The 45471-nt window shown below is 36.1% G+C and carries 27 protein-coding genes and 1 pseudogene; 18 read left to right on the top strand and 10 right to left on the bottom strand.

The features are described from left to right. The first annotated feature begins 498 nt into the window (after positions 1–498). The 5 genes from F6K54_RS07950 to F6K54_RS07930 all read left to right on the top strand — a co-directional run bounded on the left by F6K54_RS07950 (position 499) and on the right by F6K54_RS07930 (position 10728). On the top strand, positions 499–1674 hold the full coding sequence (locus F6K54_RS07950) for a pyridoxal phosphate-dependent aminotransferase (RefSeq protein WP_293076265.1): 1176 nt from the start codon (positions 499–501) through the stop codon (positions 1672–1674). A 1016-nt stretch (positions 1675–2690) separates the two neighbouring features. Continuing rightward, positions 2691–5687: a tetratricopeptide repeat protein gene (locus tag F6K54_RS07945; RefSeq protein WP_293076263.1), complete on the top strand. Its 2997-nt coding sequence runs from the start codon at positions 2691–2693 to the stop codon at positions 5685–5687. Positions 5688–5696: 9 nt separating this feature from the next. Then, positions 5697–7073: a tetratricopeptide repeat protein gene (locus F6K54_RS07940; protein WP_293076261.1), complete on the top strand. Its 1377-nt coding sequence runs from the start codon at positions 5697–5699 to the stop codon at positions 7071–7073. Position 7074: 1 nt separating this feature from the next. After that, positions 7075–8130, top strand: coding sequence for a tetratricopeptide repeat protein (locus F6K54_RS07935; RefSeq protein ID WP_293076259.1), 1056 nt, complete (start codon positions 7075–7077; stop codon positions 8128–8130). Next, positions 8131–10728: a tetratricopeptide repeat protein gene (locus tag F6K54_RS07930; RefSeq protein ID WP_293076267.1), complete on the top strand. Its 2598-nt coding sequence runs from the start codon at positions 8131–8133 to the stop codon at positions 10726–10728. It abuts the gene before it with no gap. Between the two features lie 1200 nt (positions 10729–11928). Here the strand turns inward: F6K54_RS07930 and pheA are convergent. Further along, complete coding sequence (pheA, locus tag F6K54_RS07925; RefSeq protein ID WP_293076257.1) at positions 11929–12819, bottom strand: prephenate dehydratase; 891 nt, start codon at positions 12817–12819, stop codon at positions 11929–11931. Between the two features lie 337 nt (positions 12820–13156). On the opposite strand from pheA, the gene F6K54_RS07920 reads away from it, so the two are divergent. Together F6K54_RS07920 and F6K54_RS07915 are read left to right on the top strand one after the other, a co-directional pair. Continuing rightward, positions 13157–13747: a DUF1997 domain-containing protein gene (locus tag F6K54_RS07920; protein ID WP_293076255.1), complete on the top strand. Its 591-nt coding sequence runs from the start codon at positions 13157–13159 to the stop codon at positions 13745–13747. A gap of 84 nt (positions 13748–13831) precedes the next feature. Beyond that, positions 13832–14416 (top strand): DUF1997 domain-containing protein, encoded by a 585-nt coding sequence (locus tag F6K54_RS07915; RefSeq protein WP_293076253.1) that lies wholly within the window; start codon positions 13832–13834, stop codon positions 14414–14416. A gap of 341 nt (positions 14417–14757) precedes the next feature. Here F6K54_RS07915 and F6K54_RS07910 read toward each other — a convergent pair whose 3' ends face one another. The 8 genes from F6K54_RS07910 to F6K54_RS07875 form a co-directional block, all read right to left on the bottom strand. Then, entirely contained in the window at positions 14758–15396 is a 639-nt protein-coding gene (locus tag F6K54_RS07910; protein ID WP_293076251.1) for an LON peptidase substrate-binding domain-containing protein, read from the bottom strand. Positions 15397–15785: 389 nt separating this feature from the next. Beyond that, a complete protein-coding gene (gene rpsJ / locus F6K54_RS07905) occupies positions 15786–16094 on the bottom strand; it encodes a 30S ribosomal protein S10 (RefSeq protein WP_202219847.1) in 309 nt (102 codons plus the stop codon). A 366-nt stretch (positions 16095–16460) separates the two neighbouring features. Next, the gene (tuf, locus tag F6K54_RS07900) at positions 16461–17690 is read right to left on the bottom strand and encodes an elongation factor Tu (protein ID WP_293076249.1); all 1230 of its coding nucleotides are present in this window, start codon (positions 17688–17690) and stop codon (positions 16461–16463) included. A 749-nt stretch (positions 17691–18439) separates the two neighbouring features. Next, entirely contained in the window at positions 18440–20515 is a 2076-nt protein-coding gene (gene fusA / locus F6K54_RS07895) for an elongation factor G (RefSeq protein ID WP_293076247.1), read from the bottom strand. A gap of 272 nt (positions 20516–20787) precedes the next feature. Beyond that, positions 20788–21258, bottom strand: coding sequence for a 30S ribosomal protein S7 (gene rpsG / locus F6K54_RS07890; protein ID WP_293076245.1), 471 nt, complete (start codon positions 21256–21258; stop codon positions 20788–20790). 121 nt (positions 21259–21379) lie between these two features. After that, positions 21380–21754: a 30S ribosomal protein S12 gene (gene rpsL, locus F6K54_RS07885; protein ID WP_293076243.1), complete on the bottom strand. Its 375-nt coding sequence runs from the start codon at positions 21752–21754 to the stop codon at positions 21380–21382. 539 nt (positions 21755–22293) lie between these two features. Continuing rightward, on the bottom strand, positions 22294–22617 hold the full coding sequence (locus F6K54_RS07880) for an iron-sulfur cluster assembly accessory protein (protein ID WP_293076241.1): 324 nt from the start codon (positions 22615–22617) through the stop codon (positions 22294–22296). A gap of 30 nt (positions 22618–22647) precedes the next feature. After that, entirely contained in the window at positions 22648–23058 is a 411-nt protein-coding gene (locus F6K54_RS07875) for a phosphomannose isomerase type II C-terminal cupin domain (protein WP_293076240.1), read from the bottom strand. A 1821-nt stretch (positions 23059–24879) separates the two neighbouring features. Between F6K54_RS07875 and F6K54_RS07870 the strand changes: the two genes are divergently transcribed. The 11 genes from F6K54_RS07870 (at position 24880) to F6K54_RS07820 (ending at position 44624) form a co-directional block, all read left to right on the top strand. Next, a complete protein-coding gene (locus tag F6K54_RS07870) occupies positions 24880–29592 on the top strand; it encodes a glutamate synthase-related protein (RefSeq protein WP_293076238.1) in 4713 nt (1570 codons plus the stop codon). A gap of 49 nt (positions 29593–29641) precedes the next feature. Further along, positions 29642–29764 (top strand): hypothetical protein, encoded by a 123-nt coding sequence (locus F6K54_RS07865; RefSeq protein ID WP_293076236.1) that lies wholly within the window; start codon positions 29642–29644, stop codon positions 29762–29764. A 309-nt stretch (positions 29765–30073) separates the two neighbouring features. Further along, the gene (locus F6K54_RS07860) at positions 30074–30496 is read left to right on the top strand and encodes a M48 family metallopeptidase (RefSeq protein ID WP_293076234.1); all 423 of its coding nucleotides are present in this window, start codon (positions 30074–30076) and stop codon (positions 30494–30496) included. A 55-nt stretch (positions 30497–30551) separates the two neighbouring features. Continuing rightward, positions 30552–34829, top strand: a complete 4278-nt coding sequence (locus F6K54_RS07855; protein ID WP_293076232.1) for an FkbM family methyltransferase — start codon at positions 30552–30554, stop codon at positions 34827–34829. Between the two features lie 44 nt (positions 34830–34873). Beyond that, positions 34874–36547: a methyltransferase, TIGR04325 family gene (locus F6K54_RS07850; RefSeq protein WP_293076230.1), complete on the top strand. Its 1674-nt coding sequence runs from the start codon at positions 34874–34876 to the stop codon at positions 36545–36547. 40 nt (positions 36548–36587) lie between these two features. After that, positions 36588–37424: a tetratricopeptide repeat protein gene (locus F6K54_RS07845; protein ID WP_293076228.1), complete on the top strand. Its 837-nt coding sequence runs from the start codon at positions 36588–36590 to the stop codon at positions 37422–37424. 64 nt (positions 37425–37488) lie between these two features. Next, entirely contained in the window at positions 37489–37695 is a 207-nt protein-coding gene (locus F6K54_RS07840; RefSeq protein WP_293076226.1) for a hypothetical protein, read from the top strand. Continuing rightward, complete coding sequence (locus F6K54_RS07835; protein WP_293076224.1) at positions 37692–38678, top strand: NAD-dependent epimerase/dehydratase family protein; 987 nt, start codon at positions 37692–37694, stop codon at positions 38676–38678. The genes F6K54_RS07840 and F6K54_RS07835 overlap by 4 nt, the downstream gene beginning before the upstream one ends. A gap of 3 nt (positions 38679–38681) precedes the next feature. Further along, on the top strand, positions 38682–39842 hold the full coding sequence (locus tag F6K54_RS07830; protein WP_293076222.1) for a DegT/DnrJ/EryC1/StrS aminotransferase family protein: 1161 nt from the start codon (positions 38682–38684) through the stop codon (positions 39840–39842). Next, complete coding sequence (locus F6K54_RS07825) at positions 39842–41560, top strand: hypothetical protein (protein ID WP_293076220.1); 1719 nt, start codon at positions 39842–39844, stop codon at positions 41558–41560. The genes F6K54_RS07830 and F6K54_RS07825 overlap by 1 nt, the downstream gene beginning before the upstream one ends. Before the next feature lie 76 nt (positions 41561–41636). Next, the gene (locus F6K54_RS07820; protein ID WP_293076218.1) at positions 41637–44624 is read left to right on the top strand and encodes a methyltransferase type 11; all 2988 of its coding nucleotides are present in this window, start codon (positions 41637–41639) and stop codon (positions 44622–44624) included. Between the two features lie 13 nt (positions 44625–44637). Here the strand turns inward: F6K54_RS07820 and F6K54_RS07815 are convergent. Then, positions 44638–45471, bottom strand: a pseudogene (locus F6K54_RS07815) (O-linked N-acetylglucosamine transferase, SPINDLY family protein); the annotation flags it as partial.

Genomic DNA, 45471 nt, shown 5'->3' with positions numbered 1-45471 from the left:
CAAGCACCACAAACTACTCTGTTTGCTAGATTCTAGCATAATCTATACAACTAGATCGGTATAGCTGTATCAATATATATAAACTTATGTTAATAAATATTAGTAAATCAACAATAGTTAATTAGCCCCTAATTCACAGTCGATGTGTTGGTGAAATTATCAAGATATTAAGAACTAGAATAATTCACGATTAAATAGCTTTCAGCTAACATCTTGGGTAGACACTCCTTTTAAATTGTATTGTTCTTAGTTTCAGTAGAAGAAATATAAGTTGTTTGCGGAGCATCCAGTGAGAAAATGCTGAATGCTGAATTGCTAAAAGCTTTTAGTAAATGATAATTTGTTAGACCGTAATTTTAACTAAAGCTACAAGGAAAAAAATCCGAAATTTTTCAATTTTTACTTTTGACTTTGAGAAACTCCTGACTCCTTTTTAATTTGATAATATACACTTTGCTGTTGTACATTAATTTAGTCCAGGAGTCTATCAAAATTACTATGCAGCTTGCCAAAAGGTTAGAACGAATACCACCTTATCTCTTTGCCGAAATTGATCGTAAACGGAATGAATTAGTTGAAAGAGGAGTTGACATCATCAATTTAAGTGTAGGAGATCCAGATAAACCAACACCAAAACATATTATTCAGGCAATGCATGAGTCAATTCAAGACTCTACCAATCATCATTATCCTCCCTACAAAGGTATAAAAGAGTATAGACAAGCAGCAGCAGATTGGATGAAACGTCGGTTTGCCATTGAAGATTTAAACCCAGAAACAGAAGTAATATCTTCAATAGGTTCTAAAGAGTCAATTCACAATACTTTCCTAGCTTTTGTCAACCCAGGAGATTATACCATAATTCCTGACCCTGGTTATCCAGTTTATCGCACCTCAACAATTTTTGCGGAGGGTAAACCCTATCCAATGCACCTCCAGACTGAAAACTGGTTACCAAATTTAAAGAGTATTCCTCAAGAAGTGGCTCAAAAAGCAAAATTATTGTGGGTGAATTATCCTAATAATCCTACTGGTGCGACAGCTACTTTAGATTTTTTTGAGGAATTAGTAAATTTTTGTCGCCATTATGACATATTACTATGTCACGACCATGCTTATTCTGAAATGGCTTATGACGGTTATAAACCACCTAGTGTATTACAAATTCCTGGTGCAAAAGATGTAGCAATTGAATTTCATAGTTTATCTAAGTCTTATAATATGACAGGATGGCGGATTGGTTTTGTAGTAGGAAATAGTTTGGGAATTAAGGGATTGAGTCAAGTTAAATCTAATGTAGATTCTGGAGTATTTAAAGCAATTCAAAAAGCGGCGATCGCTGCATTTTCTACTACTGAAGAAGAGTTGCAAAGTTTAGTAGTTGTTTATCAAAAGCGAAGAGATATTTTAATCGAAGGTTTACAATCTTTAGGGTGGCCGATTAAACCGAATTTAGCAAGTTTATATGTATGGGTTCCGGTTCCCAAAAATTATACATCTCAAGAATTTGTTAACTTATTGTTAGACAAATGTGGCATTATCGTGCCTCCTGGAAATGGATATGGTGCTTCTGGAGAAGGGTTTTTTCGTATTGCGTTAACAGTGGAAGAAGAGCGGATTTATGCAGCATTAAAAAGGATGAAAGATGCAGGAATTAGTTATCAATTAAAGTAAGAAGTAAGAAGTAAGAAGGAAGAAGGAAGAGGGAGGAGGGAAGAGGGAGGAGGAAAGAGGGAGGAGGGAAGAGGGAGAAAGGCTATTAAACAAGAAAAAACTTAAATTTCCTGTAGATATTAACCTTTGGGTTTACCGAATAATTAATAATTCAATAATTCTGGTTTAAAGCTGACCCTTTTAAGGGTAAAAAAGCGGTCGATGGATGGTGTTTTGCTCCGCAACATATAAAGCGGAGCGGCTCTGATAATAGTGGGTCTCGGAGCTATATTCAATCGACCAAGAGAAGAAATAATATTTCCTTATATTCAATTCTGTAACGGTTTTAACCAGAGATAATAATCAATTATCCATTATCAATTAATGAAACAAACAATTGCCTTCGGACATGATATTAAGGGTGAAAAACCTGAGTATTTTCAACTAATAAAGGAAGAGGGAATAAGGAAGAGGGAATAAGGAAGAGGGAGGAAGGTTATTAAGCAAGAAAAAAACTGAAATTTCCTGTAGATATTCACGAAATAATAAGGTCTGAAGCCTCCCCTTTCAAGGGGGTAAAAAAAATCAAGTTCAATATTTCAAGCCTCTGACTTTCCTAGGTTATGCTGCGCAAACAGGTAGAGGTACTGATAACTGATAACTGATAACTGAAATGACCTCTCCTTGAAAAGAAGAGGATTGACTAAAAGGAAATTTTTTCTCCTCTTTGTCGATTGGATATGGCTAGGAAACCTAGCTATCTCACCCTTCGGGAAGCTGCACTAACGACCGCTTTTTTCCTCTTTATTTAAAGGAGAGGATTTAAACCTTAATTATTCGGTAAAAACTCAAAAAATAGATAAAAAGTCTGAAGTTTTTACTCCTGTTGTATATTATTTTTCAGAGCTGTTGCGTTTTTCAACGTTATTTTTTACATAACCAAAATAGAACCACTATAATCATAGCTACAAATTGAAAAATTTAATTCCGCTACTCTAGTTAATTTGAATTAAAAATTTTGTAAGTAGGCTCAACCTATGGAAAATCAGACATCAGAAAATCTTTTTAAATCCGCAGTGAAAAATTATCAAAAAGGAAATTTAAAATTAGCGACAAAAATCTGCCACAAAATCTTAGAAAGAGATGGAGAAAATTCACGGTCTCTACATTTATTAGGAGTTATTGCTGGTTTAGAGGGGCAACCAAAAGAAGCAGTTTCCTACCTCACTAAAGCTGTGCAACTAAATCCAAATAATCCCGAAATTCATAGTAATTTGGGTCTGGCACTGAAGGATAACCAGCAATATAAAGTAGCCATTCAACATTATCAAAAAGCCATTGAACTTAGACCAAATTATGCCGAACCATATAACGGTCTAGGTAACATATTTTTAGAGCTAGGAAAATTTGCAGCAGCCATTAAACATTATCAAAAAGCCCTTGAACTTAAACCAAATTATGCCGAACCATATAATGGTCTAGGTAAAATATTTTTAGAATTAGGAAGACTGGTGGAATCTCAAAAATATTATCAACAAGCTCTTAAATTAGACAAAAATCATGCAAATATTCACTTTGGTTTGGCAGTTATTTTACTTAAACAGGGAAATTTTATTCAAGGATTTTCTGAATATGAATGGCGCTGGCAAAAGAAAGGTTTTAGAACTCGTAATTTCTCTCAACCTTTGTGGGATGGCTCAAGTTTTCAGGGCAAAACTTTGTTAGTTTATACTGAGCAAGGTTTAGGAGATTCTATTCAATTTATCCGCTATATTTCTCTGGTGAAAAAATTAGGAGGACGTGTAATTGTTGAACTTAATCAAGCTGGGTTAAAATTATTATTTAGCACTATCTCAGGAATTGATGAATTATTTGTTATAGGTGAAAAATTACCAGATTTTGACCTGCAAATTCCATTGATGAGTCTACCTAGAATTTTGAGAACTACCTTAGAAACTATACCTGCTAAAATTCCTTACTTATCTGCGCCAAAGTTAACCAATTTTCCCATCCCACTTGCTCCAGAAAAAAATCTCAAAGTAGGGATATGTTGGCAAACAAGTAGTAATACTAAGACCAGTAAAAAACGTTCTTGCCCAGTTCAATATTTAGAGGGAATTCTAAGTATAGGTAAAGCTAATTTTTATATTTTACAAAAGGAAGTATTGCCAGCAGATTTAGAATGGTTGAACTCTCAAACTGAAATAGATAATTTAGGTTCATCTTTTAATGATTTAGCTGATACTGCAGCAGCTATCCAACAACTAGATTTAGTAATTACAATAGATACAGTTATTGCTCACTTAGCAGGAGGATTAGGTAAACCTGTTTGGGTAATATTAAATTTTGATTCTGACTGGCGGTGGATGTTAGATAGAAATGATATTCCTTGGTATCCGACAATGAGATTATTTAGGCAGCCAAAAATAGGAGATTGGAATAGTGTACTTATTGAGGTAAAAGAAGCATTAATTCAATTTCAAAAATCTCCAGAAAATCTTTTTAACTCCGCAGTTAAGAATTATCAAAAAGGAAATTTAAAATTAGCGACAAAAATCTGCCACAAAATCTTAGAAACAGAACCAGAAAATTCGCGATCGCTACATTTATTAGGAGTTATTGCTGGTTTAGAGGGGCAACCCAAAGAAGCAATTTTCTACCTCACTCAAGCTGTAAAACTAAATCCAAATAATCCCGAAATTCATAGTAATTTGGGTCTGGCGCTGAAGGATAACCAGCAACTTGAAACAGCTATTAAACATTATCAAAAAGCCCTTGAACTTAAACCAAATTATGCCGAACCATATAACGGTCTAGGTAAAATATTTTTAGAGTTAGGAAGACTGCTGGAATCTCAACAATATTATGAACAAGCTCTTAAATTAGACAAAAATCATGCAAATGTTCACTTTGGTCTGGCAATTATCTTGCTCAAACAGGGAAATTTTATTCAGGGATTTCTTGAATATGAATGGCGCTGGAAAAAGAAAGATTTTATCTCTCCTAATTTTTCTCAACCTCTGTGGAATGGGTCTAATTTTAATGGCAAAACTTTGTTGGTTTATACCGAGCAAGGATTAGGAGATTCTATTCAATTTATCCGCTATATTCCTTTAGTGAAAAAATTAGGAGGGCGTGTAATTGTTAAATGTAATCAAGCAGGGTTAAAATTATTATTTACTACTGTCTCAGGGATAGATGACTTATTTGTTAAAGGTGAAAAATTACCAGATTTTGATTTACAAATTCCATTAATGAGCTTACCTAGAATTTGCGGTACTACCCTGGAAACTATACCTGCTGAAATTCCTTATTTATCTATTCCTAAATCTACCCATTTTCAGATTCCACCTGCTCCAGAAAAAAATCTCAAAATCGGGATATGTTGGCAAACAAACAGTAAGACTAAAACCAGTCAAAAACGCTCTTGCCCAGTTCAATATTTACAGGAAATTCTCAGTATAGGTAAAACTAATTTTTATCTTTTACAAAAGGAAGTCTCAGTAGCAGATTTAGAATGGCTGAACTCTCAAACTCAGATACATAATTTAGGTTCATCTTTTAATGATTTAGCTGATACAGCAGCAGCAATAAAACAATTAGATTTAGTAATTACAATAGATACAGTTGTTGCTCACCTAGCAGGAGCATTAGGAAAACCTGTTTGGGTAATGTTAAATTTTGATTCTGATTGGCGGACAGATTTAGAATGGCTTAACTCTCAAACTAAAATACATAATAATGGTACATCTTTTAATGATCTAACTGATACAGCAGTAGCAATAAAACAATTAGATTTAGTAATTACAATAGATACAGTTATTGCTCACTTAGCAGGAGCATTAGGAAAACCAGTTTGGGTAATATTAAATTTTGATTCTGACTGGCGTTGGTTAACAGACCGGGAAGATAGTCCTTGGTATCCGACAATGAGATTATTTAGACAGCCAAAAATAGGAGATTGGAATAGTGTATTTGTTGAAGTAAAACAAGCATTAATTGAATTTAGAGAATCTCAGGAAAAGTTAAGATAAAAATTTAATTTGGCAGATCAATATTATCAACAAAATAATTTAGTAGAAGCAGAAAGAATATGTCGTCTCATACTTGCAGAAAAACCTCAAGATTTTCAGGTACTCCATTTATTAGCTGTACTAGAAAATTTAGCAGGTCGAAATGACAAGGCAATTCAGCTTTTGAATCAAGTTATTACTTTGTGTCCTAACTCTAGTCAAGGTTACTCTAACTTAGGAAATATTCTAAAAAATGAAGGACGTCTAGAAGAAGCGATCGCTCATTATCAAAAAGCTATTTCTCTGGAACCAAGTAATAGTAGTAACTACTCAAACTTAGGAAATATTCTGAAAAATGAAGGTCGTTTAGAAGAGGCGATGACTCATTACCAAAAAGCTATTTCTCTGGAACCTAATGATAGTAGTAATTATTCCAACTTAGGAAATATTCTGAAAAATGAAGGACGTTTAGAAGAAGCGATCGCTCATTATCAAAAAGCTATTTCTCTGGAACCGAATGACAGTAGTAATTATTCCAACTTAGGAAATATTTTCTTTCAAAAAAGTCAAGTAGAATCAGCAATAGCTAATTATGAAAAGTCTCTTTTTCTTGATCATAGTAACCCCAAAACAAATTTTAACTTGGGTGTTGCTTGGCAAAACAAAGGAGACTTTTCAAAAGCAGGAACTTATTATCAACAAGCAATTAATCTGCAACCAGATTATGTTCAGGCACACCATAATTTAGGATTTATTTTTCAGGAACAAGGAAATTTCACTGCAAGTATTGCCTCTTACCAAAAAGCTATTTCTCTGGAACCAAATGATAGTAGTAACTACTCAAGTTTAGGAAATATCCTGAAAAATGAAGGTCGTCTAGAAGAGGCAGTCGCTCATTACCAAAAAGCTATTTCTCTGGAACCAAATGATAGTAGTAACTACTCAAGTTTAGGAAATATTCTGAAAAATGAAGGTAGTTTAGAAGAGGCAGTCGCTCATTACCAAAAAGCTATTTCTCTGGAACCAAATGATAGTAGTAACTACTCAAGTTTAGGAAATATTCTGAAAAATGAAGGTAGTTTAGAAGAGGCAAACGCTCATTATCAAAAAGCTATTGAACTAGAGCCAAATTTTCCTGTTTCTCATCTTAATTTAAGCTTGATTTTACTACTAACTGGAGACTTAAAGTCAGGTTTTCAAGAATATCATTGGCGTTGGCAAGCTGACAAATATCTATCTTTAATACAGCCAGAAAAACTTTGGAATGGGTCTAATTTAGTAGGTAAAATAATCCTACTTCATGCCGAACAAGGGTATGGCGACACAATTCAATTTATTCGTTATCTTCCTCTAGTTAAAAAAACAGGGAGGGCAAATAATTTTAGCTTCTCAGAAACCTTTAATTAGATTGCTGGAAAAAATTCCTGGAATTGAGCTATGTATAGCAGAAAATTTAAGTTGTCTCAGTTTTGATGTTCATGCTCCATTGTTAGAATTGCCTCGTATTTTTGGTACTACTTTAGATAATATTCCTCCACCAATTCAGAATTTAAACATACCTGATATTCACTGGATAAAATTAGAATCTCCAGAGAGAAATTCTTTGAAAGTTGGTATTGTTTGGAAGACCAACCCCGATAGTCCAACTGCGAGTAAACGTTCTTGTAAGTTAAAATATTTTCAATCATTGTTAGACATAGCAGGAGTAACTTTTTATAGTCTGCAAAAAGAGCCTGGATTAGATATTCAATTATTAGAAACATTACCTATATTAGATTTAAGTAATCAGTTAAATGACTTTGCTGATACAGCAGGAATTATTGCTCAACTTGATTTAATTATTACTGTTGATACGGCAGTGGCACATTTAGCAGGAACATTAGGTAAACCTGTGTGGATTTTATTACCTTTTGCGCCAGACTGGCGATGGTTGTTAGATAGAAATGATAGTCCTTGGTATGCCACAGCTCGATTATTTAGACAGCCAAAAATTGGAGATTGGGATAGTGTTTTTATTCAGGTAAAACAGGCATTAATTGAATTTATGGAATCTCAGGAGAGTTTACCAGATTTACCAGAAAATTTTGACCAAGCATATCAATATTATCAACAAAATAATTTAGTAGAAGCAGAAAGAATATGTCGTCTCATACTTGCAGAAAAACCTCAAGATTTTCAGGTACTCTATTTATTAGCTGTACTAGAAAATTTAGCAGGTCGAAATAACAAGGCAATTCAGCTTTTGAATCAGGTTATTACTTTGCGCCCTAACTCTAGTCAAGCTTACTCTAACTTAGGGAATATTTTGAAAAAAGAAGGTCGTTTAGAAGAAGCTATCGCTCATTATCAAAAAGCTATTTCTCTGGAACCAAGTAATAGTAGTAACTACTCAAATTTAGGGCTAATTTTTTTAGAAAAAGGTCGAATTGAGTCAGCAATTATTAACTATGAAAAGTCCATATAAATTAATCCTCACAACTCATATACAAATCTCAATTTAGGCTTTGCGTGGGAACAAAAGGGAGATTTATCAAAGGCAAGTATCTATTATCAACAGGCAATTAAAATCAAACCCAGTTATACCGAAGCATGGTGGAATTTAGGGAATATTTTAGAAAAACAAGGTCAAATTGAGTTAGTAATTGAATATCGTCAAAAAGTTCTTGAAGTAAATCCAGATCATATTGAAGCATATCGTTCCCTAGGCTCTATCTTTTTAAATTTAGGAAAACTTGCGGAATCTCAAAAATATTATGAACAAGCTATTAAATTAGATAAAAATCATGTAAATTATCATTTTGGTTTAGCTGCTGTTTTGCTTAAACAGGGAGATTTTATTGCCGGATTTTCCGAATATGAATGGCGCAGGAAACATGAGCATTTTATTAAGCGTAATTTCTCTCAATCTTTGTGGGATGGGTCAAATTTTTTAGGAAAAACTTTATTAGTTTATACCGAACAAGGTTTAGGAGATTCTATTCAATTTATCCGCTATATTCCTCTAGTTAAAAAATTAGGAGGACTTGTCATTGTTGAATGTAATAAAGCTGGATTAAAATTATTATTTACCACGGTTTCAGAAATAGACGAATTATTTGTTATAGGTGAAAAATTGCCAGATTTTGACCTGCAAATTCCATTGATGAGTCTACCTCGAATTTTCCAAACTACCCCAGAAACTATACCTGCTGAAATTCCTTATTTATCTGTTCCAAAATCAATCGACTTTCCCATTCCATTTGCTCCAGAAAAAAATCTCAAAGTTGGAATATGTTGGCAAACAAAAACAAGTAGTATCAGTGGAACGAGTCAAGTACGCTCTTGCCCAGTTGAATATTTACAAGAAATTATCAATATAGATACAGTCAACTTTTACATTTTACAAAAAGAAGTCTTTCAAACAGATTTAGAATGGCTTAACTCTCAAACTAAAATTCATAATAATGGTTCATCTTTTAATGATCTAACTGATACAGCAGCAGCAATAAAACAATTAGATTTAGTAATTACAATAGATACAGTTATTGCTTACTTAGCAGGAGCGTTAGGAAAACCTGTTTGGGTAATGTTAAATTTTGATTCTGACTGGCATTGGTTAACAGACCGGAAATATAGTCCTTGGTATCCGACAATGAGATTATTTAGACAGTCAAAAATAGGAGATTGGGATAGTGTATCTAAACAAGTTAAAGAAAACTTGGAAAATTTGCTAGATAATAATTCTCCAACCAATAAAACTTCTGAAAAAAAGGGTATTAAATTGTCAGAAGAATCAATTACAAAAGCTTTAGCACAAAATAAATCTGGCAAACATCATAAAAACACAACTTTATCTACCTTCATAACTTCTCAAAAAAATCTACAAACTAAAACTTCTACTTTTGAAATAATGAAAATAATTGCTATTGGCTGGCCATTAAATCCGATAACTGGTTGGGGTATTTATGGCATTAATCTTACTCTCCAACTACTTAAAAACCCAGAATATCAACCCCTATTATTAACACCTCCTTCTATTCAACCTGGAATGTTAAATCCCCTACATCAAGCTTTACTAAATCCAGCTTTTGATGCTCAGAAAAATTTGCAAAATCAACTCAAAAATCACCAAGGCAAAAATATTAACTTCAACTTACCTATCTTACAAGCTTTAGGTAGTAATTTCTCTGTAAGTAATAATATTGTAGGAACCAAAAATATTGGAATTATTTTCTCAGAAAATACTCAATTTACCTCAGAACAAATTAATCGCTCCAAAGCTTATGATTTGATTATTACCGGATCTACCTGGAATACCAAAATTCTAGAAAGTAATGGTATCAAACCCGTACAAAAAGTTTTACAAGGCATTGACCAAACAATTTTTCATCCCGCACCTAAATCTAATATTTTTGGCGATCGCTTCGTTATTTTTTCTGGAGGCAAACTAGAATATCGTAAAGGTCAAGATATTGTCATAGCAGCTTTTAAAATATTCCAAAAACGTTATCCAGAAGCACTATTAATTACAGCTTGGCATAACTTCTGGCCTCAATTTATGGTAGGAATTGAACAAACTGGAAATGTTGTAGGATTACCGAAAATTAGTCAAAATAAACGTTTACAAATTACTCAATGGTTACTAGAAAATGACATTCCTAGCAATGCAGTTATTGATGTTGGTCCGATTCCTAATTATATGGTAGGACAAATATTACGAGAAGCTGATGTGGCTGTATTTACAAATCGCTGCGAAGGCGGTACAAATCTTGTTGCAATGGAAAGTCTTGCCTGTGGTATCCCAACAATTATTTCTGCTAATACTGGGCATTTAGATATTATTAATAACTCTCATTGTTATGCCTTAAATAATCAAAATCCTGTGAAACCTACCCCACAGTTTCCAGGTATAGATGGTTGGGGAGAATCTGATGTTGAAGAAGTAGTAGAAATGTTAGAAAAAGTTTATTTTGACCGAGAAGATGCTCAACTTCGGAGCAAAACTGCTGTTAGCTTTATGAAAGATTTGACTTGGGAAAAACAAATTCAACGTCTGCTTTTTGTGCTGCAAAATGTAATTTAGGAAGTTATACCAAGGGCACTCAATATTTACTACAAATAGTGAGATTTTTTATAGGAGTCAGGAGTTAGAATAAATCACTTAAATATCATTTATTCTTGTGAGTATCTCTTTTTAATCAAAGATATATCCGAACGATCATCTTTTAAGTTTCACCCTTGATTTTAAATCTTCTTTTTTTCACCCTTGATATTAACCCTCTTTGAACACAAAATATTTTCAGTCAAAAAACAGGAGTCAGAAGTCAGTAGTCAGGAGTTAGAATAAATAGGGTTTGCTGAAAAATATTTTAGTAGGGGTAGGAGACAGGAGATAGGAGACAGGAGGCAGGAGAAATGGGAATGAGCGAGGAGGTAGGAGTAAGAATTGTCCCTTAATTTTTCTGCCCAACTATGCGCCTAAAATACGCTCCTTTTTGAGCGTGAAGAGCTGAAAACCAGGTACTTTTTTCGACCCAAAAAAGGCTAAAGTCTTTATCTGTCAATGCTTTTATATTTAATCAGCAAGCCCTAAATAACTTAAATATCATTTATTCTTGTGAGTATCTCTTTTTAATCAAAGATATATCTGAACGATCATCTTTTAAGTCTCATTATGATTTTAAATCTTCTTTTTTCACCCTTGATATTAACTCCCTTTGAACACAAAATATTTTCACTCAAAAAACAGTAGTAAGGAGTTAGAATAAATCACTTAAATATCATTTATATCATGTCCGGTAGCATCGTTTGTGTATAAAATTAAGGTGAAAATAGGAGAAAACCTTCTGCCTCCTGCCTCCTGCCTTATTTCCACCAAAGTCTAATTATTCAACCGGACATGATATTATTCTTGTGAGTATCTCTTTTTAATCAAAGATATATCTGAACGATCATCTTTTAAGTTTCACCCTTGATTTTAAATCTTCTTTTTTCACCCTTGATGTTAACTCTCTTTGAACACAAAATATTTTCATCCAAAAAACAGATATTTTATCAACAATGTGCAAATTATACCAATTCCTAAAAATAATGCTATACTTCATTAAGATTTCACTTATTAAGTAATAATAATCTTTCAGTAATGTTTGTAACGATACTCGGTATTAAGCCAAGATATCTTATGTCTTTGAACCCTACTCCCTACTCCCTACTGCCTACTCCCTACTCCCTACTATCAAAAAAATGTAGCAAAAATGCGTGATATTTGATATTACTTTATTTGTTAATTGAGCGCCATAATTGTATAACTGCCAAATATTTTTAGAGTTTCTGTATAGGTCTTCAATTCCTCTATTGCCATTTCGATCAAATTATCATTATTCTTAGCTTCTATATCAATAAAAAATAAATATTCCCCTAGCAATCGCTTCGTAGGACGAGACTCTATTCTACTCATATTAATTCCCCTTTTAGCAAATACCTCCAAAGGCTTCACTAAAGCTCCTGGTACATTTTCAGGAACACTAAAACCTAGAGAAATAAAAACAGAACTTCCCGGTTTATTTATCCCATTAATTATTAGTTTTAAATCAGAATCATCTATTTCTGTACATCCTTCTTTCAATACCCAAAAACGAGTATAATTGTCAGGATAATCATTAATTGGATAAGCTAATATAGGTAATTGATAAAGTTCAGCCGCTCTTTGAGAAGCGATCGCTGCGGCACTCCGATTCTTACCTAAATGTCGCAATGCTTCTGCAGTAGAATTATCCGGAATTTGCTGTACTTGTGGCAAAAATTTTTCTAACCAACCTTGACATTGAGCTAAAGCTTGTGGATGAGAATAAACTGTTTTAATCTCCTCAAAACTATCAGCTAATGATATTAATCCATGAGAAATAGGCAAAACTAATGCTGTTTGAATCTCTAAAGAGTCCAATTGCCAAAGTGTATCCAGAGTAACAGTCACACTCCCTTCAATAGAATTTTCTACAGGCACAACTGCCAAATTAACTTCCCCTTGAGAAACTGCCCATAAAGTTTGAGCAATACTAGGATATGGACAAAGAAAAGATTTTTGACCAAGCTGACTCAGTTTATTAGTAAATGCCACTGCTGCTGTCTCGGCATTAGTACCAGCAGGGCCAAGATGTGCAATTGATATGGTCATAGAATCTCCATTTTATTTTAGATTTTAGATTAAAAAGAGTTTCGGTAACAACGCCAGATTTTTCCTTCTTCCTTATTTCTTCTTCCTTCTGCTATAAACCCAATTTCTATAAAATTGAATAAGTTACACTTCGTAAAATTAAGTTACATTTCTTTAATCAGTTCTCATCTATCAACCATTATGATTACTAGAATTACTCAATTTTACCTAGATCCCCTGCTAGTTAATGACTAAATTTGAATAAATAGTTCAGTATGATCCAGGTCACATTAATAAATGTGAAGATTTCATAAAATTTAGGTATTAAAATATTGATTTTTATACAAATATACAAATAATGATTACTAGATTCACCGCATCCCAATCAGTAGATATTCCCGTAGTTGAACAACAAGTTCCTATTCATCACTATCTTCGTCAACCGAAACGCCTAGTCAATGCTTTGGTAGATCCAACAAGATTAGAGCAGTTAGACAAAGACATCTTCCGCCTCAAAATGCGTCCACTACACTTTATGATGTTAACTATTCAACCAACTGTAGATATACAGATTTGGGCTAGTCCTAATGGCACAATTTACTTAAAGTCAAAAGGTTGTGAAATTCGTGGCGTAGAATATATTAATCACCGTTTTGCCCTGAATCTAGTTGGTATTCTTGAAACTTACCAAATTAAAGGAGTTACTCATCTCAAGGGCAAGGCAGATTTAGAAGTTAAGGTAGAATTACCTCCTCCATTATGGTTAACACCTCTACCAATTTTAGAAACAACTGGTAATGGTTTACTGAAAAGTGTATTAATGACAATTAAGCAAAGATTGACCCATCAACTATTAACTGATTATCATAAATGGGCTTGTGATGAAACTGAAATATTAACAAATAGCGAACAAGGTTCTGTTGTATCTACTGGTAGTCAGGCAGTTTAATTTAGCAGTATTTAGTTCTCTCTACTCAAGGTTGATGTAAGTTGTTACAAAACTTAATATACTCTAATATAAGGTAATTATGGTTTGAATAAAAATCACTTACTTTTACTAGCTACTATGTACAATAATTTTTTTGCATCTCAATCTGTCAATATACCTGTTCCACAGCAGTCTATAAGTATTCACAGTTATTTAAGTCAACCAAAACGTATTGTAGAAGTCCTAGCAAACTCTAATTCTATAGAAAAATTAACTAACGATACATATCGTTTGAAAATGAAACCTCTCAAATTCTTTATGTTGAAAATTGAACCAATTATCGACATGAAAATTTTGACAACTTCTGAAGGAGTCGTCAACTTAAAGTCTGTTGATTGTCAACTTAAAGGGATTGAAATGATTAATGAACATTTTCAATTGAATCTCAATGGTACAATGCAGCCAATCAAAATTCATCAGAAAACTATTCTAGAGGGAAAAGTAGAGTTAGCCTTACAAATATTTTTACCTCCTCCTTTCAACAAAATACCCAAATCAATTTTACTATCTACAGGTAATAATTTATTAGGTAGTATCTTACTCAAAATGAAGAAAGGATTGATGCATAAATTATTATTAGACTATAGCAACTGGGCAAAGTCAGAAGAGAGGAGTTTACTAGCTGCTTAGTTGACTAAAACAGTATTTTATGAAGTTGTCATACCATTTCACGGAAGTCAAAAGTCAAAAGTTAAAAGTTAAAAGTTAGAAGTAATATTTTTAGGAGTCAAAACTTTGACACTACAGTAATTTCACCGAAATTATTTCACATCTAAAGGAGCGAAACTATTTGTAACATTCTTTTTTCACCCTTGGTATCAGAAAGCTGATGGAAAAATTAGATTTAGGAAGTGAGTCAGAAACTACAATGAAGTAGCTTCCTAATTCCCACTACCAATTATTGAGCTATATATTCTGTTAATAACTTCCTCTAAACAAAAGCCTTGAATTTACAACATCATTGCTACAGTTTATTTTAAAGTATCTTTCAGAACAGTTCTAGCTGCAAGATGATTGCGAGTAGATGTGAGAATTTCTACTTCTCTTTCTAACCTAGTAGCAGTATCTTGCATCTCCAAAAGAGCTTGCTGTTCAGTTGCTACTCCATAGAGATTGCTAGCCACCCAATATGACAATTCTTTTGGTAAACTAGGAATATCAGTTGGTAATTCTATACTCTGGTCCATAAGTTTACCTGAAAGATGAACTACATCTTTTAGCAAAGCTTCAACTTGATTTGCCAATTCTCCAAGAGTATTTTCTGAAGAATCATCTTCTATCCACTCAACTAAACCAACTAGATAAGGTTTCTCTCTAATTGTGTCTAAAACTCTAAATCTTTGCTCGCCTACTGTCAAAATCTTCATCCGATCGTCAGGTAAGCGTTGGTAGTTCTCAATTTTAGCGCAACAACCAGTGGCCACAACTCGGTCTTGATTAGAGTCCCACATCAAAATTCCAAATCTACTATCGCTCTCTAGAACTGTATTCATCATAATTCTATAGCGAAATTCAAAGATGTGTAGTGGTAGAGGTCTACCTGGAAATAATACTACTTCTGGTAATGGAAATAGGGGAAGTTCTCGAACAGCTACAGAAGAGGATGCCATCTTTCATCATTAAAATAAAGTTCTGGTTCTTAATAGTTCTTATACTTTAGCTGATTTTTCTATTCTTGAGATATCTATGGGCTTACTATTTTTGATTTTTGGGAATTTTTATATATAGCAGGGAACAGGGAGCAGTAGGTAGGAAAAGCATTTCTCTGTCTTACCGTTCATCAGCAGCATAAGTCAAACACCAACTCGTTCCTTGCTATAAATATCAAGATAATTTGGAGTTTTGGTAAAAAATTTGTATTGTTGAGCATCAAACACAAAAAATTATAGTGTCTCAGAATTCTTATTCACCAATATATTAATATAAGTCCGAACGATAACTTTAGGCCATGGGTACATTTAATAATTCTAGACTAGGCACTACCCATGGACTAACTTTGCTATAACTTCACTTCAATATCCACACCTGCGGGTAAGTCAAGTTTCATCAGGGCATCAATTGTTTTTGATGAAGGTTGATAAATATCTATAATTCTACGATGCGTCCTAGTTTCAAAATGTTCTCGTGAATCTTTATCAACGTGAGGCGATCGCAATAGACAATAAATGCGTCGTTTTGTGGGCAAAGGTATTGGCCCAATTGCTGTGGCTCCCGTTCTATTTGCCGTATCTACAATTTTCTCACAAGATGTATCTAGTAAACGGCGGTCAAATGCCTTCAGACGAATACGAATTTTTTGCTGTTGAATTGTGGCCATCTCTCTTTAATTTTCTAGGTTCAGATTTTTTAGTTTTCAATTATAAATTGCTAGTTTTCTTAACCAGCAATAGACTTTAATGAAGTCAGAAGCCAGAAGTTATTTTGATCACGGAAATGTTTAAAGATAGCTTATCCAAAATGCACAAAAAGGTAGATATAAACTCAATATAGTTAAAAATAGCTGCTCTAATTCATTTTAGATAGTCATTTCTATCGGTTTCTCCTTTTTTTTTCAATCTCTACCCTTCTTCCTTCTTCCCTCTTCACTTCTTCCTTCATTAATAAGCAGCAGAAAAGCAAATATCAATAATTTATATATATACTTTTCTGCCACTTAATTTTTGAGAAAGTTGTTCTACTCTAGAATTTTAGAAACAACACCAGCACCAATAGTCCTCCCACCTTCACGAATAGCAAAACGCATACCTTGCTCAATTGCCACAGGGTTAATTAGTAGAACTGTCATTTTAATCCGGTCACCAGGCATTACCATTTCTGCTGCACTGCCATCATCAGCAGTAAAAGACTCAATAGCACCAGTCACATCTGTGGTCCGAATGTAGAATTGAGGGCGATAATTGGGGAAGAAAGGTGTATGACGTCCTCCTTCTTCCTTTTTCAGAACATATACTTCAGATTCAAATTTCTTGTGGGGAGTGATAGAACCTGGTTTGGCCAAGACCATCCCACGTTGAATATCATCTTTCTGCATACCACGTAGTAGTAATCCCACATTATCACCAGCCATTCCTTCGTCCAGAATTTTCTGGAACATTTCCACACCTGTAACTGTAGTATTACGAGTATCTTTGATACCTACCAATTCCACCGTTTCACCGACTTTGACCTTACCACGCTCAATCCGGCCTGTAGCTACAGTACCACGACCAGTAATAGAGAATACGTCCTCTACCGCCATGAGGAATGGCTTATCAACATCACGTTCTGGTGTAGGAATATACCCATCAACCTCATCCATCAGAGCGAGAATTTTATCTACCCACTCATTTTCACCCTTTCCTATGTTTGGGTTAGCTGTTAGTGCTTCTACTGCTTGTAAAGCAGAACCAGCAGCGATGGGAATATTATCTCCATCAAAATCATAGTCACTTAAAAGTTCCCGAACTTCCAGTTCCACCAGTTCCAAAAGTTCCTCATCATCTACCATATCTTGCTTGTTGAGGAAAACAACTATATTAGGAACCCCTACCTGCTTGGCCAAGAGAATATGTTCACGAGTTTGGGGCATTGGACCATCAGCAGCAGAAACTACTAGAATTGCACCGTCCATTTGAGCTGCACCTGTAATCATATTCTTTACATAGTCAGCGTGTCCTGGACAATCAACGTGAGCATAGTGACGCCCTTCTGTTTCATACTCTACATGAGCAGTATTAATTGTGATACCCCGTGCTTTCTCTTCTGGAGCTGCATCAATATCAGCATAATTTCTTGCCTTAGCTTTTCCTTGCGCTGCTAGACTCATTGTAATTGCAGCAGTCAAAGTTGTTTTACCATGGTCAACGTGTCCAATAGTTCCAATATTGACGTGAGGTTTATTTCTTTCAAATTTTGCGCGTGCCATTAATTACTCGTTCCTTTTTTCCGTTGTTAATTCCGCTTCCGTTCTTAGAAACTTAGGATTATCTGCAAAAATCTATGATTTTCTTGCTTATAATCTGTTCTATTCCCTATTCCACTGGCTGCATCAGCGTTATTCAGTCCACAAGCTGTCAGGGACGAACTGCCTGCCAAAGCTAGATTCGCTCCTAGCATTTAAGTCTCACCCGCGACTGAAACCACACAGCTAGTTAAATTAGGAAACGGATGCACTGATAATAATAGATAAATTTTTAAAACTCTGCCTAATCCCTTTACCTAATTTTTTTTAGCTTTTGTTTTAGACAATTGCCTACTTTTTCACCTTCTAAAAATCTAGACAATCCTAGACACGCTCTTCATCGGTGACTAAGAGCGAAATTTCTGCTCACCTGTCCATAAGTCTACTGGCAAAGAAGGTTAATGTTCCGCTCAAGCACATTGAGTTTAGGATTCCCTCTGGGGTTTTCATCCTTATGAAAAGTTGAGTGTAAAACACTCCATAATCGTTGCTAAAATCCTCTGGTCTTAGCAGACATAAGTGATAATAACACAAATTAATGGCGTAAAAACATAGACACTTTGTAGATATAAGTCTTGGATAGTCTATGTTTTTAAGCTCTAGCAAGCAACAGTAAATTGCAAGTTTTTATCTAGTTATCAGTGGCTTTATTTTCACATAATCAAACCCAAAGCTAATATTTTAACCTAAAAAACAAACAATTTTCCAGATTATTAAACATATCCTCTGCTTTTAGCAATGATAGTCTCAGCCACATTACGAGGCACTTCCTCGTAATTACTAAATTCCATCGAAAACATACCACGACCTTGAGTTTTTGACCTCATATCAGTAGCATAACCAAACATTTCTGCCAAAGGAACCTTTGCCGTTACTTTAGCCACGCTTGATTCTAACTCTTGATTCTCTATTTGTCCTCTTCTAGAGTTTAGGTCTCCAATAATATTACCGATAAAATCTTCAGGTACTTCTACCTCTACTTTCATCATAGGCTCCAATAATACAGGTGAAGCCTTAGTAACACCTTCCCTGATTGCCATAGATCCAGCAATTTTAAAAGCCATTTCTGAAGAATCCACATCATGGTAAGATCCGTCTACCAGAGTAGCCTTAACATCTATTAATGGATAACCAGCCAAAACACCTGCTTCACAAGCCTCTTTCATTCCTTGCTCTGCTGGACTAATAAATTCTTTAGGTACTGTCCCTCCAACAATTTTAGAGACAAACTCAAAGCCACTACCTAGCTCTCCTGGTTCAATCTCTACGACTACATGGCCATACTGACCTTTACCACCACTTTGACGGATAAATTTACCTTCGGCCTCAACCTGTTGGCGAATAGTCTCTCGGTAAGCCACCTGTGGTTGACCCACATTCGCTTCCACCTTATATTCCCGCAACATCCGGTCTACCAAAATTTCCAGGTGAAGCTCGCCCATACCAGCAATTACAGTTTGATTGGTTTCTGGATCGACACTCACTCGGAATGTAGGATCTTCATCAGAAAGAGCCTGAAGTGCCTGAGATAGTTTCTCCATATCTTGTTTAGTTTTGGGTTCCACAGCTACAGATATAACTGGCTCAGGAACATAAAGAGACTCCAGGATAATTGGATTATCCTGATCACAAACAGTATCACCTGTCAAGGTATGTTTCATACCTACAACTGCTCCTAAATCTCCTGCCCGCAGTTCATCTACATCTATTTTTTCATCAGCTTTTAGAACAATTAGACGAGAAATTCTTTCTTTCTTATCTTTAGTAGAATTGAGGATATAACTACCTTTAGAAAGTACTCCAGAATATACCCGTAAAAAGGTGAGACGACCATAAGGATCTGACATAATTTTGAATGCCAGAGCTGCCAGAGGTGTTTCATCATCTGAAGGTCTTGTATCTAGATCGCCATTTGGCAATGTTCCTTCAATTGCTGGGACTTCTGTTGGAGCGGGCAAATAATCTACTACCGCATCAAGTAGAAGTTGAACACCCTTATTTTTGAAAGCTGAACCACATAACATTGGTACAACTGTACCTTTAATAGTGGCTTGACGTAGAGCTTTACGAAGTTCTTCTTCTGTAAATTCCTCTCCTTCAAGGTACTTTTCTGTCAGAGCATCATCTGTTTCTGCTACTGACTCAACTAACTTAAGACGATATTCTTGAGCTAACTCTTCTACTTCTGCTGGAATTTCCGTTTTTTGAATATCTGTTCCGAGGTCATTGGTATAGATAAAAGCCTTCATCCCCACCAAATCTACAATTCCCCTAAATTCATTTTCACTACCGATAGGAATTTGAATAGGAACTGCATTAGTTCGGAGGCGATCGCGAATTTGCTCATATACCTTAAAGAAGTTAGCCCCTGTCCTGTCCATCTTATTAACAAAGGCCATACGAGGCACTTCGTAACGATCAGCTTGGCGCCAGACAGTTTCTGATTGAGGTTGTACTCCACCTACTGAGCAAAAGACAGCTATTATTCCATCCAGAACCCTCATAGAACGTTCTACTTCTATTGTGAAGTCTACGTGTCCTGGAGTATCTATAATATTAATTTGATGGTCTAACCACTTAGTGCTAATAGCAGCCGCAGTAATAGTAATTCCACGTTCTCGCTCTTGAGCCATCCAGTCGGTAACTGCGGTCCCATCGTGAACTTCCCCCATTTTATGTACTATACCGGAATAAAATAGGATTCTTTCTGTTGTTGTTGTCTTACCCGCATCTATATGAGCTGCGATCCCGATATTTCGCACCTGCTCAAGTAGCATAGTACGTCCCACAGTTACCTCCTTTATCTGTGCTTCAGATTTTTACGCTTAATTAAAATTCTATAATTTTGGGTACAAGTGGTGTTGTTCTTTATTCGTTTCAACTAGCTGTCAGCTATTAGCTATCAACTATCAGCCTAAAAAGGTAGTGCATAGATAATGGTAGTCGTTTAATTTTAGGAGGGGTTTAAATCCCCTTTCCTCCGGAATGCTCCACAAATGCACAAAGCTGACAGCTGATAGCTGAAATGCTGTTTGCGCAGCATTCCGCCAGGAAATGCTTTTTAATAACGATAGTGAGCAAAAGCCTTATTTGCTTCTGCCATTCTATGAGTTTCTTCTCGCTTACGAACTGCATTACCTGTTTCGTTAGCTGCATCCATTAATTCATTGGCCAATTTTAGGGCCATTGTTTTTCCGCCTCTAGTTCTAGAATATTGGACCAACCAACGCAGAGCCAGGCTAGTTCCACGATCTGAGCGGACTTCCATCGGCACTTGGTATGTTGCACCACCCACACGACGGGCCTTAACTTCTACTAAAGGAGTTACATTCCGGACTGCTTTTTCAAATAGTTCTAGAGGATCTGAATTTGTTCTTTCTTCAATAGTTTTAAACGCATCGTACACGATATTAAATGCTAAAGATTTTTTACCGTGACGCATTATGCGTCGTACCATCATACTTACTAATCGACTATTGTACTGTGCATCTGGAGGAACAGGACGTCTTTGAACAACTCTACGACGAGACATATTATCGCAACCAATAAACTAAACTTTTAATAATTTAAATTTGACTGATAGGTACAAAATTCAATATTTATTAAATACTAAATTTTAGCTAATTTTTTCTTGAATTTTGCATTCTAATAACTTAGGCTTTAGGCTTTTTGGCCCCATACTTAGAACGACTTTGTTTACGATCTTTAACTCCTGCGGTATCTAGTGTGCCACGAATAATGTGATATCTCACACCAGGAAGGTCTTTAACCCTACCACCTCTAATCATAACTACAGAGTGTTCTTGCAGATTATGACCAATACCAGGGATATAGGCCGTTACTTCAAAGCCAGAAGTTAGACGTACCCTAGCTACCTTACGGAGAGCTGAGTTAGGCTTTTTTGGTGTAGTTGTATATACTCTCGTGCATACTCCACGACGTTGAGGGCAACTTTTAAGAGCTGGAGATTTAGTTTTCTTCTGAGTTTCTTGACGAGCTGAATGAATTAGCTGTTGGATTGTTGGCATGAGTTATGAGTAACAGTTTTCCTTTTGATTCTTCTTAATTTGTTCCCAATACAATTTAAAGAAGAAGTATATCTTGGTCAATTACTTTTATCTTTAAAAAATATCTACTCGATCAAACAGCCTCTTCATAACGAAGCTATTCTTTAGAGGATGTTTGAAAAGTTGTTGAATACTGAATTTTGCCCCCCTAGCCCCCCAATTCTGTGGGGAACAAGAATCTATTAGCTGGTAAAAGTCCCCTTCTATTGATCCCCCTCCCGTCCCCCGCAGGATCGGGGGAAGCCAGAGGATGCTGCGCTTTTTGTTGAACGGGGGATGCGCGGGGGCGCGTGATGTAGTAAATTAGACTTCTCAGACAACCTCTTAAACTATTAGGAATAAATTACCGCTGCGCCATAGGAACCTTTGGTGCAACGGCCTATTTTTCAGGAAGTTTAGGGAAATTATCAAAACATTAATTTTTTACTTTATCCCTAGTCATTCTAAAAAACTTTACAAACAATCTTTGATTATAGGTTAGTAATACGCTTTTGTCAACATCAAATAGAGAAGGAACTTCCACAACCACAGGTAGCTTTAGCATTAGGGTTGTTAAATCGGAAACCTCCACCCATAAGGTCCTCAGAATAGTCCAAGGTTAATCCATTCAGATAGTTTAGTTGTTCAGAGTCAACTACGACTTTAACTTTCCCACAGTCATAAACTCGATCATTACTAGCTAACTGTTCGTCAAACTCCATTATGTAACAGAAACTACAGCAGCCACCAGATTTAAGCTTCAAACGAAATAAAGCATTTGGATTTTGATGCTTAGACTTTAGACGAGTAATTTCTTGGACTGCTGCTTCGCTCAAGTTAATCATTCACAAATTTTTTTTGCTTACCTGTTAAAATTAAGACTTTGTACGGGCATAATCATCTTGAAAACGAACAATATCATCCTCTCCAAGGTACTCTCCATTTTGTACTTCAATCAATACTAAAGGAATAACTCCTGGATTTTCTAAGCGATGAGAAGTACATTGAGGTACATAGGTAGATTGATTGTTTTGTAGAATTTCTTCTTTGTCTCCACAGAGAACCTTAGCAGTTCCTGAAACAACAATCCAATGCTCGCTACGATGGTAGTGCATTTGTAGACTTAGTCTATGTCCCGGTTTGACCTCTATTCTCTTGATTTTGTATCCAACTCCATCTTCTAAAACTGTGAAAGATCCCCAAGGACGTTCGGTGGTAGGCAGTCCTTTTAAGGAAGAAGGTATAGATAATTTAGGTGTTTGGGCTACCTCTTTAACTTGTACCATTTTTTTAAGATCTCCAAAAAAGATAAAATAAAATACTTATGGTTATGTCTAATCTCATTAACTCAGAGATTATGAGAAACTACATCTCTAAAATCTGGTACACAAATAATTCTCTCACCTAGTATTTTTAGAGGTTCAGACTGAAGACAAATACTCTAGGGGGTCGAGTCAAATTAGATACCATATCAACCATAGCAAAATTACCCCTATTACTGTCATCCCCTATTCAAGCTTTTTGAATATCTCTATCAAATCTTCATATATCTGTAGCGCTACACAAATATGGCACGGACATTTCTCTATTCCCTGATCCCTGATACGGTGTTTCGTCATAACTAAAGTTTATTGTCAAGGGCCAAAAGACTTAATATTATAGAGTTATTTGAAGAAGGCAGAAGGCAGAAGGCATAAGGGAAATTCTTTGTGGATAGTCTTAGACACGCCACTCAGTGTCTACAAACCCCAAGTAATTTTAAGCATCCCATTGACGATGGGGTATTAAACCTGCCACTGTCAACGAAGTCAGAAGTTATTTTTGTAACGGGGATTTGAGCAACTCTCCAAAAATATTACGTTTTAAAAGGCGGGGTTGCGCGACCCATATTATTTTGATAAAGATAAAATCAAGAACTATTTATTGATAGTAGACATCTCCGGCCACTAAGTTTTTGGCAAACCGCAAACCAAAATATAATATTACTTTGAGATTAATGATTGTCAGAGGTCTACTGGCTATAGCTCTCATAATCAGGACTTATATTAAATTCGCTAGCATTGGTGTAATTAGATTCATGATGTGGGAAGTGTGGTGAGATGGAGACCAACCCCTAACCTCTTCGAGGAGGGGAATATTGAGAAAGATTTGGCAATGGCGCATCGGTTGGAACATTTTTTTATACAAAATTAAACAAATTTGATATTACGCAAAAGACGAAGTTATACAACATTTGTAGGGTTTATGTGTCAGTCCTGATTGCTCAAGTTTTACTTCATTTTGCTTTAGCTTTCTTTAGCTTTCTTCAGATTTTTTAAGCTTTCTAGAATTTATAGATATTTTCAAGCTTTATACTATTGATGTATACTATACAATATGGTATCATAAGCAATTAGCTCCTGAAAGATTATACTATGCTGTGGGTATGCAGAAGGCAAAAATACTATAAAGTTATGTATGGCCTAGTTTTAGAAGTATGTCCATAAGTTAATAAAAATATTGTTATCTAAAAGATAAATATAATTTAAGAGTGCAAAAGTTAAAAAATATATAAGCCTACTCGATCTAATAAACACTTGACTATAATAAGTAAAACAATTGTCACTAAATGATGAGCTATAAGCGACAAGCATGAAAGCAAAATTAAAGCTCATACTCATATTAGATTGAAACATCATTGGGAAAGATCGCACTATAAATTTAACTTGATCGACAAACAATAAATTAGCGTGAACTGTGTATTTCATCATACATCAGTTAGGTGTAACTCAGAGTATTTTTTGTGTCGTAAATTATATTCAAGTAATAATTAAGATAGTTGATAAAATAGCAAAAACAGCGGTTTTGTAGGTTGTCGTAGCCGATAATAATATTATAGCTTGCTATTTTTGTTAAATATTATATCTTTAAAATAAAGAAAATGAGGAAAGCACGAAATACTATACCAAGTATTATATTAACCTTCAAACAATATTAAATTTTCACTCAATTGTGCGGCTTGTTTTGTAGTGTATTTATCCCAAGCAAGTAGCAATAGGATGAGATGAACAGTTATATCAAGGGTGAAACCCTCACTAAAAGTCTACAATAATGTGAGTAAATTAAAAATGAATCAAATCAGTAACGATTCCCAACATAAACAAATCTCTGCGCCCATAAATCTAAAAGTAAACAAAGAAACTTATAACGGCCAAAGATGGCTAGTAGAAGAACGAGACGCTTGTGGGGTAGGTTTCATTGCTCATCCATCAGGAAAAAAGAGTCATGAAATTATTATGAAAGCTTTACCTGGCCTAACCTGCTTAGAACATCGTGGTGGTTGTAGTGCTGACCAAGACTCAGGAGATGGAGCTGGTTTAATGAGTCAAGTTCCGTGGAAATTACTGTCTGAAAATTTGGAATTAGATTTAGATCCCGAACGCTGTGGGGTCGCAATGATATTTTTACCTCAAACAGAAGAGAAAGCAGCACAAGCACGCCAAATAATTGAAAAAATAATTACCAAAGAAGGTTTAAAAATAGTTTGTTGGCGAGTTGTACCAGTCAGACCAGAAGTATTAGGACCACAAGCACGGGCAAATCAACCACAGATCGAACAACTAATAGTAACTTCAGAAACATTGCAAGGAGATGATTTAGATCGATCGCTCTACTTAATACGGCGTAATATTGGTTGTGCTTTAGAAGTAGAAGGTTTTATTTGGGGAATAGATACTTATATTTGTTCTTTCTCCAGTCGCACTATTGTATACAAAGGAATGGTGCGCTCTGCTGTTCTGGGAGAATTTTACACAGACCTGCAAAACCCTGCCTACGAGAGCGCCTTTGCAGTTTACCACCGACGCTTCAGCACAAATACAATGCCTCGATGGCCTCTGGCTCAACCTATGCGTTTGCTTGGTCACAATGGAGAAATTAACACTCTGTTGGGAAATATTAACTGGATGAAAGCTCGGGAGTCTAGTCTAAGTTCATCGACTTGGGGAGCGCGATTAAATGAGTTAACACCCTTTGTAGATGCTGACAGTAGTGATTCGGCAAATCTAGACAACGTGATGGAATTAATTGTACGTTCCGGGCGTTCCCCGATGGAAACATTAATGATCATGGTGCCGGAAGCATACAGGAATCAGCCGGATCTAGTAGAACATCCAGAAATTGTTGATTTTTATGAATATTACAGTGGTTTGCAGGAAGCTTGGGATGGTCCAGCATTATTGGTATTTAGTGATGGTAAACAGGTAGGAGCAGCTCTAGACAGAAATGGTTTGCGACCAGCGCGTTATTGCATTACAAATAACGACCTAATAATTGTGGCATCTGAGGCAGGAGTTGTAGAAATACCGGAGGCAGAAATAGTCGAAAAAGGTCGCCTCGGACCGGGACAAATGATTGCTGTAGATTTAGTTACTAATGAAGTTCTGAAAAATTGGGAGATTAAAAAACGTATTAGTAAACAGCTTCCTTTAGGAGAATGGTTACAACAAAGAAAGCAGATAACAAAGCAACCTTTTGTTACTAATACTAAGTTTGATTCGCAAACTTTGCTGAGGTCACAAACAGCTTTTGGCTATAGTTTAGAAGACCTAGAAATGGTAATTTCTGATATGGCAAATCTAGGGAAAGAGCCAACATTTTGTATGGGAGATGACATTCCTCTGGCAGTGCTTTCTCTACGCCCTCATTTGCTGTATGACTATTTCAAGCAAAGATTTGCTCAAGTGACAAATCCTCCTATAGATCCTCTCCGGGAAGGTATGGTAATGTCACTAAATATGCTGCTAGGTAAGCGGGGTAACTTATTAGAAATTAGCCCAGAAAATGCACGGTTATTAAAGATAGAATCACCACTATTAAATGAAGCAGAATTAAGAGAAGTTTATGAGTCAGAATTTGCTACAGAAACTTTATCTACTGTATTTGCTATAGCTAATGGACCAGAAGGATTACAAATAGCAGTAAATAATTTGTGTGAACAAGCAGCAACAGCAGTTAAAAATGGTCAGGAAATTATTATTTTATCTGACAAAATGGAGGGAGGAATTAGTTCTGAGTTGGCTTATATTCCTCCTTTAGTAGCTGTGGGTGCAGTTCACCATCATTTGATAAAAGAACAGTTACGAATGAAGGCATCTTTGGTGGTAGAAACAGCTCAATGTTGGAGTACCCATCATTTTGCTTGTTTGATTGGTTATGGAGCTAGTGCAATTCATCCTTATTTAGCATTAGAATCTGTACGTTCTTGGTGGTCGAGCTCAACAGTTCAAAAACAAATGGAACGGGGTAAGATTGCAAAAATTACTATCGAAGAAGCTCAAAAAAATTATCGCAAAGCAATAGAAGCGGGACTGTTAAAAATTCTCTCTAAAATGGGAATTTCTTTGTTGTCTTCTTATCAGGGGGCACAAATTTTTGAGGCGATCGGTATTGGTGGAGATTTGTTGGAACTTGCTTTCCGAGGAACTACTTCTCGGGTAGGTGGTTTAACAGTAACAGAGTTAGCACAAGAGACGATCGCTTTCCATAGTCGGGCGTTCCCAGAATTGAATATTAAGAAGTTGGAGAATTATGGGTTTGTGCAATATCGCCCCACTGGGGAATATCACATGAATAGTCCGGAAATGTCGAAAGCACTCCATAAAGCGGTTGCTACTTTTAATAACAGTGGCAGTGGCAGTGGCACAGGCATCTTGCCTGTGAAAAATGACAATGGTAAACAGCAAGAAACATCCGGGTACGACCACTATGAAGTTTATCGAAAATATTTGCAAGGGCGACCTATAACTGCTTTACGGGATTTGTTGGATTTTAATAGCGATCGCTCTCCCATCTCTGTAGAAGAAGTGGAACCCACAGCAGAAATAATGAAACGTTTCTGTACTGGTGGAATGTCTCTGGGATCACTTTCACGGGAAGCTCATGAGACTTTGGCGATCGCCATGAATCGTATTAATGGTAAGTCTAACTCTGGTGAAGGAGGAGAAGACTCCACAAGATTTAAAGTGTTGGATGATGTAAATGCTGAAGGTTTATCCACTCTGTTCCCCCATCTCAAAGGATTGCGAAATGGTGACACAGCTTCCTCTGCTATCAAACAAGTAGCTTCTGGTCGGTTTGGTGTCACCCCAGAATATCTGATGAATGCCAAACAAATTGAAATCAAAATAGCTCAGGGAGCAAAACCAGGGGAGGGCGGTCAGTTACCTGGTAAAAAGGTGAGTGCTTATATTGCTACATTACGTCGCTCTAAACCTGGGGTGTCATTAATTTCACCACCTCCTCACCACGATATTTACTCCATTGAGGATTTGGCGCAATTGATTTTTGACCTCCACCAAATTAATCCTAATGCTGGTGTGTCGGTGAAGTTGGTAGCAGAAATTGGTATTGGTACGATCGCTGCTGGTGTAGCTAAGGCAAATGCTGATGTGATTCAAATTTCTGGTCACGATGGCGGTACAGGTGCTTCCCCTTTAAGTTCAATTAAACACGCAGGTACTCCTTGGGAGTTGGGTTTGAGTGAAGTGCATCGAGTATTGATGACTAATCAGTTGCGCGATCGGGTAACTCTCAGGGTTGATGGCGGTCTGAAGACTGGTTGGGATGTACTCATGGGGGCTTTAATGGGAGCAGAAGAATTTGGTTTTGGGTCTATTGCTATGATTGCAGAAGGTTGTGTTATGGCCAGGATTTGTCATCTGAACACTTGCCCAGTTGGTGTAGCAACTCAGCAGGAAAAATTGCGTAAGAAATTTACAGGCGTGCCAGAAAACGTAGTCAATTTCTTCTGGTTTATTGCTGAGGAAGTACGGACTATTTTGGCAAAATTAGGTTATCGCTCTCTGAGTGAAGTGATGGGTCGTGCTGACTTGCTGAAAGTACGGGAAAATGTACAGTTAACAAAAACAGCAGCTTTAAATTTAGATTGTTTGCTCAAGTTGCCAGATACTCGCAGTGACCGGGGTTGGTTGAACCATGAAACTGTTCACAGCAATGGCTCTGTTTTAGATGATGTGCTGCTGGATGACCGAGAAATTCAAGGTGCTATTTGCAACCAGGGAACTGTGACTAAGACAATAAAATTAGTCAATACTGACCGTACTGTGGGAGCAAGATTGGCAGGAGCGATCGCGGATCGTTATGGTAATACTGGTTTTGAAGGGCAGATTAATCTGATGTTTAATGGTAGTGCTGGTCAGAGTTTTGGCGCTTTTAATTTGCCAGGAATGACTTTAACATTACGAGGTGAAGCGAATGATTATGTTGGTAAGGGAATGCACGGTGGAGAGATTATTATTAAGCCACCTGCCAAAACTGGTTACGATCCGGCAACAAATGTAATTATTGGCAATACTTGTTTGTATGGTGCTACTGGTGGAATTTTGTTTGCTAATGGTCAAGCAGGGGAACGTTTTGCTGTCAGGAACTCTATGGGCAAGGCAGTTATTGAGGGTGCTGGCGACCATGCTTGTGAATATATGACTGGTGGTGTGATTGTTTGTTTGGGTAAGACAGGTCGGAATGTCGGCGCTGGTATGACTGGGGGAATTGCTTATTTCTTGGATGAGGATGGTGATTTTCCAGCCAGGGTGAATAATGAAATTGTTTCTATTCAGCGTGTTTGTACGCCAGAAGGTGAGGCGCAGTTGCAGGATTTGATTTCATTGCACGTCGATCGGACTGGAAGTGAGAAGGCGAAGATTATTTTGGCGAGTTGGTCTGAGTATTTGCCGAAGTTTTATCAAGTTGTGCCTCCTTCTGAAGCGGGTACACCACAAGCAAGTGTTGATGCTGAGGAGAAGGTTGCTGTTAAGGTTTAGGATATTCAAGTTCAAATTGAAGGTTGAGTATTGAATAATTGTAGGGGCGATGAATAGCGATCGCCTCTTTTTTGATCGAGGCAAAGCACAAAATATGGAATATTCCAAAGAGATACCAGAAAATTTGAGAAATTTTTGGGGAAAACTACAACCGAATAATTGGACAAAATAGAAAGAGCGATCGCTATTCATTTTACTAAATAATTGTAAATATTAAAAATAATAATGAGTGAGTTTGGCCAGAAAAGAAACTCTTATTTGAGGAATTTTCTGGGACAAGGGACAAAATAGTAGGGAGCGATAATACTCCGCATCACTTATATAGCACTACGGATTTAGGTTAGGACATTTATAAATTCTCAAACTTAGTCAGATATTACTTTTGACTTTTGACTTTTGAATTGCGCGTAGCGCTATACGATCGCTTTTTGGCTAAAATTGGGAAAACTGGAGAAAGTAGAAATTGGGAGTAAAATAAGCAATGCAAAGTACAGAGAAACAGTATATGGAAGCTCGGCAGCAACGAAGTAAGAGATTGAAAAAGATAATGTCCCTAGTTGGGATTGTATCTTTTGGTGGTACGGCCTTGTTTGGGATGGCGAATATGTTTAAAACTGCTTTTCAAGAGTCTCGACAAGTAGAGACAGTGGAAGTTGTGTCGGTAGAGGAGAGGTTGCAGAAACTGGCGCAAGGATATGAGAAAGTATTGGAACGGGAACCTGAGAATGTGAATGCTTTGGAGGGTTTGGTTAAAGTACGGTTGGAGATGGGGGATAAAGAAGGGGCGATCAAGCCTTTGGAGAAATTGGTGGGGTTGTATCCTGAGAGGGAGGATTATAAAGTGGTATTGGAGCAGGTGAGGTTGGAGGTTGGAGGGAAAGAGGAAGATGGAGGCGATCGCTAAAGCTCTCCTTTTGAATATAACAACAGCAAATGTTTATATCTATATTTATATCTAAATGAATGATTTGTCAGTAGAGATTTTTCCGTTTCACGAGAAAAAAGAACAAATGTTGGTCCAGACAACTGTCAAACAGGGAATGACAGTTTTTGATATAGGTGCTAATATCGGTCACTATTCTATTTTATTTAGTCAGCTTGTGGGTCAATCTGGAAAAGTATATTCGTTCGAGCCTACTTCCAGCACGTTTAAAAAGTTATTGAAGCGACTAAAAGAGCATCAGTGCAGTAATGTTTTCCCATTTCAAAAAGCAATATTTTCAGAAAATAAGCTATTAGAGTTTAATGAATTTCCTGATGAATATTCATCATGGAATAGTATTGGTAGGCCGCAAATGAACGATCCAAATTCTCCTGCCAATTATGTTCCTATTGTAAATACGGAAATAGTTGAAGCAGTGAGGTTGGATACTTTTTGTGAAGCCAACAATATCAAAAATATAGATTATTTAAAAATAGATGTTGAAGGAGCAGAAAGCTATGTACTGGAAGGAGCTATTTCTCTTTTAAAAAGAAAAGCTATTTCATTTCTTCAGTTTGAAATATCTCAAAAAATGCTAGAAGGCTTAAACTGCCAAGCTAAAGATACCTTTAATATCTTAATTGAAAATGGTTATGAATGTCATAGGATAAATAGTGATGGTTCTTTTGGGAAATTAGTAAATGATTCAAATTCTTTTTATGAAAATTATATTGCTTTTCCATCAAAAACTTTTAGTCAAAGGGAAAGTATAGAAATGTTTTGGGACGATATTAAACTGGTCAATGAGCCTAACTTGAAATTGAACAGTTCTACATTGGTAAAAAAAATTCTTTTTGTAGGAGATACTGTTCCTAAGTCTCCTTTTAGTTTTGGAGAATTATTGAAAGGATTATGCAAACAGCATGAGGTTGGGGTTTTTAATTTAGAAGGTACGTTTTCCGAGGTTCAAAAGCCTTTATTTAAAGCAGGGCCTCATTTGCTTTTAAACCCACAGTTTTTTACACCATTAGCGGAATGTTTTAATGTAGCTATTTTGGCTAATAATCATAGCATGGATTTTGGCCTTGAGGGCTTGCAAAAAACTAGGGAAATATGTCAAAGTCACCAAGTAGCTACAGTTGGTGCTGGTATGAATTTGCAGGAAGCTTTCGCACCATTGGATATTGGTAATTGTCGAATTATTGCTGTAGCTGAAAATGAATTTGGGGCAGCACAAGCAAACAAAGGTGGAATTGCTACGGTAGATAGAGCTTTAGAAATTTATCATTATATCAAAGAGGGAAAAGAAAGTGGAAAGTTTGTCGTGGTGGTAGGGCATGGGGGAACAGAAGTGATTCCCATACCACCGCCTTACTTGCGCGATCGCTACAAGTTATGGGTAGAATATGGGGCAGATTTGATTATTGGCAATCATCCCCATAGTGTTCAAGGACATGAAGTCCATAATGATAAATACATTTTTTACTCTCTAGGGAATTTTGCTTTTATAGATGATTCATTTCAGGAGTATCCTAATACAAATTGGTCTATTGCAGTTAGTGTGGATATAGAAACAGAAAATCTAGAAGTAATTCCTTTAACTTTCGATGAAAATAATTGCATAGATGTTAGCAAAAATTCAGAATTTGAAGAAGAATATCAACGATTGTGCAGATTGATTCAATCGTCTGATTATGAAACAATATATGAAAATATTGCTACTGAGTTATATCCTCTTTGGTATCCCAGATTGGGAATAGCAAATAAACAGGATGCAGCTCTTCTTTTGCATTATTTGCGTTGCGATGCACACATAAATATTGTTGAAAAAGCATTATCTAGAATAATAGGGGAATTAGAAATTAATAACCCAGATTCATATTTGTTTAAAGAGAGTAACAAAGAAACTCAGAAGATAGATCTAGGGCGTGAAGATGAAAATTGGTTTACTCATGGAAAATCATTTGAGCAACTATTAAGCAATTATGTAGGAGAACCTAACCTACTTTTCTTAGAACTCGGTTCTTGGAAAGGTCGAAGTGCTTTATGGTTAGTAGAAAATATTTTAACAGGGGTAAACTCCAAATTAATTTGCGTTGATGTTTGGGATGTAAATGAATGGGAAAAAGAAGCAGAAGAAACTATTTCTTTATTCAAAAATCCCCAGAGGATGGAAGAACTAAAAGTAGACAGGTTGTATGAAACTTTTTTACAAAATACAGAACATTTTAGGGAAAAGATTATTCCCAGAAGGCAAACTACAATTGAAGCTCTTCAAGAATTATGCAATCAAAATGTTAAATTTGACTTTATATACATTGATGCAAATCATACAGCAAAAGCAGTCTATCAAGATTTTAGCTTTGCTTATCAATGCCTAAAACCTGGTGGGATAGTTTTTTTTGATGATACTAACTGGAAATCTGTAGAAATAGCTTTAAAGAGAATAGTAAGAGATTTTAAGATAGAGATTGTAAATGCTGATGCTAATGGTGCTTACTTTATCTATTCTCAAGATTTAGATAAAAACAAGCAAAATAATTCAAAGACTACTATGATAGTCTCTGAATTGAATCATTCAGTTACAGAAAATGAAAAGAAAGTATTTGAAACTGATTGGCTTGCCTCTCGTCCAGTTTTTTATAATGAAAAAAATGGAAAAGTTAGCTATAATATTAATGATGTAATAGATTTTACTAATTTTGAATTTCATCCAGAAGGACTAAACAACTATCTTGATTTTGGTTATTCTGTTCTAGAACAAACACCTATCAAAGATGTTAAGTTTTTGAGACACTCATCACGACTAACTGTTGACAATGATGGTTGTATTGAAATTGAACATTTAGAGGATGTTGTAGATAAATGGATAGGCAAAACTTCTCACGAAGATGATGTTTTACATCTATTACATACAGCCATTCGTAATTGGGAGAGATCAGTAGAAGGAGAAATTATTATTCCCACCAGTGGTGGTTATGATTCTAGGATATTAAATTATTTCATAGAAGATAAGTCTAGGATTAGAGCTTTTAGTTACGGTATTGAAGCAGTATATGCTAAAAAGTTATCTGAAATTTTAAATATAAAATGGGAAAAAGTTGATTTAGGAAATCAGCATTTATATTTTGATGAGTGGGATAAAATATTTGGCATTTCTACTCACGCTCATGGAATGTATCATATTGAGTTTTATAATAAACTACTATCGCAAGTAGTAGGAGAAAACCCATTGGCGAGCGGAATCGTTGGAGATGCTTGGGCTGGAAATATAGGATTAAAAAACATATCCTCTCCAGAAGAGTTGTATAATATGGGCTTAACTCATAGAGTATGTGTAGATTCTAGTCATTCTTGTTTCATTTCATCATCTGACATTCGTGAAAAGTTTTGGTTAGAAAATTCAGACAAATTGCAACATGAGTTTTATCAGATCATCTTTTTAATTAGGTTTAAAATGATTTTGGTTTCATATCTAATGACAGTACCAAGTCACTTTGGTTTTAAACCTTGGTCTCCTTTTCTCGAACCTGAAATTGCTTTATCAATGCTAACACTTCCCTCTTCACGTCGTCAGAATAGAATTTGGCAAAGAGAGTTCTTTTTTAAAAATGGTTTAGATTTAGAGTTAACCAATCTTAAAGTTAGTATTGAAGATGATATTGATTATCAAGCAATGTGCGGAATACCAGTTCAACCCTTAGATGATGAACTATTAGGGGAAGTTATAAAATCTCAATATGTTCAATCTGTAAATCATTATGTTGGTCAAAATAACCTACTAGCTTATTATGCTTATGTAACACTAAAACCAATAGAAAATATTCTTAAAAAAAGAATGGAACTTGTTGCTAACCTTAAAGACAATACTTCAGGTATAAGTAATGCCCAGCAGATATCGCCCAATGAAAAATTGCTTTTTAATCTACGAAAAATTAATTTAATCCTGTTTCCAGATTGGAATAAATCGGAATCAGATATTGCTCCAGAACTGTCGCAAGTCATTCAGAGAATATTAACGCATCCCGACAAAAATCAGATAGCGTTGCTAATAGATACCAGCAATATATCTGAAGAAAATGCAGACTTAATTTTATCCGGTGTGGTTATAAATTTGCTTATGGAAGAAGATTTAGATGTAAATGAAGGACCAGAAATTTCTCTAATTGGAGGGCTAAGTGAAAGACAATGGTCAAATTTATTGGCTGATGTCAAGTATAAAATTTATCTCGAAAATGAAAATCAAGAGCAAGCTAATATGAGGGGTTCAAAACTACCTGTATTAAAAATTAATGAGGAGGAAGTCAAAGTTTAGGTTCTATACTGCGAAGTGTTTATAAAAATTAAAAAGCAAAAAATATGTTTTGGGATGATATTAAACTGGTAACAGAACAGGTACAGAAGTACGGACTTAGAGAGCCTTTTTTCGATTTAGGAGGACTTGCAAAACCCACAGTTGCTGATTACAACTTAACTATCAAAACGGGCGATCAGTATGGAAGATACGTTGGACTAGCACAAAGACCGTTCGACCATATTGATAAAAATTATGTAATTTTGAATCCTGAAAATGGCGATCCGGGAATTGAAGAGTTGCCTACAAAATACACAAATCAATTGGGGACGGCTGTTTGTCTGAATGTCATTGAACATATCGAAAATCCATTAGAGGTTTTTCAGGCATTCTATCAAATAATGAAGCCCAATAGCCTATTAATTATTTCCACGGTTTTTCTGTTCCCTTATCATCCATCTCCCCGCGACTATTGGCGCTATTCCCCTGAGTGTTTGAAATATTTAAGCAAACAGGCGGGCTTTACAATTTTAGAATGCGACTGGAGGTTATATATTCCAGCTAGTGCAGGTATTTTAGAGATTAAAACTCAAGAACCGCAAGAAATTAGGTCTGTTTTTGTGACTCTAACAAAAGGAGAATTTACAGCAACACCAGGGGTAATTTATCCTTTACCAAAACGTCAATCTCGGAATGAAACCGCTAATAAGCTAATTGAACTTGAATCTATAGAAATTGAATTATCTAGTTTACTTAAAGAAGCTTCAAAATCTCAAGATAGCGGCTCGGGAATTAATGACTTGAAAAAAGCTCGTCAGCAAATAGCAGATTTAATTTTGGGTTTGCCTACAAACCACTTGGAAACTTTTTACCAAGCAGAAGTGGGTAAAATACATCAGAAGTTACTTGGAAGTGGTGTCAAAGATGCGCCACTAGATGAAATAGAAAAAGATTTCGCCCGAGAAGCGATCGATAAATATGCTAGTTCGGATTTAATTCCAGAGTGGGAATATGTTAGCGAAGGTTGGTCAAAACAAGATGCTCTAATTAAAGGCTGGAATGTTGAAGCTATCCTGGATGTTAGGAAAGCACAATGGTCTAGTTTAGTTGAATCAATTCAAAATACTAAACCTTTAGCTAACGATTACGGACAGCATAATACAAAAATGGCTTATGGTTATGTTTTAACCAAGACTGCAAGAACAAAAGACCGGATTTCTTTGCTCGACTGGGGTGGTGGCTTAGGGGAGTATTATCTCATCAGTAAATCCCTGTTGCCAGATGTAGAAATTGACTACCATTGTAAGGAAGTACCAGTTTTATGCGAAGCTGGTAGAGAACTGCTACCAGAGGCAAATTTTTATGAGAATGACGAAGATTGCTTTAAAAAAAATTACGATTTAGTTGTGGCAAGTTCGTCGTTGCAATACTCAGAAAATTGGCGAGAAGTGGCAAAAAAATTAGCTGCTGCTACTGATTCTTATTTGTATATAACTCGGTTGCCAATAGTTCATCAGGCAGAATCTTTTGTAGTGTTGCAAAGAGCGTATAAATATGGCTATGGTACTGAATATTTGGGTTGGTTTCTCAACCGAAAAGAGCTTTTGAATTATATGGGTAGTTTGGGGATGGAGTTGGTCAGAGAATTTTTAGTTGCAGAGAGGTTTCCAGTATCAGGATCACCCGAAACTGCAGAAGGGAGAGGATTTTTGTTTCGCCCAGAGAAGGGACAGGGGTAACGATGCTATTTTTATTTGACTGAACTGGGTAAGGTAAAAAATGATAGACACAGAAAGTTTGGCACAGGAATATTTTAATCTGGCAAATTATTTTTATGAGCAAAATATGATGGAAAAGGCCATAGAATGCTATGAAAAAGTCATCAAATTAAAACCTCACTTGGGGCAAGCATACAATAACCTTGGCTTTATTCTAAGTAGCCAAGGAGACTTCGATAGAGCTCAAAAGAATTTGAAGAAAGCGATCGCTCTCCAACTAGATTCGGCCAGTGCTTATTGGAAGATGGCTCATGTTTTTAGCCATCAAGCTCTGTTTGATGAAGCTAAGGCTTATTGGCAAAAAGCGGTAGATTTAAAACCTGATATTTCAAAGACAAAAACAACTTGGGAATACCTTAGTAATGCTTGGCAAACTACTGACGATCGCAACAAAGGTTACGATACTCAAGATCGCATAGATCAACTACGAAAAAATTGGGATTCTTTTTTAGCAAAATACAAGGGAACTAAACCATTAGGTTCTCCAGGAGAAACATTTAGTCCCACAGCTCCAAATTATGCAGAAAAAAATATATTTATGACTTATGCCTATATTTTAGGTTTAGCTAGTCGCAAAAAAGAAAAACTATCTATTCTAGACTGGGGAGGTAGTTGTGGTGATTATTACCTCGTCAGTAAAGCTTTGTTTCCAGAAGTACAATTTGATTATCACATTAAGGAATTACCTCTAGTTTGTCAAGCAGGTCGAGAGTTCTTACCAGAGGTCAGTTGGTATGAAGACGAAAATAAGTGCTTTGAAGGAAATTACGATCTAGTGTTGGTCAGCGGTTCCTTACAATACTCTCAAAATTGGCAGTCAATCTTGCAGAAATTATAATGATGTCTGTAATTCATACCTTTATCTTACTAGAATTTATGTAGTTCGCCAAACAAACTCGTATGTGGTCATCCAAAGAATATCTGGAATTGATGCAGAATGTGTATGCTGGGTTCTTAATTCCAGTGAACTGCTAAACTACACTAAATCCTTGGGAATGAAATTGGTGCGAGAATTTTTAATAGATTGGATGATTTTTCCTCATAAAGCACCGGAACCATTTGAAGTAGCAGGTTTTTTATTCCGCCATGAAACAGGAAAGAAAAAATGATTGAGACTAATTTTAAAGATAGTAAAGTTTTAATTACTGGCGGACTTGGATTTATCGGCAGCAACCTCGCCCAGCGTTTAGTTAAACTAGGTGCAGAAGTATTGCTAGTGGATAGCTTAATTCCCGAATACGGTGGCAACTTATTTAACATTGCTGAGATTAAAGAACGAGTAAAGGTCAACATCTCCGACGTACGAGATGAGTACAGTATGCGTTATTTAGTCCAGGGGCAGAATTACTTGTTTAATTTAGCGGGGCAAACCAGTCATCTCGACTCGATGCACGACCCCTACACGGATTTAGAAATTAACTGCCGATCGCAACTATCCATCCTTGAAGCTTGTCGCAAATACAACCCCGATATAAAAGTAGTATTTGCCAGCACTCGCCAGATTTACGGCAAACCAGATTATCTCCCCGTAGATGAAAAGCACTTGGTGCGTCCGGTAGATGTCAACGGCATTAACAAAATGGCGGGGGAATGGTATCATATCCTCTATAACAACGTCTATGGGATTCATGCTTCTGCTCTGCGCTTAACTAATACCTACGGTCCAAGAATGCGAGTTAAAGATGCTCGTCAAACATTTTTGGGTATATGGATTAAGTTAGTAGTTGAAGGTAAACCTTTTGAAGTTTGGGGAGGCGAACAGCTTAGAGATTTTACTTATGTGGAGGATGCTATAGACGCTTTGTTACTGGCAGCAGTTAGTCCCGAAGCTAACGGTAAAGTATTTAATCTGGGTGGAGATGCCGTCATTAGTTTGAAGGAATTAGCGGAAGTGCTAATTAAGGCTAACGGGGGCGGAAAATTTAATATTCGTTCCTTTCCAGAAGAACGCAAGCGCATTGATATTGGAGATTACTATTCCGACTACAGTTTGATAAAGTCAGTATTGGGGTGGGAACCTAAAGTATCTTTACAAGAAGGGTTGACTGAGAGTATTGAATTTTATCGCCAACATCTGGAGCATTATTTGTAAATTATGGAACACCAAGAATCAATTCTACAAACAAATCCTAAAGTTGGTTATCTTGCCCATAAGGCAGAAATTGATGCTGCCGTTGCCAGAGTACTAGACAGTGGATGGTATATTTTGGGTAGCGAAGTCGAGGCATTCGAAAAAGAATTTGCTTCCTACATCGGCGTCAGTCATGCTGTTGGCGTTGCCAATGGTACTGATGCTTTAGAAATTGCTCTGCGTGCTTGCGGTATCGGCGCGGGAGATTTGGTTATTACGGTATCCCATACGGCGGTTGCCACTGTGGCAGCGATCGAGCTTGTGGGAGTGACGCCTGTGTTGGTGGATATCGATCCAATAACTTTCACGATGGATGTGAATTGTCTAGAGGAGACAGTGGTAGAGATTTTAAATTCTACTTCTCCACCAGGACGGTTAAAGGCAATTATTCCGGTTCATTTGTACGGGCATCCTGCGGATATGACAGCTATTATGGATATTGCCGATCGCTACCAGTTATATGTCATTGAAGATTGCGCTCAATCCCACGGTGCTACTATTGAGGGTCGCAAAACTGGCTGTTGGGGGCACTTGGCTGCATTTAGCTTCTACCCAACGAAGAATCTGGGGGCGTTAGGTGATGGTGGTGCCGTGACGACTAGCGATGAGGTTTTGGCAGAAAAAGTGTTGACCTTGCGTCAATATGGTTGGCGACAGCGATTTATTAGCGATGTACCAGGAATGAATACTCGTTTAGACCCGATGCAAGCTGCTATTTTGCGGGTAAAACTGCAATATCTTGATGGAGACAACCAGCAACGCCAACATATTGCAGAAAAATACGATGGTTTGCTTGCTAATATACCTTGGAAGTTGCCAAAACTGCAAGGAAATATAGACCATGTTTATCATCAATATGTGGTGCGGGGAGAAAATAGAGATGATATCAGAGGGTTTTTGAAAGAAAAGGCTATTGGTACTGCGATTCACTATCCTTCACCAGTTCACTTACAACCAGCTTATCGCGATCGCCTTCCCATAGGCAGTGGCGGACTGGAAACAACAGAAAAAATCGGCAAAGAAATATTTAGCTTGCCAATGTATCCCCAATTGGGCGATGATGGAGTTCGGCGAATTGGAGAAGCGATCGCTTTATGGTATCAACAAAAAGGAGGAGATAAATAATGCACTATTTTTGTACCTACTTCGACCATAATTATTTACCTCTGGGGTTGGCTCTTTATCGCTCGTTAAAGCAGCATTCCCCAGAATTTAAACTTTGGGTTTTATGCCTGAGTCAAACCTGCTATGATACTCTCAAACAGCTAGATTTGCCAGATATTAATCTGATTTCCCTGAGCGAATTTGAGCAAGGAGATGAAGCGCTGCTTGGGGCAAAACAAAACCGCAGGTTAATTGAATACTATTTTACCTGTAGTCCATCTTTACCTTTATTCGTTCTCAATAACTATCCAGAAGTAGATTTAATTACTTATCTGGATGCCGACTTGTTTTTCTTCTCAGATATAACCCCAATTTATGAGGAAATAGCCGATGACTCTATAGCTATCATAGAGCATCGTTTTTCTAGCGATCGCTTAGAATTAGTCAAATTCGGTATTTATAACGTCGGTTGGTTATCCTTCAGGCGCGATGAAAACGGGTTTGCTTGTTTACGTTGGTGGCGTGAAAAGTGCATCGAATGGTGTTACGATCGCCCGGAAAACGGAAAGTTTGCAGACCAAAAATATTTAGATGATTGGCCTAATCGTTTTTCGGGTGTAGTTGTTTTGCAACATAAGGGGGTTAATGTGGGACATTGGAACACTAATAACTATCTAATCTATGCTGATGGAAATCAAGTATGGGTTGATGAACAACCCTTGATATTTTTCCACTTTCATGCTTTCAAACATTATAAAAAAGATTTTGAGAAATTTTCTCTCAATCCTAACTTGCCAATGAAACGATTTAGTGACCAGATAATTTGGCGAAATATATATGGTTGTTATTTGAAAACTTTGAGAGAAGTTTCTGAGCAAGTATCACTTTTTTTACCAGAAGTGTCTCTACAAAGTAATATTCGAGGAAAAGCCATTCCAGCAAATTCAGAAAAACAAAACCAAGTTATTACTGCTCAACTTAAGAGTTCTAATACCGACAAAAATTTTGGCAATACTTTAGAGCAAAAAAAGAAGCTTGAAAAGGCAAAAGTTTATTATCAGAAAGCTATTGCACAAGAGCAAGAAAAGAAGCTTGAAAAAGCAATAGTTGATTATCAGAGAGCTTTGGCACTTCAGCCAGATTGGAGTGAAGTACGCAAACATGTTACCAATCTTTTACAAAAACTGGTTTCAACAAGGATACCATTACGAGTGATGCTTGGTTCGGTAAGTACTTACCAACCAGGTTGGCTAAGTACAGATATTTATACTCTTAACTTATTGAATCAAGAGGACTGGGAAAAATATTTTTCTAACTCACCAATAGATGCTATTCTGGCAGAACACCTTTGGGAACATCTAACTAGAGATGATGGCCTTCGAGCAGCTAAAATTTGCTACAAATACCTAAAGCCTGGTGGGTATTTGAGAGTAGCAGTTCCAGATGGATTCCACCCCAGCTACGAGTATATTAACATGGTGAAACCAGGAGGAACTGGCTTTGGAAGCGAAGAACACAAAATTCTTTATAATTATGCTTCTGTGAGAGAAGTCTTTGAAAAAGTTGGTTTTCGTGTAAATCTTCTGGAGTATTTTGATGAAAAAGGTAAATTTAATTTTACAAGTTGGAATGAAAATGAAGGAAAAATATATAGGTCTAAAAGGTTTGATGAAAGAAATAAAAACGGAAAGTTAAATTACACTTCAATCATACTAGATGCAATCAAAAATGACGATTAGCAATTAGGTATTGTAAGTTTTTAATTTCACGTTTTCTGTACCTAGCTATTTCATTACCATACGAAGAGATTTTCTTATGAGCGATCGCCAGTTAAATACCCCTGTCTGTCTAATTATCTTTAAACGACCGGATACGACTCAAAAAGTTTTTGAAGCACTTCGGCAAGTTAAACCTGCTAAATTATTAGTTATTGCTGATGGTCCACGTCCCGATAAACCGGGTGAATTAGAAAAGTGTCAAGCAACTCGCCAAATAATTGAAAAAGTAGACTGGGAATGTGAAGTATTAAAAAATTACTCAGATACTAACATGGGTTTGAAGCATCGGGTTGCTAGTGGCTTAGATTGGGTTTTTAATAATGTAGAAGAAGCTATAATTCTTGAAGATGACTGTCTTCCAGACCCAACATTTTTTCGATTTTCTGAAGAATTGTTAGATTACTATCGCTATAATCAACAGGTTATGGTAATAACTGGTACTAACTTCTTATTTGGCTGGAAACCAAACAATTATAGCTACTATTTTTCTCGCTATATTGACTGTTGGGGATGGGCAACTTGGAGACGTGCGTGGCAGTATTTTGACTTTGAAATGAAGCAATGGCCAGAACTTAGAGATAATAACTGGCTGTTGAAATTATTTAAAGAGCCTCAAGTAGCAGAACAATGGACGAGAACTTTTCAAGCTACTTATGATGGTCATATTAATTCATGGGCTTTTCGTTGGAAGTTTGCTTGCTGGCTACAAAATGGTTTAACAATTATTCCCGAAAAAAACTTAGTTTCTAATATTGGATTTAATGTTGATTCTACAAATACAATTAATGTAGATAGCTTATTAGCTAGTACGCCTGTAGAGGAAATTTCATTTCCTTTAAAGCACCCTAATACTGTCATTAGAGAAGAAAAAGTTGATGAGTTTATCCAAAAAACAGTCTTTACTAGAAATTTATCCTATCTTCGCCATCAAATAGCAAATTTATGGTTAAATATTACTTCAGAAGAACTGAACAGTGTAATTAAGCAAGATGCAATAAACAGGATATTGAATACTAGAGTTCGAGAAGAAAGTTTCACCGATACCGAAGAAAATTTTATCAAGGACCTAATTTTAAATATGTCTAGAGAATTTGATGAAAATCAAGCTATTCAGTATCTACTGGTAGCTATGTTGTATAAATACCCCCACCAATTTCCAGTACAATACGATCTATCAAAAATTCCTAATTGGCTACTAAATAACTATGTTAAATTTTTATTTGATGCCCCATCTTGTTTTCAGGAAATTGGGGAAGTAGATAATTACTATCACCATATTAATAAGGCAATTAATTGTCTTCATTCCTATATCTTCAGTTCTCCAGAATCAAAAAATGCTCAAGATATAGCAATTTCCTTTGCTGCTAATGCAAATTTATTTCTATATTTTTGTAAATATAATTTGAAAGATATCTATAAAAAGCGTGCTGAAATACTAGAATTTGCCTTAAAATTAAAAGGGTATAACATAGACTATGATTTTCCTAGTAGACTACCTGCTAGAAATAAAATTCGTTTCGGTATACTTGCAAATAATTTTGACCCTCATCCAGAAACATTTGCAACTTTGCCATTATATAAGTATTTGAATCGAGAAATATTTGAGATTATTCTTTATTCGCTACAAACAAGTGGTCATCGTTTAGAAAGATATTGCTCAGGTCATGCAGATGCAGTAGTTCAACTTCCAGAAAGTTTAGAAAACCAGGTAAAAACAATTCGTAATGATGACTTGGATATTCTTTTTATCTCTCCCAATGTAACTGCACAAACTAATGTAATTAGTTTACTAGCATTGCATCGTCTTGCCAGGTTACAAATGGTAGGAATGAACTCACCTGTAACTACCGGAATGCGTCATATAGATTACTATATATCTGGAAATATCACAGAATTAAAAAATAATTCGGAAAAAGATTATACAGAGAAATTATTAACTTTAGACGGCATAGATCAATGTTTTGATTTTGGTACTGAAGAGCAACTTTTAATCACCACAAAAATCAGTAGAGAAAATCTAGGTATTGCTGAGGATGCAGTAGTTTATATATCAGGAGCAAATTTTTATAAAATTATTCCAGAAGTTGAAGCTGTATGGGCAAAAATACTTGCTAATGTGCCCAACTCTACTCTAGTCCTATATCCGTTTAATCCTAACTGGGCTCCAACTTATCCAATAGAAACTTTTAAGAAACGCTTCTTTTCTAGATTAAGTAAGCATGGAATCAGTGAAAATAGATTAATCTTACTTACTCCTCTACCAAATCGTGCTGATATTAAAGAATGTTTGAAAGTAGCAAATATTTATCTAGATACTTACCCATTTTCTGGTATGAGTTCGCTAATAGATCCATTAGAGGTGGGTTTACCTATAGTTGTTATGGAAGGGGAGTATTCTCGCTCTCGAAGAGGAGCATCACTATTAAGATCGCTGCAAATACCTGAATTAATTGCAAACAATGAAGAAGCTTATGTTAACTTGGCAACTACTCTTGGAACTAAACAAGAGTTGCAGAAACAGTACCAAGAGCATATTAGACAGAAAATTCAGAATAATCCCCAATTCCTTGATAGTCGTATCTATTCGTATAAATTTGATATTTTATGCCAAAAAACATTTCAAAATTATCTAACAAATGAACTTAAAGCTAATCTGAACTTGAAAGATATTAACTTAATTATCTTCCCAGACTGGAGTCAATCAGAAGAATTACTGTACCAAGATTTTGCTAGGGTACTGAAGGCGATCGCTTCTCATCCAGATAAAACTAAAATGACTTTACTGATTGATAACAGTAATATTTCTGATGAAGATGCAGATATTGCTTTGTCTAGTATAGTTATGAATTTACTAATGGAAGAGGAGCTAGATGTTGAAGAGGGGCCTGAAATGTCCATTATTGGAGAGTTGAGTAAAATGCAATGGGAAGCTCTTAAACCACTACTCCAAGGTAGAGTTATATTGGACAATGAAAACAAAGAAAAGGTTAATCAAGTAAAAGTAGAAAATACTTATTCTTTCTAGGATTATCTTAATGTTAATCTCTAGAACCTTCAGTATAAATTTGCCACATTTGTTCATAAGCTTTCTCCATCTCACGAGTAAACTGTTTTGCATTCCACAGTGGAGCAGTTTGCTTTGATTTTCTGAGCTTCCAAGATATTTGTTGTCGCAATGCTTCGTCTTTTCCTAACCTAATCCCCCACTCCACATATTCTTTATCGCTCCAAGCAATACCTTCGGTGATGCCAGCATTCATCATCATGGTGTAGCTGTTGCGTGCTGCAAATTGTTCACCTACTTTTGTGACAATAGGAATACCCATCCACAAAGTTTCTAAAGTAGTTGTTGCTCCGTTGTAAGGATAAGTATCTAAGACAATATCTGCTATTTGCAGGTTGGCGCGGTGGGTTTCCTCTAGTTTGACTCTGGGGATAAATTTTATTCTTTCTCTGGCTACCCCTTCTTCTTCAGCTATGTCAAAAAAGAAGCGATTGAGAGAATCTTGTTCGCCAAAACTCTTAATTAAAAAGTAACTGTTAGGAATTTCCCTCAAAATTTGCATTTGTAATTTAGCTATTTGGGGATTATATTTAGCACCAGTTTGCGTACTAAAGTAAACCACGGCATCATCAGCAATTTCCAAATCAGCACGCATAATGCTTGGTGTACCAACTTCAAACCCATCTATAGCCAAATAAGTTTGTGGCAATCGTAGTATTTTTTCTTGATAATATTCCTGGGCATCTTCTGGCAAAACATAAGGATCGGCAATATAATAATCAATAGTTGGTACTCCTGAAGTATCCCAACCAAGCCAAGTAACTTGTACTGGTGCAGTTTTGAGTCCCATAATACTGCAAGTGCTAAA

It is taken from the genome of Okeania sp. SIO3B5 (assembly GCF_010692555.1).
Classification (GTDB): Bacteria; Cyanobacteriota; Cyanobacteriia; order Cyanobacteriales; family Microcoleaceae; genus Okeania.
The sequence above is the reverse complement of the archived record's forward strand: the minus strand, read 5'-3'. Positions and strand labels throughout refer to the sequence as shown.

Coding starts and splice junctions, on each gene's coding strand:
- F6K54_RS07950 (WP_293076265.1), top strand. CDS start 499: ATGCAGCTTGCCAAAAGGTTAGAACGAATACCACCTTATCTCTTTGCC.
- F6K54_RS07945 (WP_293076263.1), top strand. CDS start 2,691: ATGGAAAATCAGACATCAGAAAATCTTTTTAAATCCGCAGTGAAAAAT.
- pheA (WP_293076257.1), bottom strand. CDS start 12,819: ATGACCATATCAATTGCACATCTTGGCCCTGCTGGTACTAATGCCGAG.
- F6K54_RS07920 (WP_293076255.1), top strand. CDS start 13,157: ATGATTACTAGATTCACCGCATCCCAATCAGTAGATATTCCCGTAGTT.
- F6K54_RS07910 (WP_293076251.1), bottom strand. CDS start 15,396: ATGGCATCCTCTTCTGTAGCTGTTCGAGAACTTCCCCTATTTCCATTA.
- tuf (WP_293076249.1), bottom strand. CDS start 17,690: ATGGCACGCGCAAAATTTGAAAGAAATAAACCTCACGTCAATATTGGA.
- rpsG (WP_293076245.1), bottom strand. CDS start 21,258: ATGTCTCGTCGTAGAGTTGTTCAAAGACGTCCTGTTCCTCCAGATGCA.
- rpsL (WP_293076243.1), bottom strand. CDS start 21,754: ATGCCAACAATCCAACAGCTAATTCATTCAGCTCGTCAAGAAACTCAG.
- F6K54_RS07880 (WP_293076241.1), bottom strand. CDS start 22,617: ATGATTAACTTGAGCGAAGCAGCAGTCCAAGAAATTACTCGTCTAAAG.
- F6K54_RS07875 (WP_293076240.1), bottom strand. CDS start 23,058: ATGGTACAAGTTAAAGAGGTAGCCCAAACACCTAAATTATCTATACCT.
- F6K54_RS07870 (WP_293076238.1), top strand. CDS start 24,880: ATGAATCAAATCAGTAACGATTCCCAACATAAACAAATCTCTGCGCCC.
- F6K54_RS07865 (WP_293076236.1), top strand. CDS start 29,642: ATGAATAGCGATCGCCTCTTTTTTGATCGAGGCAAAGCACAAAATATG.
- F6K54_RS07860 (WP_293076234.1), top strand. CDS start 30,074: ATGCAAAGTACAGAGAAACAGTATATGGAAGCTCGGCAGCAACGAAGT.
- F6K54_RS07855 (WP_293076232.1), top strand. CDS start 30,552: ATGAATGATTTGTCAGTAGAGATTTTTCCGTTTCACGAGAAAAAAGAA.
- F6K54_RS07850 (WP_293076230.1), top strand. CDS start 34,874: ATGTTTTGGGATGATATTAAACTGGTAACAGAACAGGTACAGAAGTAC.
- F6K54_RS07845 (WP_293076228.1), top strand. CDS start 36,588: ATGATAGACACAGAAAGTTTGGCACAGGAATATTTTAATCTGGCAAAT.
- F6K54_RS07835 (WP_293076224.1), top strand. CDS start 37,692: ATGATTGAGACTAATTTTAAAGATAGTAAAGTTTTAATTACTGGCGGA.
- F6K54_RS07830 (WP_293076222.1), top strand. CDS start 38,682: ATGGAACACCAAGAATCAATTCTACAAACAAATCCTAAAGTTGGTTAT.
- F6K54_RS07825 (WP_293076220.1), top strand. CDS start 39,842: ATGCACTATTTTTGTACCTACTTCGACCATAATTATTTACCTCTGGGG.
- F6K54_RS07820 (WP_293076218.1), top strand. CDS start 41,637: ATGAGCGATCGCCAGTTAAATACCCCTGTCTGTCTAATTATCTTTAAA.